The 57,671-nt window shown below is 30.3% G+C and carries 55 protein-coding genes and 1 riboswitch (2 of these 56 cut by a window edge); of the genes, 15 read left to right on the top strand and 40 right to left on the bottom strand.

Annotation, left to right across the window (positions count from 1 at the left end; genetic code table 11):
• From GFV01_RS06635 to GFV01_RS06615, 5 genes are all read right to left on the bottom strand, one after another.
• Nucleotides 1-36, bottom strand: partial view of a SusC/RagA family TonB-linked outer membrane protein gene (locus GFV01_RS06635; protein WP_160565761.1) — the beginning only. 3,036 nt of this gene lie to the left of the window's left edge; 36 of the gene's 3,072 nt are visible here — the first part of the coding sequence; it begins with the start codon at nt 34-36; its stop codon lies off the left edge, out of view.
• A gap of 249 nt (nt 37-285) precedes the next feature.
• Nucleotides 286-3,132 carry a translation initiation factor IF-2 gene (gene infB / locus GFV01_RS06630; RefSeq protein WP_160565759.1) on the bottom strand — a complete coding sequence of 949 codons (2,847 nt, stop codon included), beginning with the start codon at nt 3,130-3,132 and terminating at the stop codon, nt 286-288.
• Between the two features lie 63 nt (nt 3,133-3,195).
• Nucleotides 3,196-4,431 carry a transcription termination factor NusA gene (gene nusA, locus GFV01_RS06625; protein ID WP_105296345.1) on the bottom strand — a complete coding sequence of 412 codons (1,236 nt, stop codon included), beginning with the start codon at nt 4,429-4,431 and terminating at the stop codon, nt 3,196-3,198.
• Nucleotides 4,432-4,450: 19 nt separating this feature from the next.
• The gene (gene rimP / locus GFV01_RS06620; protein ID WP_160565757.1) at nt 4,451-4,918 is read right to left on the bottom strand and encodes a ribosome assembly cofactor RimP; all 468 of its coding nucleotides are present in this window, start codon (nt 4,916-4,918) and stop codon (nt 4,451-4,453) included.
• 207 nt (nt 4,919-5,125) lie between these two features.
• A complete protein-coding gene (locus GFV01_RS06615; RefSeq protein WP_185150333.1) occupies nt 5,126-6,235 on the bottom strand; it encodes a PorV/PorQ family protein in 1,110 nt (369 codons plus the stop codon).
• A 155-nt stretch (nt 6,236-6,390) separates the two neighbouring features.
• Here GFV01_RS06615 and GFV01_RS06610 point away from each other — a divergent pair, with 155 nt between their 5' ends.
• The 3 genes from GFV01_RS06610 to GFV01_RS06600 are packed head-to-tail and all read left to right on the top strand — an operon-like array spanning nt 6,391 to nt 8,487.
• Entirely contained in the window at nt 6,391-7,137 is a 747-nt protein-coding gene (locus GFV01_RS06610) for a phosphatidylcholine/phosphatidylserine synthase (protein WP_160542515.1), read from the top strand.
• A complete protein-coding gene (locus tag GFV01_RS06605; RefSeq protein ID WP_160542516.1) occupies nt 7,118-7,882 on the top strand; it encodes a 3'-5' exonuclease in 765 nt (254 codons plus the stop codon). Before GFV01_RS06610 ends, GFV01_RS06605 begins: the two co-directional genes overlap by 20 nt.
• The gene (locus tag GFV01_RS06600) at nt 7,879-8,487 is read left to right on the top strand and encodes a fumarylacetoacetate hydrolase family protein (RefSeq protein WP_160565753.1); all 609 of its coding nucleotides are present in this window, start codon (nt 7,879-7,881) and stop codon (nt 8,485-8,487) included. The genes GFV01_RS06605 and GFV01_RS06600 overlap by 4 nt, the downstream gene beginning before the upstream one ends.
• Nucleotides 8,488-8,492: 5 nt before the next feature.
• Here the strand turns inward: GFV01_RS06600 and GFV01_RS06595 are convergent, their stop codons facing one another.
• The 6 genes from GFV01_RS06595 to tpx form a co-directional block, all read right to left on the bottom strand.
• Nucleotides 8,493-9,188: a DUF421 domain-containing protein gene (locus tag GFV01_RS06595; RefSeq protein ID WP_160542518.1), complete on the bottom strand. Its 696-nt coding sequence runs from the start codon at nt 9,186-9,188 to the stop codon at nt 8,493-8,495.
• Between the two features lie 411 nt (nt 9,189-9,599).
• The gene (metE, locus tag GFV01_RS06590; RefSeq protein ID WP_160565751.1) at nt 9,600-11,906 is read right to left on the bottom strand and encodes a 5-methyltetrahydropteroyltriglutamate--homocysteine S-methyltransferase; all 2,307 of its coding nucleotides are present in this window, start codon (nt 11,904-11,906) and stop codon (nt 9,600-9,602) included.
• 191 nt (nt 11,907-12,097) lie between these two features.
• Nucleotides 12,098-12,285, bottom strand: a riboswitch (cobalamin riboswitch).
• Between the two features lie 122 nt (nt 12,286-12,407).
• The gene (locus GFV01_RS06585; RefSeq protein WP_160565749.1) at nt 12,408-13,508 is read right to left on the bottom strand and encodes an NADH:flavin oxidoreductase; all 1,101 of its coding nucleotides are present in this window, start codon (nt 13,506-13,508) and stop codon (nt 12,408-12,410) included.
• 20 nt (nt 13,509-13,528) lie between these two features.
• The gene (locus tag GFV01_RS06580; protein ID WP_160557603.1) at nt 13,529-14,260 is read right to left on the bottom strand and encodes an SIMPL domain-containing protein; all 732 of its coding nucleotides are present in this window, start codon (nt 14,258-14,260) and stop codon (nt 13,529-13,531) included.
• An 83-nt stretch (nt 14,261-14,343) separates the two neighbouring features.
• Nucleotides 14,344-15,411 carry a class II fructose-bisphosphate aldolase gene (fbaA, locus tag GFV01_RS06575; protein ID WP_105296353.1) on the bottom strand — a complete coding sequence of 356 codons (1,068 nt, stop codon included), beginning with the start codon at nt 15,409-15,411 and terminating at the stop codon, nt 14,344-14,346.
• Between the two features lie 388 nt (nt 15,412-15,799).
• On the bottom strand, nt 15,800-16,297 hold the full coding sequence (gene tpx / locus GFV01_RS06570; RefSeq protein ID WP_160565747.1) for a thiol peroxidase: 498 nt from the start codon (nt 16,295-16,297) through the stop codon (nt 15,800-15,802).
• A gap of 242 nt (nt 16,298-16,539) precedes the next feature.
• On the opposite strand from tpx, the gene GFV01_RS06565 reads away from it, so the two are divergent.
• The 4 genes from GFV01_RS06565 to GFV01_RS06550 all read left to right on the top strand — a co-directional run bounded on the left by GFV01_RS06565 (nt 16,540) and on the right by GFV01_RS06550 (nt 20,609).
• Nucleotides 16,540-17,067: an NUDIX domain-containing protein gene (locus GFV01_RS06565; protein WP_105296355.1), complete on the top strand. Its 528-nt coding sequence runs from the start codon at nt 16,540-16,542 to the stop codon at nt 17,065-17,067.
• A 468-nt stretch (nt 17,068-17,535) separates the two neighbouring features.
• A complete protein-coding gene (locus GFV01_RS06560; protein ID WP_160565745.1) occupies nt 17,536-17,859 on the top strand; it encodes an MGMT family protein in 324 nt (107 codons plus the stop codon).
• A gap of 61 nt (nt 17,860-17,920) precedes the next feature.
• Nucleotides 17,921-19,780, top strand: a complete 1,860-nt coding sequence (locus tag GFV01_RS06555) for an Nramp family divalent metal transporter (RefSeq protein ID WP_160565743.1) — start codon at nt 17,921-17,923, stop codon at nt 19,778-19,780.
• Nucleotides 19,781-19,973: 193 nt separating this feature from the next.
• On the top strand, nt 19,974-20,609 hold the full coding sequence (locus GFV01_RS06550) for a Pr6Pr family membrane protein (RefSeq protein ID WP_160565741.1): 636 nt from the start codon (nt 19,974-19,976) through the stop codon (nt 20,607-20,609).
• A 90-nt stretch (nt 20,610-20,699) separates the two neighbouring features.
• On the opposite strand, the gene tsf is transcribed toward GFV01_RS06550, so the two are convergent.
• The 4 genes from tsf to rplM all read right to left on the bottom strand — a co-directional run bounded on the left by tsf (nt 20,700) and on the right by rplM (nt 23,358).
• Nucleotides 20,700-21,518 carry a translation elongation factor Ts gene (tsf, locus tag GFV01_RS06545; RefSeq protein ID WP_105296358.1) on the bottom strand — a complete coding sequence of 273 codons (819 nt, stop codon included), beginning with the start codon at nt 21,516-21,518 and terminating at the stop codon, nt 20,700-20,702.
• Between the two features lie 24 nt (nt 21,519-21,542).
• Nucleotides 21,543-22,343 carry a 30S ribosomal protein S2 gene (gene rpsB, locus GFV01_RS06540; protein ID WP_160542526.1) on the bottom strand — a complete coding sequence of 267 codons (801 nt, stop codon included), beginning with the start codon at nt 22,341-22,343 and terminating at the stop codon, nt 21,543-21,545.
• A gap of 166 nt (nt 22,344-22,509) precedes the next feature.
• The gene (gene rpsI / locus GFV01_RS06535; protein WP_105296360.1) at nt 22,510-22,896 is read right to left on the bottom strand and encodes a 30S ribosomal protein S9; all 387 of its coding nucleotides are present in this window, start codon (nt 22,894-22,896) and stop codon (nt 22,510-22,512) included.
• A gap of 6 nt (nt 22,897-22,902) precedes the next feature.
• Nucleotides 22,903-23,358 (bottom strand): 50S ribosomal protein L13, encoded by a 456-nt coding sequence (gene rplM / locus GFV01_RS06530; protein WP_160542527.1) that lies wholly within the window; start codon nt 23,356-23,358, stop codon nt 22,903-22,905.
• A 458-nt stretch (nt 23,359-23,816) separates the two neighbouring features.
• Between rplM and GFV01_RS06525 the strand changes: the two genes are divergently transcribed.
• Together GFV01_RS06525 and GFV01_RS06520 are read left to right on the top strand one after the other, a co-directional pair.
• Nucleotides 23,817-26,063, top strand: coding sequence for a two-component regulator propeller domain-containing protein (locus GFV01_RS06525; protein ID WP_160565739.1), 2,247 nt, complete (start codon nt 23,817-23,819; stop codon nt 26,061-26,063).
• Between the two features lie 11 nt (nt 26,064-26,074).
• Nucleotides 26,075-26,785: a DNA repair protein RecO gene (locus GFV01_RS06520; protein ID WP_160565737.1), complete on the top strand. Its 711-nt coding sequence runs from the start codon at nt 26,075-26,077 to the stop codon at nt 26,783-26,785.
• Between the two features lie 16 nt (nt 26,786-26,801).
• On the opposite strand, the gene mnmA is transcribed toward GFV01_RS06520, so the two are convergent.
• The 10 genes from mnmA to GFV01_RS06470 all read right to left on the bottom strand — a co-directional run bounded on the left by mnmA (nt 26,802) and on the right by GFV01_RS06470 (nt 36,159).
• Nucleotides 26,802-27,986, bottom strand: coding sequence for a tRNA 2-thiouridine(34) synthase MnmA (gene mnmA, locus GFV01_RS06515; protein ID WP_160565735.1), 1,185 nt, complete (start codon nt 27,984-27,986; stop codon nt 26,802-26,804).
• A 65-nt stretch (nt 27,987-28,051) separates the two neighbouring features.
• Nucleotides 28,052-28,378: a preprotein translocase subunit YajC gene (yajC, locus tag GFV01_RS06510; protein ID WP_105296364.1), complete on the bottom strand. Its 327-nt coding sequence runs from the start codon at nt 28,376-28,378 to the stop codon at nt 28,052-28,054.
• Between the two features lie 18 nt (nt 28,379-28,396).
• The gene (locus GFV01_RS06505; RefSeq protein ID WP_105296365.1) at nt 28,397-28,849 is read right to left on the bottom strand and encodes a DUF1573 domain-containing protein; all 453 of its coding nucleotides are present in this window, start codon (nt 28,847-28,849) and stop codon (nt 28,397-28,399) included.
• A 12-nt stretch (nt 28,850-28,861) separates the two neighbouring features.
• Nucleotides 28,862-29,767 (bottom strand): transcription antitermination factor NusB, encoded by a 906-nt coding sequence (gene nusB, locus GFV01_RS10280; protein WP_105296366.1) that lies wholly within the window; start codon nt 29,765-29,767, stop codon nt 28,862-28,864.
• Nucleotides 29,768-29,833: 66 nt separating this feature from the next.
• Nucleotides 29,834-30,160 carry a preprotein translocase subunit SecG gene (gene secG / locus GFV01_RS06495; protein ID WP_160565733.1) on the bottom strand — a complete coding sequence of 109 codons (327 nt, stop codon included), beginning with the start codon at nt 30,158-30,160 and terminating at the stop codon, nt 29,834-29,836.
• 1 nt (nt 30,161) lies between these two features.
• Nucleotides 30,162-31,307, bottom strand: a complete 1,146-nt coding sequence (locus GFV01_RS06490; protein ID WP_160565731.1) for a hypothetical protein — start codon at nt 31,305-31,307, stop codon at nt 30,162-30,164.
• A gap of 3 nt (nt 31,308-31,310) precedes the next feature.
• Nucleotides 31,311-31,820 (bottom strand): LptE family protein, encoded by a 510-nt coding sequence (locus GFV01_RS06485; protein WP_105296369.1) that lies wholly within the window; start codon nt 31,818-31,820, stop codon nt 31,311-31,313.
• Nucleotides 31,804-33,081, bottom strand: a complete 1,278-nt coding sequence (locus GFV01_RS06480; RefSeq protein ID WP_160565729.1) for a sigma-54-dependent Fis family transcriptional regulator — start codon at nt 33,079-33,081, stop codon at nt 31,804-31,806. Before GFV01_RS06480 ends, GFV01_RS06485 begins: the two co-directional genes overlap by 17 nt.
• 9 nt (nt 33,082-33,090) lie before the next feature.
• Entirely contained in the window at nt 33,091-34,521 is a 1,431-nt protein-coding gene (gene miaB / locus GFV01_RS06475) for a tRNA (N6-isopentenyl adenosine(37)-C2)-methylthiotransferase MiaB (protein WP_160565727.1), read from the bottom strand.
• A 147-nt stretch (nt 34,522-34,668) separates the two neighbouring features.
• Entirely contained in the window at nt 34,669-36,159 is a 1,491-nt protein-coding gene (locus tag GFV01_RS06470; protein WP_160542534.1) for a DASS family sodium-coupled anion symporter, read from the bottom strand.
• A 189-nt stretch (nt 36,160-36,348) separates the two neighbouring features.
• On the opposite strand from GFV01_RS06470, the gene GFV01_RS06465 reads away from it, so the two are divergent.
• Both GFV01_RS06465 and GFV01_RS06460 read left to right on the top strand, forming a co-directional pair.
• Nucleotides 36,349-36,813 carry a hypothetical protein gene (locus GFV01_RS06465; RefSeq protein WP_160565725.1) on the top strand — a complete coding sequence of 155 codons (465 nt, stop codon included), beginning with the start codon at nt 36,349-36,351 and terminating at the stop codon, nt 36,811-36,813.
• A 369-nt stretch (nt 36,814-37,182) separates the two neighbouring features.
• On the top strand, nt 37,183-39,855 hold the full coding sequence (locus tag GFV01_RS06460; RefSeq protein ID WP_160565723.1) for a reprolysin-like metallopeptidase: 2,673 nt from the start codon (nt 37,183-37,185) through the stop codon (nt 39,853-39,855).
• A gap of 70 nt (nt 39,856-39,925) precedes the next feature.
• Here the strand turns inward: GFV01_RS06460 and GFV01_RS06455 are convergent, their stop codons facing one another.
• The 5 genes from GFV01_RS06455 to smpB all read right to left on the bottom strand — a co-directional run bounded on the left by GFV01_RS06455 (nt 39,926) and on the right by smpB (nt 44,734).
• Complete coding sequence (locus GFV01_RS06455) at nt 39,926-40,588, bottom strand: histidine kinase (protein ID WP_160565721.1); 663 nt, start codon at nt 40,586-40,588, stop codon at nt 39,926-39,928.
• A 126-nt stretch (nt 40,589-40,714) separates the two neighbouring features.
• Nucleotides 40,715-41,788, bottom strand: coding sequence for an iron-containing alcohol dehydrogenase family protein (locus tag GFV01_RS06450; protein WP_160542538.1), 1,074 nt, complete (start codon nt 41,786-41,788; stop codon nt 40,715-40,717).
• A gap of 4 nt (nt 41,789-41,792) precedes the next feature.
• Nucleotides 41,793-42,542, bottom strand: a complete 750-nt coding sequence (gene kdsB, locus GFV01_RS06445) for a 3-deoxy-manno-octulosonate cytidylyltransferase (RefSeq protein WP_160565719.1) — start codon at nt 42,540-42,542, stop codon at nt 41,793-41,795.
• A 242-nt stretch (nt 42,543-42,784) separates the two neighbouring features.
• Nucleotides 42,785-44,212 (bottom strand): OmpA family protein, encoded by a 1,428-nt coding sequence (locus GFV01_RS06440; protein WP_160565717.1) that lies wholly within the window; start codon nt 44,210-44,212, stop codon nt 42,785-42,787.
• Between the two features lie 63 nt (nt 44,213-44,275).
• Nucleotides 44,276-44,734 carry an SsrA-binding protein SmpB gene (gene smpB, locus GFV01_RS06435; protein WP_105296380.1) on the bottom strand — a complete coding sequence of 153 codons (459 nt, stop codon included), beginning with the start codon at nt 44,732-44,734 and terminating at the stop codon, nt 44,276-44,278.
• A gap of 45 nt (nt 44,735-44,779) precedes the next feature.
• On the opposite strand from smpB, the gene GFV01_RS06430 reads away from it, so the two are divergent.
• Nucleotides 44,780-46,402, top strand: coding sequence for an ABC-F family ATP-binding cassette domain-containing protein (locus tag GFV01_RS06430; RefSeq protein WP_160542542.1), 1,623 nt, complete (start codon nt 44,780-44,782; stop codon nt 46,400-46,402).
• Nucleotides 46,403-46,567: 165 nt separating this feature from the next.
• Here the strand turns inward: GFV01_RS06430 and GFV01_RS06425 are convergent, their stop codons facing one another.
• From GFV01_RS06425 to GFV01_RS06405, 5 genes are all read right to left on the bottom strand, one after another.
• Nucleotides 46,568-47,209 carry a C40 family peptidase gene (locus GFV01_RS06425; protein WP_255448950.1) on the bottom strand — a complete coding sequence of 214 codons (642 nt, stop codon included), beginning with the start codon at nt 47,207-47,209 and terminating at the stop codon, nt 46,568-46,570.
• A gap of 115 nt (nt 47,210-47,324) precedes the next feature.
• On the bottom strand, nt 47,325-47,807 hold the full coding sequence (rnhA, locus tag GFV01_RS06420) for a ribonuclease HI (protein ID WP_160542585.1): 483 nt from the start codon (nt 47,805-47,807) through the stop codon (nt 47,325-47,327).
• 6 nt (nt 47,808-47,813) lie between these two features.
• Complete coding sequence (locus tag GFV01_RS06415; protein ID WP_160565715.1) at nt 47,814-48,518, bottom strand: HAD family hydrolase; 705 nt, start codon at nt 48,516-48,518, stop codon at nt 47,814-47,816.
• Nucleotides 48,519-48,530: 12 nt separating this feature from the next.
• The gene (menA, locus tag GFV01_RS06410) at nt 48,531-49,454 is read right to left on the bottom strand and encodes a 1,4-dihydroxy-2-naphthoate octaprenyltransferase (protein ID WP_160565713.1); all 924 of its coding nucleotides are present in this window, start codon (nt 49,452-49,454) and stop codon (nt 48,531-48,533) included.
• Between the two features lie 130 nt (nt 49,455-49,584).
• The gene (locus tag GFV01_RS06405) at nt 49,585-50,655 is read right to left on the bottom strand and encodes a lipoate--protein ligase (protein WP_304505491.1); all 1,071 of its coding nucleotides are present in this window, start codon (nt 50,653-50,655) and stop codon (nt 49,585-49,587) included.
• 153 nt (nt 50,656-50,808) lie between these two features.
• Here GFV01_RS06405 and tyrS point away from each other — a divergent pair, with 153 nt between their 5' ends.
• The 3 genes from tyrS to GFV01_RS06390 all read left to right on the top strand — a co-directional run bounded on the left by tyrS (nt 50,809) and on the right by GFV01_RS06390 (nt 53,122).
• The gene (tyrS, locus tag GFV01_RS06400; RefSeq protein ID WP_160565711.1) at nt 50,809-52,107 is read left to right on the top strand and encodes a tyrosine--tRNA ligase; all 1,299 of its coding nucleotides are present in this window, start codon (nt 50,809-50,811) and stop codon (nt 52,105-52,107) included.
• Between the two features lie 78 nt (nt 52,108-52,185).
• The gene (locus GFV01_RS06395; protein ID WP_160565709.1) at nt 52,186-52,680 is read left to right on the top strand and encodes a hypothetical protein; all 495 of its coding nucleotides are present in this window, start codon (nt 52,186-52,188) and stop codon (nt 52,678-52,680) included.
• A gap of 16 nt (nt 52,681-52,696) precedes the next feature.
• Nucleotides 52,697-53,122 carry a DUF6646 family protein gene (locus GFV01_RS06390; RefSeq protein WP_160565707.1) on the top strand — a complete coding sequence of 142 codons (426 nt, stop codon included), beginning with the start codon at nt 52,697-52,699 and terminating at the stop codon, nt 53,120-53,122.
• A gap of 68 nt (nt 53,123-53,190) precedes the next feature.
• Here the strand turns inward: GFV01_RS06390 and GFV01_RS06385 are convergent, their stop codons facing one another.
• From GFV01_RS06385 to GFV01_RS06365, 5 genes are all read right to left on the bottom strand, one after another.
• On the bottom strand, nt 53,191-53,781 hold the full coding sequence (locus GFV01_RS06385) for an HAD-IB family hydrolase (RefSeq protein ID WP_160565705.1): 591 nt from the start codon (nt 53,779-53,781) through the stop codon (nt 53,191-53,193).
• Nucleotides 53,771-55,450, bottom strand: a complete 1,680-nt coding sequence (locus tag GFV01_RS06380) for a hypothetical protein (RefSeq protein ID WP_221411118.1) — start codon at nt 55,448-55,450, stop codon at nt 53,771-53,773. Before GFV01_RS06380 ends, GFV01_RS06385 begins: the two co-directional genes overlap by 11 nt.
• Before the next feature lie 19 nt (nt 55,451-55,469).
• Nucleotides 55,470-56,198: an SDR family NAD(P)-dependent oxidoreductase gene (locus tag GFV01_RS06375; protein ID WP_160565701.1), complete on the bottom strand. Its 729-nt coding sequence runs from the start codon at nt 56,196-56,198 to the stop codon at nt 55,470-55,472.
• A complete protein-coding gene (locus GFV01_RS06370) occupies nt 56,195-56,995 on the bottom strand; it encodes a hypothetical protein (RefSeq protein WP_160565699.1) in 801 nt (266 codons plus the stop codon). Before GFV01_RS06370 ends, GFV01_RS06375 begins: the two co-directional genes overlap by 4 nt.
• A gap of 593 nt (nt 56,996-57,588) precedes the next feature.
• Nucleotides 57,589-57,671: the 3' end of an FAD-binding oxidoreductase gene (locus GFV01_RS06365; RefSeq protein WP_160565697.1), read on the bottom strand. 1,243 nt of this gene lie beyond the right edge of the window; the window shows 83 of its 1,326 coding nt (coding positions 1,244-1,326); its start codon lies beyond the right edge, outside the window; it ends in the stop codon at nt 57,589-57,591.

Raw genomic sequence — 57,671 nt, 5'->3', positions numbered from 1 at the left:
TCCTAGCACACTTAAAATTTTAAGTTCTTTCCTCATACAATAATATATACTTAGTTAAACAACAAAATTCTAACATTTTTTTAATATATCCAAAAATAATATTAAATTATCTTAAAATAATAGCTATTTGTTATAAATATAGTTAAATTATTACATATATATTAAATAATGAAAAAATTATACTTAATTCTTTGAAAGAACACTATAATATAAGATGGTTGGGAAATAAAAAAAGCTGTATGAAATTTCATACAGCTTTTATATTAGTTATATTTAATTTTAAATTTAAATCTTCAATTTTTTCTTAACTTCTACTTCTTCGTATACTTCCAATAAATCTCCTATCTGAATATCATTATAATTCTTAATATTCAATCCACATTCGTATCCTTTGCTTACTTCTTTTACATCATCTTTAAATCTTTTTAAGCTTTCAAGCTCACCGGTATATACTACTATGCCTTCTCTAATGATACGTATTTTAGAGTTTCTGTTAATAGTTCCATCTAAAACCATACATCCGGCAATAGTACCCACTTTGGAAATTTTAAAGGTTTCTCTGATTTCAACATTTCCAATAATTTGTTCTCTAATTTCAGGAGAAAGCATACCTTCCATAGCTTCTTTAACATCGTTAATTACGTCATAGATAATGGAATAGGTTCTAATTTCGATTTCTTCTCTTTCTGCTAATTCTCTGGCACTTTGGTTTGGACGAATGTTAAATCCAATTAAAATGGCATCTGAAGCTGCTGCTAATAAGATATCAGACTCTGTAATCTGTCCAACTCCTTTATGGATGATATTGATTTGTATCTGATCATTAGATAATTTTTGTAAAGAATCTGTTAGTGCTTCTACTGAACCATCTACATCTCCTTTTAGGATAATGTTTAATTCTTTAAAATCACCTAAGGCAATTCTTCTTCCAATTTCATCTAAGGTGATATGTTTTTGAGTTCTTATGGATTGTTCTCTGATTAATTGCTCCCGTTTGTTAGCAATTTGTTTTGCTTCTTTCTCATCCTCGAATACCCTAAATTTATCCCCTGCAGTTGGCGCTCCATCTAAACCTAAAACCGTAACGGGAACTGATGGACCGGCTTCTTTCATTGGTTTTCCCCTTTCATCCATCATGGCTCTTACTTTACCGTGATTTTTCCCCGCCAAAATGTAGTCTCCAACTCGTAAAGTCCCATTTTGTACTAATATGGTTGATACATAACCTCTTCCTTTATCTAAGGCTGCTTCAATAACCACTCCATTAGATAATCGGTTAGGGTTGGCTTTTAAATCCAATATTTCAGCTTCTAATAATACTTTTTCAAGCAGAATATCAACATTGGTTCCAAACTTAGCGGAAATTTCTTGGGATTGAATATTACCTCCCCAATCTTCAACTAATAAGTTCATTTGCGATAATTCTTCCTTGATTTTATCAGGGTTGGAATTAGGCTTATCAATTTTATTAATTGCAAATATCATAGGAACACCCGCTGCTTGAGCGTGACTGATCGCTTCTTTGGTTTGAGGCATCACATTATCATCTGCTGCAACTACGATAATTGCTAAATCGGTTACTTGAGCACCCCTTGCACGCATGGCGGTAAAGGCTTCGTGTCCGGGTGTATCTAAAAATGTGATTTTTTGCCCATTGGAAAGCTTAACATTATAAGCCCCTATATGTTGTGTAATCCCTCCGGATTCACCGGCAATTACATTAGTATTTCTTATATAATCCAGTAAAGAAGTTTTTCCGTGGTCCACGTGTCCCATCACTGTAACGATTGGAGCTCTGGTAACCAAATCTTCTTCTTTATCTTGTTCTTCTTCAATAGCAGAATCATCTACTTCAGAATCGGTAAATTCAATTTTATAACCAAACTCATCGGCTACCAATACCATGGTATCAGCATCTAACCGTTGATTCATGGTTACCATAACACCTAAAGAAAAACATGCAGAAATAATTTCAGTTGCTGCAACATTCATTAGACTCGCCAACTCGTTAACAGTGATAAACTCAGTTACTTTTAGAGTGTTATCTTTTCTTTCTTGTTCGTGTAATTCAGCTTCTTGCTCTCTTCTTTGAATTCTTTTATCTCTTCTGAATTTTGAACTTTTAGATTTTCCTCCTTTGGATGTTAATTTTTCTAAGGTTTCTTTTATTTGATTTTTTACTTGTTCATCTGTTAATTCTGCCGGACGAACATTTCTGTTTCCTCCGCCTGAATTTGGACGTCTGTTTCCTCCGCCTTTTTTAAAGTTTTTATTTTGTCCTTGACCTGATCCGCCTTTTTTATCTCCGTTGTTGTTTATTGATTTAGCAACCGCATTTACATCAACTTTAGAGTCTTTAACAATTCTTTTTCTTTTCTTTTTCTCAGAATTTGAATTTTCTTTATTGACTTTTTTAGGTTTTTGAAATTGTGTTAAATCAATCTTTTGACCTGTAATTTTAGGTCCGTCCAACTTTTGGTATTGGGTTTCTAACTTTTCAGGTTCGTCGTCTTGTGATTTTTTTTCATTCTCCTCAACTATCGGTGGAGAAGAAACGACCTGTGGTTTTTCTGATTTTTTTTCTTCTTTGATTTCCTGTTTCGGTTGCTCTTCTGCATTTTTCTCTTTCTGTTTTTTAACCGGATGTGTAGGTTCCTTAGCTCTTTGCAGGTCTTCAGGAGATATTTTTCCAACTATTTTAATACCCGATTTTTTTTCTTCTACAGGTTTAGCTTCTTTTTGCTCAACATTTTGAGAAGAAGTTACTTTTTCTTCATCTTTTTCTTTCTCTTTTCTAAAATCTTTTTTAGTCTTTCTATGAGCATCTAGGTCTATTTTACCTATTGTTTTAGGTGCAGCTATTTCATCGGCTTTAACCTTAAATATTTCCGGTTGCTCCACCTTCTCTTCCTTTCTTCTTTCCGGAATTTTGTTTATGACCACATCTAAAGACGCATCTTTTTTCATTTTATCTTCTGAGAATTCAGTAACTAAGAGCTGATACGCTTTTTGATCTAACTTTACGTTAGGGTTTTTCTCAATCCCGACATTTTGAGAATGTAAATATTCTACTGCTCTGTCAAGAGAGATATTAAGGTCTTTTAATACTTTACTTAATCGAATACCCGACATATTATACTTTGTTGTTATTCTATTTTTTTTACAAATATGATAATTTATTGAAAGAAATTTACATTATTCTTCAAATTCTTCTTTTAAAATACGGATCACATCTATAATGGTTTCTTCTTCTAAATCCGTAAGTTCTAATAAATCATTTACATCTTTTTCTAATACAGATCGTGCTGTATCTAATCCTACTTTTTTCAATTCTTCAATAACCCAGCTTTCTATTTCATCGGAAAATTCTGTCAATTCAATATCTTCTTCTTCCGGCTCATCTCTTCGTACATCAATCTCATATCCTGTTAACCAACTAGCCAATTTAATATTTTGTCCACCTTTACCTATCGCTTTAGATACTTCTTCCGGTCTTAAGAAAACTACTGCATGTTTGTTTTCTTCGTCTAGTTCCATGGAAGATACTTTTGCGGGACTTAAAGCTCTTTGGATAAATAATTGCTGATTGTTGGTATAACTGATTACATCTATATTTTCATTTCTTAATTCTCTTACAATTGAATGGATTCTAGATCCTTTCATACCGACACATGCTCCTACTGGATCTATTCTGTCATCATAGGATTCTACTGCTACTTTGGCTTTTTCTCCCGGTATACGAACTGTTTTCTTAATGGTTATTAATCCATCATATATTTCAGGAATCTCAAATTCAAACAGTTTTTCCAAAAATTTAGGTGAAGTTCTTGAAAGGATAATTAATGGTTTTCCTCCTTTAAAGCCTACTTCTTCTACCACGGCTTTTACGGTTTCTCCTTTTCTGAAGAAATCGGATGGTATTTGATTTTCTTTGGGAAGTATCATGTCATTTTGATCTTCATCCATTAAGATAACCTGCTTATGACGAATATAATGGACTTCTCCGCTTACAATTTCTCCTTCTATTGATTTGAATTTTTCATATAAATTAGAGTTATCGTATTCGGCTATTTTTGTGTTCAATACTTGTTTGAATGCAAGAATATTTCTTCTTCCTAATTCGTTTAATTCAATCTTTTGGGTATATTCTTCTCCAACTTCAAAACTTGGATCAATTTTTCTAACTTCACTGATTTCTATTTCTAACAAATCATCTTCAGACATTTCATCTTCAACGATTTTTCTATTTAAATATATCTCCAAGTCCCCTTTATCAGGGTTAACAATAACATCAAAATGATCATCTGAACCATATCTCTTTCTTAAAACGGTTTTCATTGATTCTTCAACGATTGCCATTAAAGTAATTCTATCTATATTTTTCTCGTCTTTAAAATCTGCAAATGATTCTATTAACTCTATACTATCCATCGGTCCGTTCTAATTTAAATTAAAATTTTATATTAATTGTTGCTCTTTTTATATTGCTGTAAAATATTTCTTCTTTGACTTCTATAGTTACTTTTCCTTTACCTACTTCTTTAGCCCTTCTTTCCTTCCATGTAAGAACTACTTTTTCTTCGTCTGCATCAACTATAGTTCCATTTAGCTCTCTATTTTCTATAGTAATAATCTGTAGATCCCTTCCCTTATTTTTTACATACTGTCTTGGATATAATAAAGGATTGGTTATACCGTAAGAATAGACTGACAATTCAAAATCTTCTTCTTCTCTGTCTAAGTTATTTTCAATTGCTCTGCTGCAATCTAAACAATCTTGCACAGAAACTCCTTTGTCTCCGTCTATGGTAACTTCTATTTTATTAGTTTGAGAAACTTTACAAGATATTAAAAACAAATCTGCTCTAGTTTGAAGAAATTCTTCTAATAATACATTTACTTTCTCTTCCAATGCCATAATAACACCCTCTAATAAACAACTAAATCTTAACAATAATTTACTATAATATTTTTTCTAAGAATAAAGTACAAAAAAAAGCCCTTGTAGATAGGCTTTTAATAATCTTTTAAATCCCAAAAACTTTACAAATGTAATACTTATTTTCTAAATAATAAAATTATACTCTCTATGTATAAGATAATTACAGTTTTATATTTTATAAAATTATTTAATAAACTCTGCCATATCGATTTTTACTGAAAATATATTAGAATATAATGCAACTGAAGAATTTCCGATATTAGTAAGTGCATAATCTACTGTTACTCCTTTATACCGAAACCCTATACCTGCATTGGGCTGAATTGTTAATTTTCTTGAATCGTCAAAACGGGTTTCATATTGCATATTATTTAATCCCGCTCGTAAAAAAACCACATGATCATAATCTAATTCTATCCCTAAAGATGGGGACATACTCAGCGCTTCTGATGAAAGCCAATCATTATTTTTATCAAATTCAAAATTTAAATCTAACTCAGCCAACAGCCCGAATTTATCATTAAAATCGAATTTTTTGGCTGCGCCTAATTTTAATTTAGGCATGGTTAACTCTATTTTATCTTTAGGCGCTTCATTAAGTGTTTCTCCGTCTAATTCTAATTTATTTAATTTTTTTTCATTTACGGACCATGCATTAAAAGTGGTTGTTATATCTCTGGCCATAATTCCAAAATAAAATTGATCTTGGGTTCGATATTGCAATCCCGCGTCTAATCCAAAACCGAATGCATTGGCAAATTTACCGATATGCCTATATACTATTTTTGCATTTGCTCCTATTGAAAGATTAGGGTCATTGAATAAATTACCGGCATAGGAGGCCATAAAAGCATAATCTGCCGTTGAAAATCGACTTATTTTATTGTAATCTATATTCCCTTGATTATCGATCAATTGAGTAGTATTCATAATATCATCAACCGCAAATCGGTAGAGTGAAAAACCAATCGTTCCTTCCGTTCCACTGTTTAAAGGAATTGCTGCCGCAGCATATTCATATTTGGCGATGGATTGAAAATATTCTGCATGCATCAAAGCTCCTTGCCAAGCATCTCTGACTTCCGTCAACCCTGCCGGATTCCAATATCCTGCATTTACATCCGATACACTAGCTATCACTGAATTACCCATCCCAAATGCACGAGCATCTGCTCCTATATTTAGAAATTCATTTGAATACTTTCTAAATGCTTGCGCATGAAGATTTATATTAAAATGAACAGCCCAAATGATGAAGCTTAAAGTAATTTTTTTTAGAATTTTCCCTTTCAACAAATAGTATTTTTTTGTATAAACAAACTATCGTATAAACGTTGAAAACCGTTTTTTATTACTTGAGCTACCCCGGATTTTTAAAAATAATTATTACTTTTATAACTTAATTTGCTTTGTATTTAACAATACATTATTCATAAATACCTGAGAAAATGAAATATCTTCCTAATACACTAACTCTTGCTAATTTACTTTGTGGTAGCATTGCGTGTATTTTAACTATAATAAAAGCTCCCATTGAATATATTTTAATCCTGCTTTTATGTTCTTTGATTTTTGATTTTTTCGATGGTTTTGCCGCCCGTCTTGCAAAGGTTTCCGGTCCTTTTGGTAAGGAACTTGATAGTTTGGCAGATATTGTTACGTTTGGCGTATTGCCCGGTTTATTTATGTTTACCATGTTGGGAGGAGATGATTTTTATTCTCGTATAAGTACGTTTTCAAACGGATTTATACATAATAAATACATCGTTTTATTCCCATTTTTTGGATTGTTGATTACTTTGTTTTCTGCTCTGCGTCTTGCTAAATTTAATTTAGATGAGGAACAAAGTTATTATTTTAAAGGATTGCCTACTCCTGCAAATACTATCTTGATATTTTCATTATACTATTTACATCAAAATCATACGTATTTATTATTGGATAATTCTTGGTTTTTGTTATTCATTACTGCCTTATCAAGCTATTTACTGGTTGCCAATATTCCCTTATTGGCTTTTAAATTTAAAAACTTAACCTGGAAAGATAATTCTCTTGTATACTCTTTCCTTATAATTTGCATAGTATTATTAATTTTCCTTAAAATATCAGCTATACCAATACTTATATTAATTTACTTAATTTTATCAATTATATTTCGAAAAAAAATTATTTCAAATGGAACTAAAACTACATAAATCAATCTGCTTTTTCGATCTTGAAACTACCGGAATAAATATTAGCAAAGACCGGATAGTTGAAATTAGTATATTTAAAGTAAACCCTGACCAATCAAAAGAGAGTAAAACTTGGAGAGTTAATCCTGAAATTCCAATTCCAAAAGAATCGTCTTTAATTCATGGAATTTATGATAAAGATATTGTCGATGCTCCTACTTTTAAAGAAATTGCTCCTCAGGTTCTCGAAATGATTAAAGATTCTGATCTTTCAGGATATAATTCCAATCGATTCGATATTCCATTACTTGCGGAAGAACTTTTGCGAAACGGGTTTGAATTTGACATAAAAAAACACCGCCCGATTGATGTTCAAGTAATCTTTCATAAAATGGAACCCAGAAATCTTTCCGCAGCTTACAAATTTTATTGCGATAAGAATTTAGAAAATGCTCATTCTGCTTCTGCAGATACTTATGCTACGTATGAAATATTAAAAGCTCAACTGGAAAAATATGAGGATATTCAAAACGATGTGAAATTCCTTCATGAGTTTACCATGCAAAATAAAAATGCTGATTTGGCAGGATTTGTTGGAATAGATAAGGATGAAGACGAGGTTTTCAATTTTGGAAAATACAAAGGTAAAAAATTGAAAAATGTGTTTTTAAGTGATTTAGGATATTATTCCTGGTTAATGAATGCTGATTTTCCTTTATATTCGAAAAAAATTTTTACAAGAGCAAAATTAAAAAGTGTTTTATGAAATTTATCTGTGTAGGAAGAAATTATAGCAATCACGCGAAAGAATTAAACAATGAGATACCTAAAGATCCGGTTTTATTTATTAAACCGGATACCGCTTTAGCCAGACCCGGTGATGATTGGTATATTCCAGAATTCACTGAAAACCTTCAGCATGAAGTGGAGGTTCTTATAAAAATTTCTAAAGTTGGAAAATACATTCAACCGGAATTTGCCGGAAATTATTACTCTGAAATTGGACTTGGCATTGATTTTACTGCTAGAGATTTACAAGACCGATTAAAAGAAAAAGGGCTTCCCTGGGAAAAATCCAAGGCTTTCGATCGATCTGCTTTAATTGGAAATTTTGTAAGTAAAGAGAAGTTTAATTTAGATAACTTGAATTTTTCTTTAGCGAAAAATGGCAAAATTCAGCAAAAAGGAAATACTTCAGAAATGATTTTTTCATTTGATTACCTCATCTCATATATTTCTCAATATTTCACTTTAAAAATGGGCGATATTATTTTTACCGGAACGCCATCGGGAGTTTCAAAGCTTAGTGAAAATGATTTTCTGGAAGGTTTTATTGAAAATGAGAAGTTTTTTGAGATTAAAATCAGGTAATAATTTTAATCATTAACCTTCAATTTATAATCCTGACTTTTTGGTACAATAAAAAATTTATTCGGAGACCACTGTGCAATGAAAATTTTGGACACATCATCATATCCTTGTTTTCGTAATTCATTTTTTAGCCAATCTTCTGTTTTATCAATTCCTTCTAAATAGACATGGTTAATTTTGCCATCAATAACCAGTAAGACTGCGTATTTATCATAATCATCCGTAAATGCGGTAATGGAACCGTCTTGTTCCATTTGAGCAAAATATACTTTAGATATATCGTATATACCATTATTTTTGAGTACACTGGCATAAGTCATTATATCAATCTTTGCTTTTTTAAATCCTTCTATATTAAATTTTCCTTTTAATACTAAAGGTATAATAGGACCTTCTACTAACCCTCTTAAACGACTATATTTTTTTGTGAGAAAGGCTATTAAATATACAATGAATGTCCAAATAAATAACACTAAAGCAAATTCCATAATAGAAATATTCGGATTATATATAATTCCACCTACCAAGCCCCCTAAGACTATATTCTGAATTAGATCAATTCCGGAAACTTGGTTTAAAATGGTTCTTCCTACTAATTTAATGTAAATTAAAACGGCGATAAATGCTACTACTAATTTTATCGATATAAATATGTTATCATATATATTGAAGCTTCCGAAAACTGCATTTTTTAAATCCATGATATTCTATATTTGTAATTTAGTGTTATATACAAAAATATAAATTAATTTAATATATTAATGTATAATTATTAAAATGTTTCTTATTTTATTTTAAAGAAATATATACATATAAAATTATAATAAAATGAAAATAAGCTGAAAGCATAATGCTTTCAGCTTATTCTTAACACATAAAATGTATAATCAACTTTTGTTTCTTATCCTATTTTAGCTATTTAAAATTAAAATACTACTAAGACAATTATAATTTTGTTTTAATAAATCATTTTTAAGTTTTAATATATCGAACTCTAGAATTTTTTAAATTTTCATTGAATTCTAACCTTTGGTTTAAACGACTTTTAAGACGTTACAATTATATTTAAAAACATTTGTACGTATTATACCGACCGATACAAAAAAGATCGTTTAGTATTGTTTTCGCATTTCTGTTGCTGCTCCTACCATTTCAATTAATGCTTTTTCTGTTTCTTCCCATCCTCTTGTCTTAAGTCCGCAATCCGGGTTAATCCACAATTGCTCTACCGGTATACTTTTAATTGCTTTTTTCAATAAGGAAACCATTTCATTTTTGGACGGTATTCTTGGAGAGTGTATATCATAAACACCCGGACCAATATCGTTAGGGTATTTAAATTCTGAAAAAATGTTTAACAACTTCATATCTGATTTAGAGCATTCTATGGTAATTACATCTGCATCCATATCTGCTATGTTTTGTATGATATCATTAAATTCAGAGTAACACATATGAGTATGAATTTGTGTTTGATCTTTTACCCCACAGGATGCAATTCTAAATGCTTTTATAGCCCACTCTAAATAGGTTTGCCAATCTTTTTTTCGTAACGGCAGCCCTTCTCTTATGGCCGGTTCATCTATTTGAATAATTCGTATTCCTGCTTTTTCCAAGTCTACTACTTCTTCTCTAATGGCTAATGCAATTTGGAAACAGGTATCTTTTCTCGGTTGATCGTCTCGTACAAAACTCCATTGCAATATAGTTACCGGTCCGGTCAACATACCTTTTACATTTTTATTTGTTAAGGATTGTGCATAGGAAGACCATTTCACAGTCATAGGATTAGGCCTGAATATATCGCCATAAATGATGGGTGGTTTCACACAACGGCTTCCATAACTTTGTACCCATCCGTTTTTGGAAAATGCAACTCCTTCTAATTGTTCTCCAAAATATTCCACCATGTCGTTTCGCTCAAACTCCCCGTGAACCAATACATCTATACCTATTTTTTCTTGGAATCGTATTGTTTTTTCAATTTCCTTTTTAATCAGCTCTTCATATTCTAAAGGTGTTATCAATCCTTTTTTTAGTTTAGATCTCCAACTTCTGACTTCGGATGTTTGAGGAAATGAGCCGATCGTAGTTGTTGCAAATAAAGGCAACTGCAAGGCTTCAGATTGTTTTTTCTTTCGTTCTGAAAATATGGAATTTCTTTTATCTTCTACTTTTTCAATATTCCTTATTTTTTCTTTTACTTTTTCGTTATGTATTAAAGCTGATGTTTTTCTGCTGGTTGCAGCCGCTATATTTTCCTGTAATTTTTTTTGTAAATCCGGGGAATCTTCTTTAGACGCAAGCTTTTTTAAGGTTACTACTTCATCGATTTTCTGTTTTGCAAAAGCCAACCAATTTTTAATTTCCGATGAAAGGGCTTTAGTATCTGTTTCCAATTCCAAGTCAACCGGACTATGAAGAAGTGAACAAGAAGGAGCTATTAAAATTCGGTCTTTACCAATCTTGGAAACAGCTTTTTGAATAAGTTTCAAAGATTTTTCGAAATCATTTTTCCATATATTTCTTCCATCAACGATCCCTAAAGAAAGGATAAGTTTTTCCGGAATATTTTCTAAAACTTCATCTAATTGTTCCGGACAACGTGCCAAATCTATATGTAATGCTTGTACGGGTAGATTAAAAGCAAGTGCTAAATTGTCTTTCAATCCGTCAAAATAGGTAGTTAGTATTTTATTTATATAAGGAAATTGTTTATGAATTTCTTTATAGGCATATTGGAAGGATTCTTTCGCTTTTTCATCTAAATCCAAAGCTAAGAAAGGCTCATCAAACTGCACCCATTCAACCCCTTCTGCCTTTAATTTATTTAAGATTTCTATATAGACAGGAAGAATATTTTTTAGTAAATCCAGCTTATTGAAGTTTTCCTCTTTTTCTTTTCCCAACAACAAATAAGATACAGGGCCTATTATAACCGGCTTTGTATGGATTCCCGCATTTTTAGCTTCTAAATATTCATCAATAATTTTTGTTGAAAACAAGGAAAATTTCTGATTACTTTCAAATTCAGGGACAATATAATGATAATTGGTATCAAACCATTTGGTCATTTCCATGGCTTTTATATCAATGCCTTCTTTTTGATGTCCTCTGGCCATGGCAAAATATAAGTCTAATTCTGTATTTGATTTATCCAGTATTACCTTATTATATCTTTTAGGGATAGCTCCGACCATTAGTGACATATCAAGTACCTGATCGTAATAAGAAAAATCATTAGATGGGATCCAATCAATCCCTAATTTTTGTTGAGTTACCCAGTTTCGGTGCCGGATATCTTTACTTGTTATCATCAGTTCTTCGACTGACGCTTTACCTGCCCAATATTTTTCACAGGCTTTTTTAAGTTCTCTGTCACTACCAATACGCGGATAGCCAAGATTGTGTGTTTGCATTTTTATAACTTTTTAAACGATTATATTATAAAAAGCTCTTATTGCTAAACTTCACAATGCTCTCTTTCTTTGTTAAATAAAATCAAATTTCAAAACAATTTTGACTTACAAGTAAACTAATTATTCTAATGATCTTAAAGTTTCTTGTAGCCCAATTATATTTTTTGTGATCTTGCTTTTACTCGCGAAAGCATTGTCAATTAAGAACAGGCAGGTCTCCTGGCTTATAACATTTTATCTACCTTCTCACCGTTTAAATTGGCAATGGTTTTTATTGATAAAATTTTTTAGGTTACTTACAGTTGCGCGTCAGCTCATGATTCACACATGATTCCCTATTAAGTCGTTTTTACACAGCACCTTATTCTTGTTGATAAAGAAATTAAGTAAAGAACTTATATATACAAAGATAAAAAACCTTTGCTTTTATTTCTTTATTAAAATAAATAAAAATTAAAACTTGGTTTTTGTTTTTTATTTTACTACTATTTTATGTTTTTATTAGTATAATTCTTTAAGTTGATCCTTAGAAAATCCTTTAAACTCAGATAAGTTTCCATTTTTAATTTTTAATGCCCATTCAGGATCTGCAAGTAGCGCTCTTCCTACTGCTATTAAATCAAATTCGCCCGCATCTAATCTTCTATTTAATTCGTTAAGAAAATTATCAGAAGCCTCAAAACTTTGTCCTTTGAATGCCCCTAAGAAATCTCCGGTGAGCCCCACAGATCCAACACTTATGGAAGGTTTGCCCGTTATTTTTTTTGCCCATCCTGCAAAATTTAAATCGGAATTTTCAAATTCGGGCTCCCAAAATCTTCGTTGCGAGCAATGAAAAATATCAACTCCGGCATCTGATAACGGTAGTAACCATTCTTCCATTTCTTCCGGTGTCTTTGCCAATTTAGCGGAATAATCATGTAGTTTCCATTGTGATAAGCGTAAAATTATAGGAAAATCTTCTCCTACCGAATTTCGAACCGCTTTTACAACTTCAATGGCAAAACGACTCCTTTCGGCCAGGGTAGCTCCTCCCCATATATCATTTCTTTTATTAAGCTTATCCCAAAAAAATTGATCGATCAAATATCCGTGCGCTCCATGCAATTCCAGAGCATCAAAACCTATTTTTTTGGTTTGGTAAGCTGCTTCTGCAAAAGCCTCGATTGTATTTTCAATATCACTTTCGCTCATTTCTTTTCCGCCTTCTGTTTCCGGATTTAAAAGTCCGGATGGCCCCTCAAAAGGCTCTGATGGTTTCCAGTTTTTATGGGCCGGTATTATTCCCATATGCCAAAGTTGCGGAGCTATTTTACCACCTTTAGCATGAACTTCTTCAACCACCTTTTTCCAACCTTCTAAGGCTTGTTCTCCATAAAATACTGGTATATTGGGGTCATTGGAAGATGCCGCCCTGCGAACAACGGTTCCTTCTGTAATAATTAAGCCCACTTCGGCCTGTGCTCTTCTTTGATAATAATCAGCTATTTGTTTACCGGGTATTCCATCATAAGCAAATGATCGGGTCATAGGCGCCATGACTATCCTGTTTTTTAATGACAGTTTTTTTGATGTAAACGGTTGAAATAATTTATGTACCATTTTAATTTATATCGTAGTTATTATTTAATTTCATATTCTAAACGAATGGTAATGCTTGCTGTTTTTTTCTTGGATGATACATTAAATGCTCCTCCCCAAGAGTAATCATCTTCAGATGAATTTTGAGCAGTTATTTGAAAAACCCCTTGATTGGCATTTTTTAATTTGCCTAATTTACAACCGGCGTTAATTGCTATTTCTTCTGCTCTTTTTTTTGCATCTTTGGTTGCATCTGAAATCATCTGTATTTTTAAATCAGATAATTTAGTATAGTAATATAAAGGCGATCGGGAATAGAGCTCTACTCCGTTATTAATCAATTCTGTAATTTGACGGGAAAGATCTTCTACTTTTCTCACATTTTTAGATTCTATGGTTATGGTTTGATTTAATTCATACCCCGTAAATATATTTTGATTTATTCCTTCATTGTATCTACTATCATATTGTTTACTTATTTCTACTGAGGAAAAAACTATTTCTTTATCGGAAAATCCTTTGGAAATCAGATATTCTCTTACTTTTTTTCTATCTGCATCTAATTCGGCATAAGCTTGTTTTAAATCGAGATTTTTCTTAGAAAAATCGGCTTTCCATACTATTAAATCAGATTCAAAATCTTTTGTGCCTAATCCTTTTACTGTTATTGTATTGGATTGATTTCTTTTTTGGTAAGAATTACCTAAAAAATATGCAGCAAGAACGATTGAAATGGATGCTAGTAATGTTGATACTATTAGATAATTTTTCATACCTCTTTTTTTTCAAATATACAAAAAAAGCACCTCAAATAAAGGTGCTTTCATTTTTTATAAATAAAATTTATATTTTTTTACTATAATGTGTTGATATTATTTAAATCTTCAAAAGCTTTTTCCAATCTTTTTGAGAATCCTTCTTCACATTTTCTCATCCAAACTCTTGGATCATAAAATTTCTTATTTGGTGCTTCATCTCCGGTTGGATTTCCTACTTGAGTTCTTAAATAATCAATATTTTTTTCTACATAATCTCTTGCCCCTTCGGTATAAGCGAATTGTAAATCTGTATCAATATTCATTTTTACTACTCCGTAGCTTATAGCTTCTCTTATATCTAACAAGGAAGAACCTGATCCTCCATGAAATACAAAATTAATCGGTTTTGAAGGTCCGCCCACTTGTTTTTGAACGTATTCTTGTGAATTGTGAAGTATTTTAGGCTCTAATTTAACATTTCCCGGTTTATACACTCCATGTACATTACCAAATGCTGCTGCAATAGTAAAATTAGGACTTATTGCGCTTAATGCTTTATACGTTTTATAAACATCCTCAGGTTGTGTATATAATTTTGAGCTTTCTATATCTGAATTGTCAACTCCGTCTTCTTCTCCACCTGTTATCCCTATTTCAACTTCTAGAGTCATTCCTAATTTTGCCATTCTTTCAAAATATTTGGAAGAGATTGCTAAATTTTCATCTAAGGGCTCTTCTGAAAGATCTAGCATGTGTGAAGAGTATAGTGTTTTTCCTTCTTTTTTATGGAATTCTTCACATGCATCTAATAACCCGTCAACCCAAGGTAATAGTTTTTTTGCACAATGATCTGTATGTAAAATTACAGTTGCCCCATAGGCTTCTGCCAACGTATGGACATGTTTTGCTCCAGCTATAGCCCCTAAAACATCTGCTCTAAGGGAAGAGTTTTTATATCCTTTACCTGCATTAAATTGAGATCCTCCGTTTGAAAATTGTATAATTAAGGGAGCATTTACTCTAACAGCTGTTTCAAGAGCTGCATTTACATTGCTAGATCCTATAACGTTACATGCCGGTAAAGCAAACTGATTTTCTTTAGCATAATCGAATATTTCTTTTACTAGCGAACCGGTTGCTACTCCTGCTGGAAATTTTCTGCTCATGATATTATAATTTTTTTTGTTATACTTTTTTAAATTGTAAATGTAAAAACTATTTATATCTCAAAGAGTTATTTTATGTTGAAATTTCTCATGTTTTATTTTTTTTAACAAAAAGTTATAATTTTATTGAAATTATCGGGTTAATTTCTCATTATACATCTAACGTTTTATAAAAACTTTAATACTTTTTTAGAATTTACTATATTTCTTTTAAAATATAAATTTTGGTTACTATTTCAATAGTTAGTACCTTTTTTTACTTTACATTGAATTTAAATAATTAGTATTCTCAATTATCATACAAATCTTTCATTTGGAGAAATTAGAAAAAAATACAAATGCCTCATATTTGAAAAATATAAGGCATTTCTTTTTCTTGATAGATTTTTTATTTTAATATAGCTGTTACTTTTTCATAATTAGGCTCATGAGTAGTTTCAGCTACTTGTTCTTCATAAATAATTTCTCCTGACTCATTAAGAACAAGTACTGATCTGCTAAGTAATCCTTTTAACGGGCCATCTGCAAATTCTAAATTATATACCTTACCAAAATCTGAACGAAAGGCAGAAAGCGGAATAACATTATCTAAACCTTCTGCGGCACAAAAACGTTTTTGAGCAAAAGGAAGGTCTTTTGAAATACATAAAACCACAGTGTTTTTCATTTCAGATACTTTTTCATTAAATTCTCTGACAGACATAGCGCATGTGTCTGTATCCACACTTGGAAATATGTTTAAAACAACTTTTTTTCCTGTATAATCCGATAATTTTTTTTCTGATAAATCCGTATCCACTAATATAAAATCTGGAGCCTTACTTCCTATTGATGGTAGGTTTCCCAATGTATGAACTTCATTTCCTTTTAATGTTATTGTTGCCATTGTATTATTTTTATTTACGGTTAATTATTACTATGAAAGATTTACAAAGACTAATGTATGAAATAATATTAATTTTGAAGATTTGTAAAATATTATATTATATAATTCTTTTATTAATAATTTCTATTTAAATGTTACTATTTATTTTGAAAAGTATTTTCTATTATTTTCATATAAAATAATTTTTGATATCTATATTTTTAAAATACTTAATTAAATTTGGGTATTAAAACTTATGTGATATGCAACCCATTTTCAAATTCTGCCCAAATTGTAAAAGTGATCATTTAGAATATCCGCATGGATCTAAAATTGTATGTTTAGATTGTAATTTTGAATACTATCACAATACAGCCGGAGCAACCGCTGTGGTTATTCAGAAAAATGATGAAATATTATTTACTATTAGAAACAAAGAACCTAAAAAAGGCTTTTTAGATCTGGCAGGAGGATTTATTGAAGCCGAAGAAACCGCTGAACATGGAAGCTTTAGGGAATTACAAGAGGAATTAAATATATCGATTGATTTATCTAAATTAGAATATATATGTTCCCATCCTAATACTTATTTGTACAAAAACATCCTATACAATACCATTGATTTATTCTTTCTTTATAAAGATGAGAATTTATCTATCGGAGATTATGATCCGATTGAATTAAAAGGATATGTGTGGAAAAAATTATCCGATATAGATCTTAATGAAATTGCTTTCGACAGTCACAAGAAAACGCTAACCCTTTTGAAAAATAATTTAAAGGGATCTTAAGTATACTTGTTTTCTTGTAATTTATGAAAGTGTACAGGTATTTTGATTATTAATTTTATATTCAATTTTAAACCACTATAATTTAAAAAACAAGTCTAAAAAAGAAATGATTCTAATTAAATTAGAATCATTTCTTTATTTTTACTTTCAAATTTAATAAAAAACAATAATTAGTTATAGAAAGTAAAAATCTCAAATTCTCATTTTTTATGTTATGTTTGAAGCCTAAACTTCCTGTCCTGCTAATGTAATAAATTATATTTTATATATAAAATTTAAAGCAAATAATTTAATAATAATCAATAAATTTTATTCTTTACTTGCAAAATTACTAATAGAAGAATACAAAACGTATTATCTTTTTTTCTTACTTTTCAGTACTTAAAATGTTTTAAAAAAATTTAGTTACATCGCATTTTATTTGCTTACACTAGTTAATTATTGAAAATTATTTTTTTCATTTATTCCATGGAATCTACCAATTTTTATGAAAGGGTATATGAAATTGTACGAAAAATACCTTACGGTAAAGTAACCACTTACGGACATATTGCGGCTCATTTGGGAGTTAAAAGTTCCTCCCGAATGGTAGGTTATGCCATGAATTCTTCCCATTCAATATCAGACATTCCTGCTCACAGAGTTGTAAACCGAAACGGAATGTTAACCGGAAAATTCCATTTTCCCACCCCTACACTTATGAAAGAACTTTTAGAAAATGAAGGAATCCCAATTAAAAACGATAAGATCATTAATTTTAAAGATTATTTATGGATACCTGAAAATGATTGATATTATATTTTACAATGCAAAAATTTTATTTAAATTTGCAAATATTAGAAAAGCCTAACAATTGAGTAAGAAATCTCTTCAAGAAGTTCATGAAAGTATTAATATCGAAAATCCAAAAAGATGGAAAAGGATACTTTCTTTTTTCGGGCCGGCTTACCTAGTGGCCGTTGGATATCTTGATCCCGGAAACTGGGCAACTGACATTGCCGGGGGCAGCAAATTTGGATATGCTTTAATCTGGGTTCTATTAATGAGCAATATTATGGCATTATTGCTTCAAGCATTAAGTGCTCGTTTAGGTATTGTTCGCGGATTAGATTTGGCTCAAACTAACAGGGAGTACTATCCGAAATGGATGAACTATATTCTATATGGTTTTGCTGAAATAGCGATAGCTGCAACAGATTTAGCCGAAGTTTTAGGAATGGCCATTGGTTTACAGCTTCTTTTCGGACTTGATCTTATTTGGGGTGTTTGGTTGGCAGCTTTGGACACATTGCTGTTACTTGTTTTACAACGATTTGGTATACGAAAAATGGAAGCGTTTATCATCGCTTTGGTGGCTATTATAGGAGGTTGTTTTCTTATTGAAATGTTTTTAGCTAAGCCTGATCTTATTGAAGTTTCTAAAGGATTTAAACCTACTCTTCCCAATACTGAGGCTTTATATATTGCAATTGGAATTATTGGGGCAACTGTTATGCCACATAATTTGTATCTTCATTCCGCTTTGGTTCAAACCAGAAAAATTAAACGAGATTATGAATCCATAAAACGAGCCATTAAATATAATTTTTTTGACAGTCTCATCGCATTAAACATGGCTTTTTTTGTAAATGCTGCCATTTTAGTGCTTGCTGCTTCAACTTTTTACAGTGCCGGATTACATGATATAGAAGGATTACATGATGCATATAAAATGCTATCCAATTTATTAGGTCCTCTTTCCCCTGTTCTTTTTGCTATAGCTTTAATTGCTGCCGGTCAGAGCTCTACCGTAACCGGAACGCTTGCCGGTCAAATTGTTATGGAAGGGTACTTGCACTTTAGAATGAATCCTGCTTTACGAAGGTTATTAACACGTATTATAGCTATTATTCCGGCTGTGATTGTAATAAGCCTGTTGGGGGAAAGTTCCGTTGATGAAATGCTTATTTTTAGTCAAGTGCTTTTAAGTATGCAATTAGGTTTTGCCGTAATCCCTCTAATCCATTTTGTTAGTGATAAAGAAAAAATGGGAAAATTTGCCATTAAATTACCTTTAAAAATTATATCTTGGATCGTATGTACAATCATTATCCTGTTAAATATAAAGTTAATTTACGATGAAGAAATTAATGTTTATTACAATGAGGATATAATTTTAAGTGTAAAAATTATTTTGGGAATTATATCTTTAGGCTTATTATTATTCTTGATTTGTATTGTTTTATATCCTTGGATAAAAAAGTCCCAAAAAATAAATTTTGGTATTCACCAATTACCTTCTCAAAAGAGTATAGATAAATTACATCCATTCAAAGTTATTGGTATAGCATTGGATTTTACTAAAGGCGATCAGCGGGTTCTGAATTACTTACCAATTTTCGCTGATATTAGTTCTCGAATTGTATTGTTTCATGTTACTGAAAGTGCTTCTGCAAACTATAACGGTAAATTAGCAAATGATTACGAAGTGAAATTCGATCAAAATAAATTGGATGATTATAAAAATTTTCTACTAAAAGAAGGATATATGAATGTCGAGACTAAATTAGGGTTTGGTAATCCTACTATTTCACTTCCTAAATTAATTAATGATACAAAAGTTGATGTCTTACTAATGGCAAAACATGAATATAAAGGAATCCCAGACTTTACTTTTGGTATAATGGCTAATCGATTAAGCAATAAAACGAACGTTCCTATTTTAGTAGTCTAAATTTAGATTTTAGAATATTTTACTTCTATATTTAGCTTTATAATGATCATTTCACGCATCATAACATGGTTTTACAATTATTTAAAAGTGTGTATATTTTATTTAAATCAATTGTAAAAACGAACTCTAACTTTTTATGAAACTTATCTTATAAAATTTTTACACGAGTTAATCTTTAGTAAATTTACCATTCATGAGAATATTTTTTAATTTAATACTTATTTTTTTGGTGTTTTTCAGTATTGGTACAGAAACCTATAATTACGTCTATGGAGACATTCATCCATCGATCTTAAATGAAAAATCCAAATTCAATCGATTGATTTATTATTACAGCTATTTTACTGTTCAATCTAATATTGCGGTGGGTATTAGCTCTTTAGTCTTGCTTTTTAAACCTGATTATTCTAAAAAATGGTTTCGCATTTTAAGAATAGACGGTATTATTTGTATAGCTATTACATGCATCGTTTATAATTTAATGCTCAGGCATGATCATAATGTAAAAGGGATTATGCGATTAACCAATGAAGCTTTGCATGTATTCATACCTTTTTTAGCTGTATTGTATTGGTTATTATACGGTCCTAGAAAATTATTGGATAAAAAAACTATTTTTTTTGCAATTATTCCTCCTTTAATTTATGTTATATATATTTTTATAAGAGGTCATTTCACCAATATGTATCCTTATCCATTTTTGGATGCCGGTGAAATAGGGTTAATTCAAGCTTTATTGAATACGGGAGCTATTGTATTGCTGTTTTTATTTCTAGAATTTATCCTTATATATATGGATAATCAATTGATAAAAAAGGATCATTCTTAAATTAAAGTTTTAATTTTTAGAATAGTGGAAAATACTTATTTAAAATAAAAAAGACTGCATAATGCAGTCTTTATATATACTATTTTGAAATTATAATCGTATAAATCCGGTTATTTTAACTTCAGGATCAATTGATTTTACATAATCTTCAACTGAAGTTTTTTCACCCATAATATAATCTTGTTTTAACAAAGTATTATCCTTAAAGAACTTGTTAAGTTTTCCTTTGGCTATATTTTCAAGCATAGCTTCCGGTTTTCCTTCTTGACGTAATTGATCTTTAGCAATTTCAAGTTCTTTTTCAATTACACTTGAATCCACCTGAGTTTCATCTAATGCAATAGGATTCATAGCTGCAACTTGCATAGAAATATTTTTAGCTACTTCTGCTGCCTGATCAAAAGACTTTGATAAACCAACTGCTGAAGCTATTTTATTTCCCGCATGTATATAGGAACCTACAAATGGAGCTTCCAAAGTTTTAAATCCGGATATTTCAATTTTTTCACCGATAACACCTGTTTGTTCTATAAGCTTTTCACTTACAGGAATACCATTGAAATCGGCAGCTAATAATTCTTCTTTTGTATTGAAATTTAAAGCAAGGTTTGCAAAATCCTTAGCTAATTTAACAAAATCTTCGTTTTTTGCAACAAAATCAGTTTCACAACTTAATTTTATTACAACAGCTTTTGTATTGGATTCGTTAACTGCAGCTATTACAGCTCCTTCAAGATTTTCTCTATCTGCTCTGTTTGCAGCAACTTTTTGTCCTTTTTTTCTTAATAAGTCAACCGCTTTGTCGAAATCTCCTTCAGCTTCAACTAAAGCTTTTTTTGAGTCCATCATTCCTGCTCCTGTAGCATTTCTTAGTTTTGCTACATCAGCTGCTTTTGGTGAATATGACATCTTTATTTTTATTTAAATTTAACTTTATTCTGCGTTATTTTCTTCTTGATTTTCAGAAACTTCAGAGTCATTAGTGTCTTGTACTAAAACATCTTCTTCTTCTGCAGCACCTTCTTCTTTAGCTTTCGCTTTTTCTGCTTTTCTTACACTTAACCCTTCTTTAATAGAGTTAGTAACAGTTTCTAAAATCAAATCAATTGATTTGGATGCATCATCATTTCCGGGAATTGGGAAATCAACCAATTGAGGATCTGAATTCGTATCAACGATTGCAAAAACAGGAATACCTAATTTTTTTGCTTCTGTTACAGCAATATGTTCTCTTAGTATATCTACTACGAAAAGAGCAGATGGTAAACGAGTCATATCAGCAATAGATCCTAAGTTTTTTTCAAGTTTAGCTCTTTGACGATCTACTTGTAATTTTTCTTTTTTAGATAGAGTTTCAAAAGTACCGTCTTTTTTCATTCTATCGATAGAATTCATTTTTTTAACAGCTTTTCGGATGGTAACAAAGTTTGTTAACATTCCTCCCGGCCATCTTTCTGTAATATAAGGCATATTTACAGATTCTGCATGTTTTGCAACAATGTCTTTTGCTTGTTTTTTGGTTGCAACAAACAAGATTTTTCTTCCTGATGTAGCAATTTTTCCTAAAGCGTTTGATGCCTCATCTAATTTTACAGAAGTTTTGTGCAAATCAATAATGTGGATTCCATTTTTCTCCATAAAAATGTAAGGAGCCATATGTGGATTCCATTTTCTGGTAAGGTGACCAAAATGCACTCCGGCATTTAAAAGGTCTTTTACATCTACTTTTGCCATACTTTTTTTAGTTTACGTTCCGCAGTTTTTGCAATCAACTTAAAGTTTAACTTTAAAGTTTGGATGCTAAACTAAACGGCAAGTTTAAATTATTTATAAAATTGTTATTTTTTAATATAAAATAACCACTACAAAATAGTGGTTATAAGTATCGTTATTAGTCAGATTAACGTTTAGAGAATTGGAATCTTTTACGTGCTTTTTTCTGACCGAATTTCTTTCTTTCAACCATTCTAGGATCTCTAGTTAGAAGACCTTCTGGTTTTAAAACTGTTCTGTTTTCTTCATTTAAAGAAACTAAAGCTCTAGATATTGCTAATCTGATAGCTTCAGCTTGTCCTGTTACTCCTCCTCCATATACATTTACTTTAATATCATACTGACCTAAAGTTTCAGTTAATTGGAAAGGTTGTGCAATTTTGTATTGTAATACTTCTGTAGGAAAGTAAACTTTATAGTCTTTTCCGTTTATGGTAAACTCTCCTTTTCCTTCAGAAAGATATACTCTTGCAACAGATGTTTTTCTTCTTCCTATTTTATGTGTAACTGCCATTATTTTTTAGATGAAAGCGTTAATATCAAATGTTTTAGGTTGTTGAGCTGCTTGTTCATGCTCTACTCCTTCATATAAGTATAAATTTTTAAGTACTTTTCTTCCTAATTTATTTTTAGGAAGCATACCTTTCACTGCATACTCCAACAATCTTCTAGAATCCTTTACCTTAACTTCGGCAACACTTGAAAATTTTTGTCCACCGGGATATCCTGTATGTCTTACATATTCTTTTTGATCTGTTTTATCTCCGGATAAAACAACTTTTCCTGCATTGATAACAACAATATTATCACCACAATCTGCATGTGGAGTAAAATTTGTTTTGTGTTTCCCTCGCAAAATTTTAGCTATTTTAGAAGCTAAACGACCTAATTTTTGTCCTTCTGCATCAATAAGTAACCACTCTTTATTTGCAGTCTCTTTATTTGCCGATATGGTTTTGTAACTTAGTGTATTCACTTTTCTTATTTTTCCTTTATTAAAAAATCGCCCTAAATAGGGTTGCAAATTTAAAAAATATTTTTAATTTAACAAATATCTCCTGAACATTTTATCGTTTTATTTAAGTTATTGTATATACCTCTAGATCAATGAGTCTTCAACTCCTCTAATTTTCCCGCTTTATAAAGTAAATATCTTAAAATTTTAATTAAGTAAAATTCTGTTTTAATTTAAAATAATCTTAATTTTATTTTCTAACTTATTATAATGCACAAAAATAATTGTTATTTTTCAAGGTTGATTCTTTTCAATTTAAATTATTATTTATTACTCCGATTGCTTCATGAAATTTTACTGATTAGAAATTTCTAAAATTCAAAGATTATAATCCAATTTTATTTTTAAATAAAATAAATCTGTTATGAGATATTTTTCCCATAAATCTATTAATTTTACAAGCATTACATATAATTTCTATGAAAAAGCTTAGTTTTTTAATTTTATTAATTTTTACCGGTCTTTGCAATAGTCAAAGTTCAAGATGGAAAGATTATTTTTCTTATTTTAATATTAAAGCTGTTCAAAAAGTTGATAATCTTATTTTCAGTGCAACTCAAAACGGTTTGTACTCTTATAATGAAACAAACGGAGAAATTAAGAAATTTTCAAAAGCTAATGGTCTTCACGAAGTTAATATTACTGCTTTAGCTTATAACTCCGATAATAAAGCTTTACTCGTTGGTTATAAATCCGGTAAATTGGACATAGTAAAGCAAGATAAGATACTGTTAGTTGTGGACATTCCTTTTGATCGAAATTATCAAGGAAATAAAAGAATTAATCATATATATACTGAAGGTGACTATGCGGTACTTTCCATGGACTTTGGAATTACTTTATTCGATTTAAAGAAGCTTGAATTTAAAGAAACTTGTTATTTTAAACAAGGTCTTAACTATTATAAAGTACAGGAAAGCGTAGTTTTTAATAATAAAATATTTGCCGCTTCAACTAATGGTATTTATTATCATCCTATCGATCATTTAATTCCAAATTTTACTGCTTGGAATCTTACCAATGCCGGAAATAATTTTAATCAAATAATTAAAAATAATACATCTTTACTTATAAGCTCCAACCAAACCATTTATAAAAGTGATGATGAAGGAATTAGTTGGCAAAATAAAGGTAATTACATTGATTTAAAAGATATTATTTCTATTGATGGGGGCTATTTATTGGTTCAAAAAAATAAATTAGTTGTACTAAATGAATCTTTTCAAGTTTTAAAATCTATGGAATTTTCAGATGACCTTACTACCGGTTTTTACTCTAATGGAATTTTTTATGCAGGAACTCAATTAAAAGGCCTTATTAGAAATAACGCATACCTGGTTCCGGACGGCCCGTTTAATAACCGTTCTTATTCATTAACTATCTATGATAATCAATTATGGATAGCACCAGGAGGAAGAAATATTGATAATTATTTCGAATTGAATCCCAACTCTTATGGTTTTTATCATTTTAACGGTCAAAAATGGAATCATATAGATTCTAAGAGCATTAACAATGAAAATTATATTATGAAAGTTATACCTAATATTAACAATACTCATGAAGTTTTTGTTATCTCCTATAGTAATGGATTGATAAAAATGGTAAATGATCAGATGAAAATTATTTATAATCGTACCAATTCACCTATAATTGAATACGAGCGATTAGTTGGCGGAGACTTTGATTCCAATGGTAACTTAATTATGGTTCAATCATTTGCTGCAGAATCTAACAACGGTTTCAATAATGCCATTATCATAAAAACGCCTAATGATCAATTTAAATTTTTAAGTCTTTTACCTAAAAGATTTCACTTAGCCGGAGGAGCTATGAATCCGTATATTGATTCCCAAGGATATATATGGGTTCCTTCTCCAAGAAATAACGGACTAGTTGTATATAAATATAACCGAACCCCGCTTACTACGTCTGATGATAATATTTATTTAATAGATTCCAATAAAAATAGCGGAAACTTACCTTCTAATAATATATTATGCGTAGAATTAGATAAATCCGGAACTGCTTGGATAGGAACCGACAGCGGTCTTCGTATTTTTAGAAATCCTTATCAATCATTAGAATCAGGAAATTATAATACCGAAAGAATTATTATTACTCAAAACGGTTTAGGTGAAGAAGTTTTACGAGAAACTAAGGTTACGGCAATAAAAACCGATGGCGCTAACAGAAAATGGATTGGTACACATAGTTCAGGTGTTTTTTACTTATCGGAAGACGGAACAACTCTTTTAAATAGATTTACGGAAGAAAATTCTCCTTTACCCTCTAATCTTATTACGGATATACAAATCGATAAGACCGGAGAAGTTTATTTTGTTACTCCTTCAGGCATTGTTTCTTATAGAGGAGACATTATTGAGTCAGGAGATGATTTTGGAGAAATTGTTGCCTATCCTAATCCGGTTAGACCCGGTTATTCAGGAAATATCACGATACGCGGATTAGCCCATGATGCTTTTGTTAAAATAACTGATGTAGCGGGTAACCTGGTGTATGAGACTAAAGCACCCGGAGGCGTTGCAACCTGGAATGGAACTAATTTTAATGGTAAACCTGTTGCTTCAGGGATTTATTTAGTTTTAATGAGCAATTCTGAAGGAAAAAAACATGCTACAACCAAAATTGCAATTATTCGTTAAGTTTAAAAGAAATGATTGAAACTACTAAAGCTATCGTTTTGTCATTTTTAAAATATGGAGATTCTTCCCTTATTGTAAAATGCTATACCGAAAATTTTGGTTATAAAAATTTTATTTTAAAAAATTCTTTTTCTAAAAAAAATAGAAAAAGTCATTTTATCTTTTTATTTAATGAAATAGAAGTTACTTTTTATTCTAAAAAAAACCATTCTTTAGAGTTGATTAAAGAGATTCATCAAGCTCATATTTTCAATACCATTCATACAAATATTATCAAGTCTTCGATAATAACGTTTATTGGAGAAATGGTGAACCAAACGCTAAAAAACGAGGAAGCACAGGACACATCTTTATATAATTTTATTAAAAGCAGTTTAATTAATTTAGATACAAAAGACAGTTACTTTTCTGATTTCCATCTTTATTTTTTACTGCATTTTTCGAAATATATTGGGTTTTATCCCTTAGAAAATGATTCAGAATTTCCTTATTTTAATATTAAAGAGGGTATTTTTTCTTTAAAAGCTGATACTGTTTCAAGGGAAGAAAATGCTCATTTATGGAAGCAATTACTTTCTTATGATTTTAACTCTTTAAAAAATTGCTTTACTAATTCACAGCGTAAACAGATGCTTTCAGAAATAATAACTTATTTTGAAATGCATTTGTCTAATTTTAAAAAACCTATTTCTTTAGATATTTTAAAATTAATTTTTGATTAAATATTACTAATTAAAATCAAGAGATTACTCCGCTTCCGATTAATTCATCTTCAACATACCAAGCCGCAAATTGCCCTCGGGTAATTGCTGATTGCAAATTTTCAAATTCAATGAAAATTCCTTCTTCAAATTGATACAAAACTGCCTCTTGCAAAGATTGTCTATACCTTATCCTGACTCGAACTCTCATCGTTTCTCCTATCTTCATTTGTAGGTCATCTCTAACCCAATGCACTTCTTTTTGATCTATAAATAGAGCTTTTCTAAATAATCCGGGATGATTTTTACCCTCACCTACATAGATTGTATTGTTTTGTACATCGGTATCTAATACAAAGCATGGCTCGATATGCCCTCCTATTCCTAAACCTTTTCTTTGACCGATGGTATAATAATGCGCTCCTGAATGTTCACCGATCACTTTGCCATCCTCTATAGTATATTGAAAAGGAATTGACAAATAAATCAATTCTTCTTTTTTAGTTGAAAATGATTGTTCTTCTTTTTTATATATAGGATTATCTGAAAAAATTTCAACCAGATTTCCTTTTTTAGGTTTTAATTTTTGTTGTAAAAAGTCAGGTAATCTTATTTTCCCAATAAAGCATAATCCTTGAGAATCCTTTTTATTTGCAGTAACTAAACCAATTTCACTTGCAATTTTCCTTACTTCCGGCTTGGTTAAATTTCCTATAGGAAATAAGGTTTTGGAAAGTTGGTATTGATTAAGTTGACATAAAAAATAGGATTGGTCTTTGTTGGAATCTATACCTGCTAAAAGCTGATAAATTGTTTGGCCTTCGTTATTCAATGATTGAACACGGGCATAATGACCGGTTGCTACTTTATCTGCGCCTAAAGATAAAGCCGTTTTAAGAAATATATCAAACTTGATTTCTCTGTTGCATAATACATCCGGATTAGGGGTACGTCCTGATTCGTATTCATGAAACATGTAATCAACAATTCTTTCTTTATATATTTCAGAAAGGTCTATGACTTGATAGGGAATATTAAGTTTTTGAGCTATTAGCAATGCATCATTGCTATCTTCTACCCATGGACATTCATCTTCCAGTGTAAATTCAGAATCGTTCCAATTCTTCATGAATAGACCTATAACATCATGACCTTGTTGTTGCAATAAATATGCTGCAACACTTGAATCTACTCCTCCCGATAAACCTACTACTACTTTCATTTTATATAATTAAAAAGCATATTCTATATACCATAGAATATGCCTTATGATTTATTTATAATCGTTTACTTCTTTGCAGGTGCATTTTCCGGATATCTCGCTATAGACAATTCTCTGGAAATTGCTGATTTTTCGATTTTTATTTTTCCCGCCATAGTTTCAATAATAAGTCCATCATCCATTATTTCCGCAACTTTTCCATGAATACCGGAAGTGGTAACTATTCTTGTTCCTTTAGCTATATTATCTTGAAAATTCTTTTCTTGTTTTTGTCTTTTTGTTTGCGGCCTAATAAAAAAGAAGTAAAACACCACAAATAGAAGGACTAGGGGAAGGAATGCTCCTGCTTGTTCCATAAAACCTCCTTTTGCTTGTAAAATTATTGTTAACATTTTTATTTAAATTTATTTTTAATTAACTTTTGCTTGAAATTTAATTACTTTAGTTTCAAAATTTCCTGAAACAGCTATTGTTTTAAGTACTTCTCCTTCAAAATTTGAAGAATCAAAAGTAACTGTAATTTCACCTTTCTTGCCCGGATATACGGGTTCTTTAGTATATTTTGGAGTGGTACACCCACAGGAAGGACGTACTTCTGAAATTAATAAAGGACGTTTTCCAACATTGGTAAATTTAAAAACATGGGAAACTTCTTGCCCTCTTTTTATATCCTTAAAATCATACGTATCTTCATTAAATTTTATAATAGATTCTTCGGTTATTTTGGGTACACCATGAGTATTTTTAGTATTCGTATTATCCTGTACGGTACTTTTGATTTGCTTTTGAGAAGAATTTTCTTTTTTGCAACCGATGGTGAATAACATACCTATTAATAAAAATATTACTGCTGACTTTTTCATTTTTCAGGATGTTTAAACTTTATTCATATCTCTAGCATATCTGTCTAAAATACCATTAATAAATACATTACTTTTAGCACTAGAATAAACTTTTGCTAATTCAATACATTCATTAATAACAACTTTAGCCGGAACTTGTGGAAAATAATTGAGTTCTGTAAATCCCATTGCCAATATGATTTTATCTATTTCCGCGATTCTATCCAACTCCCAGTTATTCGATCTTTTTTCAATTAATTTTAAACTTTCGGGATAGTGTTTTACCGTTGTCCTGAATAAATTTTTTGCAAATAAAATACCCTCATCCGATTTTAAAACTTGAATTAATGTATCAAAGGGCGCTCCTTCCTCAATAGACTTAATAGTCTTCAGGGTCATATTATTGGCAATATGAACGTCATCTGCCCAAGAAAGTTTTAATTCCTCAAACCATTCATACATGATGTCATTATCTGCTATATGTTTTAAAAACAGTTTAAGCAATACCTTTTTTTCCGACTCAAAATCTGTTTCTTTACTTTGCATATACTCTAAATAACTTCGCGATGTTTGAAATTTTTTAAAGATAATTGCCGGATAATTATTATTTAAATGCCACGATAATTCTAAATGTTTGTCCGAATACTCTTTTCTAGCTTTGTTTTTTTCTAACAGCTCAAATATCTTATTATTAACAAACTTAAGATTAGGATTTTTTTCCTCATCTGTGGCAAAACGTTTTTGCTTTTTCCTTTCTATTACTTCAAGAGCATAATCTCTCACAGCCAATAGAAGATTTAGTTGATATATATATAAATCATATATCTCATCTATAGACTGGAACATTCTATTTTCAACATATTCTAACTCATTCCCACTTATATTATACGCATACAGAACCTGTAGAATTTTTTCTCTAATTTGCCTTCTTCCTAACACAACAATAAATTTTTAAGAACTTTGTTAATACTATATTTTTAGTGTTAATTATTACAAGTATATTTTTTACTTAACGTTAGTTTTAGGCAAAGCCTGTTCTTGTTGAGAGGTTGAAGACTGTTTTGAGTTTTGGGTTGGAGTTGATGTATATATAGTTGGCTTTGCAATCAATACCGATGCAAAAATTGACAATACTACTATTACTCCTCCTAAGGTCCAAGTTGCCTTCTCCATAAAATCATTTGTTTTCTGAACACCGAACATTTGTGTTCCACTACCTCCGAAAGTTGAACTTAAACCTCCTCCTTTTGGATTTTGCGACAAAACAACTAATATTAGCAAAACGCATGCGATAATGATAAATATCATTAGTATTCCATATACTGCTGTCATATTATTTTGAATTTTTTATCTTTTTTATTCTTCTTATTTCCGAGGCAAAATAACTACTTTTTTCTGGATATTTCAAACTTAATATCTTAAAAGCTGTTAATGCTGTATCATATTTACCTTGCTCTACATATAATTGGGCTAAGGTAATAGTCATTAAATTTGCAATATCCTGAATTTCTTCTTTTTTAAATTCTACGTCTTTACTATATTTCGTGTCTTTTGCAACCGGTTTTATCTTGGGATTATTTTCAATAAAATTTGAAATAATGCTATTTTGTTTTTCTTGTTGTGGTATTACTTTTTCAGATTTTAAAGCTTTTTTTTGCTTGGAAAGTGATATCCATTGATTAAAAGTTAATTTGTCCGATTCCAAAGTAATTTCCTCTTGTTTGTTTTCAATACTTGGTTCGCTTAACTGAATTTCATTGATTTCATTACCAACCAAATCTTCCTTTACTTCTTCTTCAATTTCCGAATGTTCAATTTCAGTACTTTCTTCCTTATTCTCGAAATTTTCTTCATTTTCTTTTTCTAAGCTTGAAGTAAATAAATGTGATATTCCTAACTTTTCTATATTGGTATAGGTGACATCACTGTTTAAAAAGATTTTCTTATTATCCTTAGCATCTTCATTAGTTAAAAGTAATTGAATTTTAGAATGATCTTCTATAGGTTCAATTTCTATATTGTTGTTATTTACTAATTCTTCGGATATTTTTTGTTCATTTATAATTTCAGAATTTGAATCTATTGCTTTCAATTGGGTTAAACTGATATCCTCTTCCATAAATTCATTACTAACAATATTTTCAAGAACTATAGTTTCTTCAAATTTATTATCATCTGCTTGTAAAATTTCATCTTCTTTTTTATCGATCAATTCCTCTGCTGTAATTGGTTCTACTAACTTCTTGTTAGTATCAATGGATTTTTTTATTAATTCTCGATAGTTCGTATAAATTGAAACCTTTTTAATATCTTCATTAGTTAACGGTTCTGATACATATCTATTTTTCCAATTTAAATAAATTAAATGAAACGATTGAGAAAATGGATAGTGAGTTATTAAATCTTCCACATAATTCTTATCGGAAAATTTAAGTTTTTCAGGGTTTTCTATTAACTGTATAATTCTACTATTATCCATAACTTACCAATCGGCTACTATCGCTAAAAATATTTGATCAATAATTCTTTGATTGATTTTCTGGGCAAGATCATCTTGAACGTTAATCAATAATTCTTTGCTAGAATAATCTTCATAATCGGAAAAAGTTTTTTCGAAACTCTTTTCAGGCTGCTTTTTATTTTCGTATCTAACAGAAACGCTTATCGTCAATCTGTTTTGCGTTGCTTCGTCGGAATTACTTTGTATATTTACCGGACTGGTTGAAAAATTTGTTATTTCACCTTCTAAAATGATATCCGGATCTATATTAGTCTCTACAAGCTTCGTTCTTTGATTAAATCTACTTTGTAAGGCGGTAGTAAAATCTACACTTAAATTCGGGCTTTGATAAGCTGAATAATTAGGAAATGATTTTATTTCTATAGTTTTTATATCGGGATCCAAAGAAGCCCCTGTGAATGAATAACATCCGGACAAAGATATAAAAAAAATTCCTATTATGAGTAATATGATTTTATTCTTCAATATCATATTGTTTTATTTTTCTATATAATGTTCTTTCCGAAATTCCCAACTCTTTTGCTGCTAGTTTACGTTTTCCATTATACTTTTCTAAAGCTTTTTTAATAAGTTCCTCTTCCTTTCTTTGTAAAGATAAAGATTCTGAATTGTTGGACACATCTTCATATTCGTAGTCATCCAAAATATCGTGATACTCATTAACTGATGAAGGAACTGTCGGTATAACGGGTTTTTCATCATAGTAAACAAGAGAATCTCCAGATTTAGGAATATCATAATCTTTATATACTCGTTGGAAAAGATCCTGATCATTTGAGTTTAGCATCAAATCGCCTTTATTTTTAATGAGCTCTAAAGTCAACGCTTTCAAATCGTTGAGATCTTTTTTCATATCGAATAAAAACTTATATAATATTTCCCTTTCACTAGAAAAATCCGAATGACTTTCATTTTGCTTGGAAAAGTTTACTAAAGACGTGGTTTGTGGAATGTCTTTTAAATATTCTTTTACCTTATCTATAGACAAATTCCTGTTGGTTTCCACCACCGTAATTTGTTCGGTAAAATTTCTTAATTGACGGATATTTCCCGGCCAATAATAATTTTGAATATAGGACATGGCTTCTTCCGATAAACTCACTGAAGGCATTCTATATTTTTCTGAAAAATCAACTGCAAATTTTCTGAAAAGTAAAGGAATATCATCCTTCCTTTCCCTTAAAGCAGGTATATCAATCTGTACTGTATTTAACCTGTAATATAAATCTTCTCTGAATCTGCCTTTTTTAATTGCTTCCAATAAATTAACATTAGTCGCAGCTACAATTCTTATATTTGTTTTTTGAATAGTAGATGATCCGACTTTCATAAATTCACCACTTTCCAATACTCTTAATAAACGAACTTGCGTTTGCAAAGGCAATTCTCCTACTTCATCTAAAAAAATGGTTCCTCCATCTGCTACTTCAAAATATCCTTTACGAACTTTATCTGCTCCCGTAAAAGCTCCTTTTTCGTGACCAAAAAGTTCTGAATCTATGGTCCCTTCAGGAATTGCTCCACAATTAACAGCAATATATTGTTTATGTTTTCTTGGTGAAAGATTATGAATTATTTTAGGAATAAACTCTTTTCCTACCCCGCTTTCTCCAATTACCAAAACAGAAATATCTGTAGGTGCTACTTGCATAGCTTTTTCTAAAGCCCTGTTAAGTGCAAGGTTATTTCCAATTATTCCGAATCTTTGTTTTATTGCCTGTAATGAATCCATAATATTTATTTATGCGATTTCTCCTATCAAGGTAGCTGAAGTGCAATCATTTACCAATACATTAACAAAATCTCCAACTTTTGTTTGATCTGTTTTAGTAAAAACCACCACTGCATTTTGAGAAATCCTTCCGTACCATTGATCTTTACTTTTTTTACTGGTTCCCTCTATCAAAACTTCGTGTACTTTGTTAGTATACGTTTTCATTCTTTCTAATGAAAGTTCTTGTTGAAGATTTATAATTTCTTTAAGTCTTCTTGACTTTATTTCCGTAGGCACATCGTCTTTCATTTTTTTATGAGCTAACGTACCGGGACGTTCAGAATAAGCAAACATGTATCCGAAATCGTATTTTGCATATTTCATTAGAGATAAGGTTTCTAGATGCTCTTCTTCCGTTTCTCCACAAAAACCTGCTATGATATCATGTGAAATCGCGCAGTCAGGTACGATTTCCCTTATTTTATCCACCAAATTAATATATTCTTCGCGTGTGTGTTGACGATTCATTCGCTGCAAAACTGTAGTGCTCCCACTTTGAACAGGTAAATGGATGTATTTGCAAATGTTATCATGTTTAGCCATTACGTGCAATACTTCTTCATGCATGTCTTGCGGATTAGACGTTGAAAATCGTATTCTAATTTCAGGACAAGCTTCAGCTACCATGTTCAATAATTGTGCAAAATTTATCGCTGTTGCTCTTTGCAATTCACTAGCTTTTAAGAAATCTTTTTTAGGACCTCCTCCATACCATAAGTAACTATCTATATTTTGTCCTAAAAGTGTAATTTCTTTATATCCATTTTCTCTCAACTCTTTACATTCTTTAAGAATTGAATGTGGATCTCTACTGCGCTCTCTTCCTCTTGTAAAAGGAACCACACAGAATGTACACATATTATCACATCCTCGGGTTATGGACACAAAAGCTGTAACTCCATTTCCGCCTAAGCGTATCGGACTTATATCTGCATAGGTCTCTTCTTTTGATAAAAGTACATTAATGGCATTTCTTCCATCATCCGTATTTTTCAATAAGTTCGGAAGATCTCTGTATGCATCGGGACCTACCACTAGATCAACTAAATGCTCTTCTTCCAAAAACTTTGTTTTTAATCTTTCTGCCATGCAGCCGAGAACGCCTATAACCAGATCCGGCTTTTTTCTTTTTATTGCATTAAATTGAGAAAGTCTTTTTCTAACTGTTTGCTCCGCTTTTTCACGAATAGAGCAAGTATTAAGAAGAACTAAATCTGCTTCTTCCAGTTGAGAGGTAGTATTATATCCTTCGTTACTAAGTATTGAAGCTACTATTTCACTATCGGAAAAATTCATTTGACAACCATAGCTTTCCAAAAACATTTTTTTGGTGTTTTTAATAGAACTTTCTTGTATTAAGATTTCTCCTTGTCTTCCTTCTATAATTTCTTTTTCCATATTTAAACATTCCCTACGAAAAAAAGTACCGGGATATTACTAAATCAAAATAAAAATAGTCTGCAAAGATAAAACTTTATATGCCAAGTTGACAGATTATTGTTTTAAATATTTCTTAAAATATATGTTAAGTAAATATAATTTTATTTATCTGCTTGTTAAGACCATCTCAAAATACCCTGTAAAATTTTGCAAAAATAATACCCAGGCCATGATTACTATAGTTCCTACTATTGCTGCATAAAAACCTCCAAAATAAAAGTCTGATTGTTTAAGCATCCCTGTACTGTATACTATTGCATTGGGAGGCGTTGACACGGGCAGGAATAATCCGCACGAAGCACAAAGACCAATTACTAAACCGATCGGCAATATTTGTTCCGGAGGAAGTACCACCGCAGCAATATTTATGACGATGGTTGCTGTTGCCGTACTACTCATTATGTTAGAAAAAATCACAGTCACTATAGCAAAAATCATCATCATTAAATATTCATTAAACGATGCATCTCCCAATAATTCGGAATAATAGGGCGCCAGCAATTCCTTTATTGCAATCCCTAGTGATAATCCACCGGCGACCAACATTAAGGTATCCCACGGAAGCTTTCTTATATCTTCAGCCGTTATAATCCCTAACATAGGAAGGAAAACAATAGGAATTCCTGAAGTGGCTGCACTTGGGATTTTCAATTTTGAACCCATCATCCAAAAGAAAACGGTTATAAATAAAATTAGTATTACAAAAAACCTCTGCAATCTAATCTTTTTGGGAATCGGGGCTAATTCTTCTAAGAAATTTAAATTAATTTTTTCAACTTTAGAAGTATATTTTTGCTTAAGCAGAATCCAAAAGAACAACAACAAAACTATTGCTACGGGCAAACCCAAGATCATCCAATCAAAAAAAGAAACCTCAATACCTTTGGATTTTAAAACATCTACTACAATCAAATTGGGAGGAGAAGATATTAAGCTGCCCATTCCTGCAAAAGTTGCCGAAGCCGGTATACTTATCAATATTGCTTTTGTCATGGGTGAATCTTTCCCTTCTCTGTCTAAAAAAGGCATAACTGCCGCCAAAATCATGGCTGATGTTGCCGTATTGGATATAATTAATGATAAACAGGAAGTAGTTAGCATAATTCCTAACAACATATGCGACGGCTTACTACCAAAAATAGATATGGTACCTCTAAATAAAGAAATATCTATTCCTGTTTTTCTCATACTTTCACTGAGAAAAAAACCGCCCAAGAAAATCCATATAACACTATCAGACCATGTATTAGAAATAGTTTTCGGATCAATTGTTGATCCTTCTATATTCCCCATGGTATAAATGAGAAAACCTGTGATCAGAATTCCCACGGCAAAGGGGGGTATTGCTTCGGTAACCCATAGAAGTATTGAAAACATCAGAATGAACAGGGTGTATTCTTGAGCTTTAGTAAATTCTTGCGGGGAAAGAAAATAGGTACCTAATAATGCAATACCTAATGAAAAAAAGAATAAACCAACTTTAGTTTTTATATTCCAAACATCTAAAGATTTTTCTATAAGAAGATCACTATAGACTCTAATATTCGTATTAATCTTTTTAAAATCTTTATTAATTCTATGAAAATCAAAATCCATATATATAGCCCTAAATTAAATTTTATCTACTCTTGAAAACTTTGCTTACCTTAATGACACATAGCAAAAGTCTTTATAAATTTACTATTTATTTCTAATAGTTTACCCTTAATTGAGAAATTAATTTTTAAATTTGTATCCTAATTCTCACATTAATAATATAGGTAAAGTTTACCTCTAACATAAATTATGAATAATTTTTCTAAGCTCTGGGTTTTTCAATCTAGAAGATTTCTTACCCTTGAAGAAATTCAAGATATCAACAAAATTCTTACTAACTTTTTGAAAACATGGGCGGCACATGGTGCTGATTTAAAATCTGAGCTTACGATTATTAAAAATAAATTCATAATTATAGCGGTTGATGAAAATCAAGCGAAAGCCACCGGATGTTCTATTGATAAATTGAATCAATGCATTAGACAAATCGATCAAAAATATCAATTAGATCTTTTAAACCGATTATGGGTAAGCTATGAAGATGATAAAGGGGAAATTACTACTGTTCCTATGAATTCTTTCAAGGAAAAAATCAAATCCGCTCAAATTTCTCCTGAAACCTATATTTATAACCTTGCTATAAGTACTTCTAAAGAATTCGATGAAAAATTTAGACTTCCTCTTAAAGAAAGCTGGGCAAGAATATTTATGTAATTTTTATTTATAAAAGGTTTTCATTTTATTAAAACGCGATATTAGTTGCTTCTCAATAAATAATTTCTCTTTTTAAAATAATTTTAGATACTATATACCTTATTTTCAATAAATAAACTAATTTTATCTTATAAAATTAAACACCTCCCCATTTATTGACTTTATTAAATTTTTCACCTCGATAATTTTGTTTTATACTATACTATAAATCTAAAATATTATTTCAATTTTTCTCTTTATAAAAACTATTGATAGGAAAATTATAATCCATATTTTATAGTTAATAATCATAAATAATTAATGATATTATTGCTTATTAATTTATAATATATATTTTTGCTATTATTATAACATACAAAATAGAGATATATGAAAAATTTTTTATTAACTATTAGTATTTTTCTGTTTAGTATATCTCTTTCAGCACAAAATTATTGGAAGAGAACAAGCTTAACAGGAAAAAAGATTAGAAGTGAAAATATTAATTTACCCATTGAAGAACTATATACCGTTGATTTTTATTCTTTAAAAAAACAATTAAAATCTTCCGTATTAAGAGAAACTAACCAAGCTCCTACCATAGTATACGTTCCCACATCGGAAGGAAAAATAGAAAGATTTTCGGTTTATCATGCCCCTGTAATGGATGAAGAAATTGAAAATAAATACGAAATGTATTCATATGCAGGAATCGGTTTAGACGATGCGAACAAATATATTCGATTCAGTATTTCCCCCAATCAATTCAATTCAATGATTATGGATAATACGGGTACCATTCAGCTCATTGATCCTTATACAACCGATGGAGAAGTTTATTCAGTTCGTATTAGAAAGAAAAATAGCTTTAATGATTTCAATTGTAATACAGTTGATGAAATTATTTCGGAAGAATCAAATTCTTATAAAATAATATCGAGTGATCGAAAATTTCGCACGTATAGATTAGCTCTATCAGTAACCGGTGAATATACTCAGCATTTTGGCGGGGTGACCGGAGCTTTACAGCAGATAAATATCACCATGACCCGGGTGAATGGTATTTTGGAAAGAGATCTGTCTGTAAATCTTAAAATGATTAATAATATTTCTCTTATATATGAAGATCCAAATACAGATCCTTATTCTGATGCTTCTTTTATAAATAACTGGAATATGGAACTTCAAAAAACATTAACAGCAGTAGTTGGAGAAGATAACTATGATATTGGTCATCTTTTTGGCGGCAATGGTGGAGGGGGAAATGCCGGTTGCATAGGTTGTATATGTATTAGTCCTAAAATGGATCCAAACGGAATTCCTACTTCTGCAGGAAAAGGCAGTGGGATAACTTCTCCTTCAAATAATAATCCTTCCGGTGATCATTTTGATATTGATTATGTAGCTCATGAAATGGGACATCAGCTGGGAGCTAATCATACTTTTTCCTGTTGGCTTGAAAATACAGGGGTTAATATTGAACCGGGAAGCGGAAGTACGATAATGGGATACGCAGGTATCACTTCAGCCAATGTGCAATTAAATTCAGATGCTTATTTTCACTCAGCCAGTATTCAGCAAATTTATAAAAATCTACAGCCTAAAACCTGTGGAACAATCAATCAAATTCCTAATCATCCGCCTGTAGTAAATGTAGGCCCCTCTAGCGTGACCATTCCTATGGGGACACGGTTTTATTTGGATGCAGAAGGTACAACAGATCCTGATGGGGATAAGCTGACTTTTTGTTGGGAACAAATTGATAATGCTCGTAAGGATGTTATTCGTGTCGATTCTTCACAAACATACGGTCCTATATTCAGATCTTTTCTACCGACAACTTCTACAAGGAGATATTTTCCCGCTTTAACTACCGGTATTTACTCTCCAAATACATGGGAGACTGTTTCCAACGTCAAAAGAGCCCTGAATTTTACTGTAACCGTGCGAGATAATAATCCTAATAAACCTCAAACTAAGATTGAAACTAAAGAAGTTATGGTTTCTGATAGTGGGGGGCCATTTATCGCAACATTTCCTACAGCTGATTATATAGCTAAGAAAGGAAGTTCAATAAACGTATCATGGAATGTTGCTAATACAACAGCACAGCCATTTAATACACAATTTGTGAATATTTCATTAGTTACAGATGAGGGGCAAACTATAACTCCTTTGGCTGATCAAATTCCGAATTCAGGAAATGCAACCGTGAATTTACCTGCTGATCTTATCGCTAAAAAAGCAAAAATAATGATTGAGGCAAGTAATAATATCTATTTTGCCTTAACCGAATATTTTTCAATAGGATATGAATCAGAAGTAATCTGTAAAAAATATAATTCAACCTTTACTCCGATTGCTATACCTGACGGGAATGGTGATCATTCAAATTCGAAGTATGCTGTTATGGCAGTTACTGTTCCTGATAATGAGAATTATGATAAACTGATTAAACTACAAGCTACTGTTGATGTAGATCATCCAAATATTGAAGATTTATTTATTGTATTACAAACTCCAGGTCAAAATGATTATAAATCTGCGGTTTTGTGGAATCATTCGTGCCCAAATAATTCAGGTTTAAATGCAACCTTTGATGATGTTGGAATTACAATGAATTGTTCCTCTCCAACTATAGGTACAATAAAACCTTATAATCCACTTCATTCTTTATTTAAGAAAAATTATAGCGGGCAATGGCTATTAGGGGTAGCAGATCATTATCCTAAAAATACGGGTACTTTAAAATCTTTTTCTTTAAATGTATGCAGTTTAAATTACAAGCAACTCCAAACCGATGAAATTTTTTCAGAAACCCCAACATTTAAAGTTTACCCTAATCCTTCTGAAGGAGTTTTTACTATCGATTTAGGTGCTATTCAATTTAGAGGAAATACAAGCCACGTTAAAGTTTATAATTTGGCTGGTAGCTTATTATTTTCAAAAGTTGAAAAAAATAAGCTTTTTTCTATAGATCTTACTAATTATCCTGCGGGTATATATACCATAAATATTACGGGAAATGGTAATTCTATATCCAAAAATGTAATTAAGAAGTAATCCTTTATGCTAAAATAAATAAAGCACTCTTTTATATATTTATGAGAGTGCTTTAAATTTTTCTTTACCCTTAAAATTTAAATTCTTTTTCTGGAATGATCTTGTTAATTTCAAGCGATTTAAATACAAGAATAAATTCTGAGTCATCCTCCTTGTTTTTGACTACTAAACGATAAGGAAAGATTAGTCCGGAGACTAATTTAAAATCTGAATATAATTTACTTTCGTTTGAAGTATCTTCTCTAACTAATTGATAGCTGGTTTTATCAAAGTAATAAATTTCTGATTCTCTGTTATTAGTTAGTTTAATTTTATAACAATTCTTGTTATCAATACGTTCTTCCCCAAGAAATACCGGAAGAAACCCTTTTGCAGAATAATCAATTAAATCCGATTCAAATGCTTCAGGAACGTAATTATTTTTTTTTTCAAGGGAATTCGTTTGAAAGTTATATTGTATAGCTTTCTTTCCGTTGTAAGCATTTAAAATAATTTTTTTTCCCTGTATTTCTATACAAGTTTTATTAAGATTCGGTCTCTGCTGATAAATTTCTATAGGATATGACTCATTTAATCCTAAAATTATATCTCCTCTAATTATTATTGAATTCAATTCTTTCCAATGATGTGTTCCTCCGGTAACTTCTAAATGTTTGTTTATTATTTGTTCTACCGTCTGAGAATAACATATGTTCAAAAGGAATATCAGCAAAGCGAAAAAAAGCTTCTTCATATATGATTTAAAAAAGGGTTGACTGTAAAAAAATTCCAGGCAACTTTAAAGTTATCCTGGAATTATCATTTTTCTTCAATTTATATCTTTGCATTAATTGAACTATTATTTTTCGAATAATAGTATTTACATTTCTTCGTAAAGTGCTCTTAATTTTTCTTTAGTCATTATTTTCTGCCAATCTTTACCTAAAGCATTTTCCCAAAGCGGTGCCATTCCATAAGAAACATTAATCATAGTATTGAATTGTTCATCAGACAATCCTTTGCATACACCTTGCGGGATTTCAATCTGATTTTTTTCAACCATATATTTAAATTCCTTAACTCCTTCCGGATAATACTCTTCTAATCGGTCAAAAACAATGCAATTACCTACTCCGTGATGAGTTCCTAGTAAATAAGAAAGTCCGTAACTCACCGCATGAGCAATTCCTACTTGTGAATAAGCGATGCTCATTCCTCCATGCCAAGATGCCATCATTAAATCTTCATCAGACTCATCATCCCATTCAGATTTATGAACATATACTTTTTGGCAAAGTTCTAATGCTTTTTCTCCGTAACTTTTACTGAAAGCATTAAGATATGTTCCTGTTAAAGACTCAATGCAATGAATATAACAATCCATACCGGTAAAAAATGCCTGATTTTTTTCTACTCCTTTTACTAAAGATGGATCCAAAATAACTTGATCAAAAGGGGTAAAGTCTGAATTAATACCTAATTTTCTTTCCGGCCCGGTTAAAATACAAGTTCTGGAAACTTCTGCTCCTGTACCACTAATTGTTGGTATACCTACATGATATACAGCCGGATTCTTCACTAAATCCCACCCTTGATATTGAGAAGAAGATCCTTCACTATTCATCATAATTGCAACAGCTTTTGCCGAATCCATTACACTTCCTCCTCCTATTCCAATAACTCCGGAAACAGTTCCATATTCCTCTTTTAATGAATCTCTGATCGCATCAATTCCTTTGGTTTTGGGTTCATCAGTAGTATCTATAAATATAATTTTATCTTTTCCTTTTAAGGGAATTCTTTTTTCTAATTCTTTTCCTTCAAACACTTTATCTACTAAAAAAATAAATGGATAATCTTTATTTCTTTTTTCTTCAATAATTTCTGAAGTTTGATCAAAGCTTCCACGTCCATAAATTACACGGGGAACCATTGGGAAATTTCTGAATTTCATATTTTTATTTTTTCTCGTTTATCTGTTTATTTAATATTTCATTTGCTTTTTCTAAATCCTCCGGCGTGTCTATTTCAACTCCTACAAAATCAGTCTCTATTACCTTAATTTTCATGCCATACTCTAAATATCGTATGCACTCCACCTTTTCTGCTTGTTCGTTTTGTAACATCGGTAATTTTGCAAAATCTAGTAAGGCTTGTTTACGAAAAGCATATACGCCTACATGCTCATAATAATCTGCCTGAAATGATTTTTCACGAGGATATGGTATAACTGAACGTGAAAAATATAGTGCAAAGTCATTTTGATCTTTAACTACTTTTACATAATTAGAATCTTCAATTAAATTCCAATCGTCCATTTTACGAATCAAGGTAGCAACATCTATTTTATTTTCTTGATCTTTCTTAAATACTTCAATTAGCCTTGCTAACGGTTCGGTTTTTACAAAAGGTTCATCTCCTTGTATGTTTATGATGATATCGCATTCTAAATTTTCAACAGCTTCTGCAATTCGATCACTACCTGTCTCATGTTCCTTTTTACTCATAATGGCTTTACCTCCGTTTCTGGTGATTTCATTATGAATGATTTCGGAGTCTGTTACTACAAATACATCTGAAAAAAGACGGGTTTTAATTGCATTTTCATAGGTTGACCGAATGACTGTTTTTTCCCCTAACATACCCATCAGCTTAGCAGGGAAACGAGAGGCTGCATATCTTGCAGGAATAACTGCTATTATTTTCACGTTATTTATAATTTAATTACAAAGTTAACTAAAATAGCTTTTGTTAATCGGTATTATCCCTATTAAAAAAACATTTTAAATGTGCTTATTTTTTATCTTTAAAATTTCTTTAATAGCTATTATTTTTTTTATAAATCATTAGTTAATAATTGTATTATTTTATTATGCTTTTATAAATAATGAATAAAAAAAGTCATCCAAAATTTGGATGACTTTTTTATTAGAAAAGTTTGTTTAGTAAATTATCTTCTTCTTTGACTAGGAGTTTTTACTTTAACTTCTTCTGTGATTGATACTTTTGAACCGGTTTGATCTAAGATCACAACTCTTCTGTTTTCTCTATCACAAGTTTCTTGATCCGGATAAAGAATATTTCCTTTATCGTCTTTCTTAGCATTGATATCTTGTTGTTTACATAACAATTCTGATTTACCGAATCCTCTTGCTATCAATCTATCTTTACTTACTCCGTTTTTAACTAATTCGTTAACTACAGATTGTGCTCTTTGTTTTGATATTCTATTGTTTACGGCTACAGATCCTACTCTGTCGGTATGTCCGTCTACAAAGAATTTTTTACCATCAAAACTTTCATCTTTTAATAATTTAGCTGCATCTTTTACTAATGGTAAGGATTCTGCTGTTAATTTAGAGCTGTTAAATTCAAAGTTGATATTTTTTAACCTGAAAGTAACGTCTTTAGTTTCCCAAGGACAACCTTTGTTTTCAATTGGCCCTTTTACGGTTGGACAAGCATCATCAACATCTGGAATACCGTCTCCATCTGTATCAGGACATCCTTGGAATTGTGCAGGTCCTGCTGCATTCGGACATCTGTCTTGGTCGTCCGGAATACCGTCTCCGTCTGTATCAGGACATCCTTGGAATTGTGGTAATCCCGGTGTATCCGGACATCTGTCTTGATCGTCTGGAATACCGTCGCCATCTCTATCACTTGGTTCTTCTACCGGTGGAGGTGGCGGAAGTGGTTCTTCTTTCTTAGCTCCGAATTTAAATATAATCGATGCTGAATGTTGGAAGAAATTTATATAATCTTTAGAATATGCTGTTGCCCAGTTATATTGAGATTCTAGATTTATACCAAAGTTTTTTGTAAACCAGAAGTTAATACCTACTCCACCATTTAATATGAAATTATTATCATGACCGGTAAATTTACCTCCTAGTTTATAATTTTTCTTAGGATTATAATCATCATCGTAAGCGTCTAAGTGGGTGGTTGGATCGTTTTCAACGATTTTAATTCCTTTATAAGAATATTTGTGGTAATTTGCCCCTACTCTTACATATGGATCTAACCATTTTAAAGATTTGGATTCACTTAATGGGGTATATCTAATACCTAAGCCAGCTAAAACAAAGAATTCATCTTTAATTTTTAATCTTTTATTGTCTATTTCTCCAATTGAAGCTTGCAAGTCAACTGCAAAGTTTTTAGCTATGCTTCTAGCTACTGTTAATTTAGACAACGGTGGTACAATACTATAATCATCGGTATCAAAATATCCGTCAAAGATACCACGAACAGAAGTATAGTCTACCGCATGAGCTCCAATCCCGATATACCACTTATCCGAAATGTTTTGAGCAAATACAGTAGTTGCTAACGTTGTAGCCAATCCTGTAAGTAACAAATTGAACTTTTTCATATATAAAAATCTAATTTTTAGGTTGCAAAGTAACATTTTTATTATCTAACTCCCAAGAAAAAATTAATATTTCTTTACCATTCTGTTAATATTTCGTTTGGATTCTCTTTCTTTTATCGCTTCTCTTTTGTCATATAATTTTTTCCCTTTCGCAAGATATACTTGGATCTTCGCGATTCCTTTTTCATTGATATACAATTTTGTAGGTACAATCGTTAATCCTGTTTCTTTAGTTTTTCTTAACAGTTTGTTAATTTCCTTTTTATGTAATAACAGTTTTCTTTCCCTTTTTATTGTATGATTATAACGAGTTCCATAATAATATTCGTCAATGGTCATATTTATTACATATAATTCGCCATTAATAATCTGACAAAAACTCTCTGCTATACTTGCTTTCCCTAATCTAATAGATTTTATCTCAGTGCCATGTAAAACTATTCCTGCCTCATATTTATCCAATAATTCATAGTTAAATCTAGCTTTTCTATTCAGTATATTTACTTTATTTTCAAATTTCATAATCAAAGTTTTTCTTACTACTTTTGTACAAATTTATTAAAGTATATGCTTACAGTATCAAATTTATCTTTACAATTTGGAAAAAGAGTACTCTTTGATGAGGTTAATGTAAAATTTACGAAAGGAAACTGTTATGGAATTATTGGGGCAAATGGAGCAGGAAAATCTACATTTTTGAAAATTCTATCCGGCGATGTTGAACCGACTACAGGAAGTGTAAGCCTTGAAACAGATAAAAGGATGTCTGTATTGGAACAAAATCACTTTGCTTATGATGCATATCCTGTACTGGAAACGGTTATTAAAGGGAATCAGAAACTTTTCCACATAAAGGAGGAAATGGATGCTTTATATGCCAAACCTGATTTTTCTGATGAAGATGGAGTTAAAGCGGGAGAATTAGGTATTATTTATGAAGAAATGGGAGGTTGGAATGCTGAGTCTGATGCAGGAACTTTATTATCTAATCTTGGAATAAAAGACGATGCACATTATAAAATGATGTCTGAATTGGAAAATGCTGACAAAGTAAGAGTATTACTTGCTCAAGCTTTATTCGGAAATCCTGATGTTCTTATTCTTGATGAGCCTACGAATGATTTAGACATTGAAACCATATCTTGGTTAGAAGATTTCTTGGCGGGATATGAAAATACTGTAATTGTTGTTTCGCACGACCGTCACTTTTTGGATGCAGTTTGTACTCATACCTGCGATTTGGATTTCGGAAAATTAAATTTATATACCGGTAACTATTCATTTTGGTATGAGGCCAGTCAATTAGCTGCCCGTCAAAGAGCTCAACAAAACAAAAAGGCTGAGGAAAAAAAGAAAGAACTTCAAGAGTTTATTTCCAGGTTTAGTTCTAATGTTGCTAAAGCAAAACAAGCCACGGCTCGTAAAAAAATGATCGAAAAATTAAATATTGAAGATATCAAGCCGTCTTCTAGAAGATATCCGGCAATTATTTTTGAACAAGAACGTGAAGCCGGGGATCAAATATTGGACGTTAAAGGATTGGAAAAAACTAAAGATGGTGAATTGTTATTCAGCAATATTGACTTGAACCTAAAAAAGGGGGATAAAGTTGCCGTTCTATCCAGAAATTCTTTGGCTATTACTGAATTTTTTCAAATATTATCCGGAGAGTCAGAACCTGATAAAGGGAGTTATTCTTGGGGTATAACTACTAAGCAAAGTTACCTTCCTTTAGATAATACAAAATATTTTCAATCGGACGATAACCTTGTAGATTGGCTTCGTCAGTATGTGAATACGGATGAGGAGAGACATGAAGAATATATCCGAGGATTTTTAGGTAAAATGCTATTTAGTGGTGATGAAGCTTTAAAATCTTGCAAAGTTCTTTCGGGAGGTGAAAAAATGCGTTGTATGTTTTCAAGAATGATGTTATTTAAAGCTAATGTTTTACTTCTTGATGAGCCTACCAACCATTTAGACTTGGAAAGTATTACGGCTCTTAACAACTCGTTAACCAATTTTAAGGGTACTATTTTACTTTCTTCTCATGACCATGAATTATTATCTACTGTTTGTAACAGAATCATTGAATTAACCCCTAAAGGTATCATTGACCGCTATATGAGCTATGATGAGTACTTATCTGACGCAAAAGTTAAAGAACTTAAAGCGCAATATTATAGCTAAGAAATTATTGGGCGAAATTTAAATCGTAAAGATTTTTATTTCACCAAAATGATAATACTATAAAACCTTTTAATCTTTAAGATGATTAAAAGGTTTTTTTATATAATAAACTTCGAATTATCCGGCTGGCAAGCGTGTTATTCTAAACAATATTTTTACTTTAACTTAAAGTATCCTTTGTGCTTTTTTAAATTTATTTTTCCAATAAGTTTCTTCGAGAGAACTAATTATAACCCCTTTAGATGTTGAGGCATGTATAAATGTTATTTCGCCTGAACCGGATATGTTATAGACTATACCTACATGATTTATTGAACTCCCCCCTGTATTAAAAAATAATAAATCGCCTTCTTTTATTCGAGAAATACTTACATCTTTTCCTGCATTAGACATATCTATGGAACGTCTTGGTAATTTTACATCTATTCTTTGGTAAGCATTGCAAACTAAACCGGAACAATCTATGCCACTGAATGTATTTCCTCCATATTTATAAGGAGTCCCTTTATATTTTTCTGCTTCTTTCAAAACCAAAACAACATCCGTAGATTTTATATTTTTATGAACTCCGTATTTTTTTGATTCTAAATTCGAATCTTTCTTTATCGGTTTTGAAATATGGGGTGATTTATGCGATGGTTTTGATCTTGAAATATGTTTATTTGTTTTATTGGAATTATAAGTATATCTTTTCGAATGAGGATGTTTTGATTTTTTATATGAAGAAGTTGCCTCGTAAGATACACAAGATGTTATAAATGAAAAAAACATCAATCCGAACACATAGATTACCATTTTACTTTTCATATATCTTATTTTTTAATAATCTTTGTGCTAATTTATAAAATTATGAACATTTTTTTAACACGTTATTTACTAATTTATTAACAAATTATTTTTTCAAACGGTTTAGACTATTTAATTAAAAAATATTTTTATTGTCTGATATAAGATTTTCATATCCCATATCAATGGACAGATTTTCTCCTTTAGCTGCAGCAGTTGCTAACTGATCCGCCTTTTCATTATAAAAATGCCCATGATGACCCTTTACCCAGTGAAAGGTTACTTTATGTTTTTTGTAAATTCTAATAAATCGAATCCATAGATCCGGATTTTTAACTTTTTCAAATCTTTTTTTCTCCCAACCATAAATCCATTTATTATTAACGGCATCGACTACATATTTTGAATCAGAATATATTTCAACTTCTTGATCGGGTTTATTAATTTTTTCCAAAGCAATAATCACAGCCAATAATTCCATTCTATTGTTGGTAGTTAAGCGAAATCCTTCTGAAAAGTTTTTTTCATATGAAGTTCCTTTCAGCTTCATTATAATGCCATACCCTCCTTTTCCCGGATTTCCAGAAGAAGCTCCGTCTGTATAAACCTCAATCATAATATCTATTTAAAAGAAATTTTTTAATTCTAACAAATTTTCAATTATGGGAATCTCTGCACTTTTATGATGCTCATCTTTTTTGTAATTATAATAGACCGGATGCATCCCTATTTTTTGAGAACCTAGTACATCTGCCTCCCAATCATCTCCGATAAACGCGGATTCATTCACTAATGCATGGGCTTTTTTAAGACCTAATTCAAATACTTCTTTAGCCGGCTTTCTTTTATTTATTTCTTCTCCGCTGGTTAGGGTGGTTATATAATCTTTAATACAAGTTTCTTGAACTTTTTGTTCGGTTTGTTGTATAAAGCCATTGGAAACAACATGTAATTGATAACCTTTTGTTTTTAGATATTTCAAAATTTCCTCTGCATACTCGATTAAATTATTGTTTTCCATGATCTGAGTTAAAAAATTGGCATTAAAATAATCCCAAATTTCAGGGTCATTTATATGAAATTCCAAAAACGTATCTTTGAATCTTTTCTCCAATATATCTGCTTTGCTTACCTTATCTTGCCTATATAAGGACCAAAGATGTTCATTCCTGTTGTAATAACTTATATAAAAATCTGAAAATTGTAATTGATACTTTTCTTCAATTTTTAAATTTTCATAAATATTTTTAAGAGTTAATTTGGAATTTTTATCCGTATCCCAAAGCGTATTATCAAGATCAAAGAATATGTGTTTTATGTTATTTTTCATATATAGTTTTTTTTAAAGGCTTAATCCCATTCCAAAGAAAACGGAAAAACATAAGGCTAACAATGCTGTAGGTTTTAAGTATAAATCTAAATCTTTGGGGTTTTGGGTGTAAAGAATTTTTCTGCGTACTATAGTATTCGGAATAAATAGTATAAAAAATAAAAATGGTTTTAATGATGACCAACTATCTAACTTTATAACAAATTCTTTCTGATGTATTAACAGGAAAATGAGACAAAGAATAAAAGGAAGATTCATTAGCACCATTTGATAATACTTAGCATTTTGAAATCCTAATCGTAATGCCAGCGTTTTTTTATGGCTGATTCTATCCGATTCAATGTCTCTCATATTATTTAGATTCAAAACGGCTACACTAAATAAGCCAATTGCAGAGGCGGGAAGCAAATTATCCCAAGTAAAAGACTTTGTATAAAGAAATTCACTTCCTAAAACAGAAACCCATCCAAAAAAAATAAAAACAAAAAAATCCCCTAATCCCATATATCCGTAGGGCTTTTTTCCCATAGTATAAAATATAGCCGCCAATACACAAGCAATTCCCAAACCAATGAATATAAAAAATTCACTTTTATAATTGGGGATAAAAGCATACCAAAGCAGAACTATTGAAGAAAGTAGGGATAGAAATACAGTAATTAAAATTGCATGAAACATGGATTGTTGCGTAATAGCTCCCGATTGAATAGCACGAACCGGACCAACTCGTAACTCATTATCGGTTCCTTTGGTTCCATCTCCATAATCATTGGCAAAATTGGACAATATTTGAAATAATATGGTTGTAAGACAAGAAAGTCCAAAAATAATTCCATCAAAATTCCCTTTCCATTTGGCAAGTAATCCTCCTAAAATGATTCCACTTAATGAAAGCGGTAACGTTCTTAATCTAGCGGCCTCAATCCAATTTTTCATCTGTTTTTCTTTTATTTTTTAACTTTTACAAAAATACACTAATTATATGATAGATTTAACGCATCCTGAATTGGATAATAATTGTGTCAAAATATATAGAATTATACATTTCTCTAAGATTACCGACTTATCAATATATTAAGGTAAGAAATTCATCAAGTGTGATTTTCCCAAAATATGTTGATAGATCAATATCTTTCAATGAATCGGCAACGGAAGCTTTTGTGTATTTTTTTCCTATTAATCTGTTCTCTATATCTTCAAGGTTTCCCACTCCGAAAAAATCTCCGTATATCTTAATTGCAGTAATGTTTCCTTCTTCGACATTTAATTTTAAATCAATGGAACCTATTGGAAACCGTTGACTTCTTTCCATATAAAATTTGGGAGAACGTCCGTAATTCCAATCCCAATTTGAATACCTTTGATGTGAAATTTTAATTATTTCTTCCCAATCTGCTTCCGTCAATTCATATTTATTGACATCTTCTGTTTTATCTACATTAAAAATTGAAAGTAGTAATTTATCTCTAAATTCTTCTATGGTTAAATCTGTTGTGACAAAATCAGATATATTGGCTACTCTGCTTCGGATTGATTTAATTCCTTTCGATTCAATTTTATCTTTTCTTACCTTTAAAGAATTAACAACTTCATCCATGTTGCTATTGAATAATAGTGTTCCATGGGTAAACATTCTTTTGTTAGTGGCAAATTGAGCATTTCCGCTTATTTTCTTTCCTTCCACTACTATGTCATTCCTTCCCTTAATTTCTGCATTGACTCCCATTTGCTGCAACGCTTCTAGTACAGGATGTAAATATTTTTGGTAATTTGAAAAACTATTACCATCATTTTTGGTAATAAAACTAAAATTTAAATTACCTCTATCGTGATACACAGCTCCTCCTCCCGATAACCTCCTAACTACTTTTATGTTTTTTTCTTCTACATATTCTGTATTGATTTCTTCTATAGTGTTTTGATGTTTTCCTATGATTATGGAAGGATCATTTATATAGAAAAGAAGATATGAATCTTCCTCAATTGGCAAGTTCATTACAAGATACTCTTCAATAGCTAAATTAATTTCGGGATTGTAATTGTTTTTATTATCTACAAATAACATTCTCATTTTTTTTGGATCAAAAATACAATAAATAGTTTTTACGCCTTCTTTTCTGAATATACAGCGGCTCATGGGTATTCATTATAAGTAAACCAATGTGATATTAAATATTATAATATATATTTAATTTGTTTAGTTAAAACCGTAAAAAAAGTATAATTTATGCTTATAAATGGAACATATTCATCGAAAAATTATAAATTTGCCTGTTGAAAAATCTAACATATGAATTCTTTTATTGAAGAGTTAACTTGGAGGGGATTAATTCATAATATAATCCCGGGAACAGAAGAACAATTAAATAAGGAAATGACGCTGGGTTATATTGGTTTTGATCCGACTGCAGATTCTCTTCATGTAGGAAGCCTGGTGCCTATCTTACTTTTAGTTCATTTTCAAAGACATGGTCATAAGCCTATTGCTTTAGTGGGTGGTTCCACAGGTATGATCGGTGATCCATCCGGAAAAAGTACAGAGCGCAATTTACTGGATAGTGAAACTTTACAAAAGCACATTTTAGGAATAAAATCTCAATTAGAACGATTTTTAGACTTTGACAGTAACAAGCCAAATGCTGCCATACTGGTTAATAATTATGACTGGATGAAGGATGTTACTTTTTTAGACTTTGCCCGTGATATTGGAAAGCATATAACCGTTAATTATATGATGGCTAAAGATTCCGTCAAAAAAAGATTAAACGGTGAATATCAAGAGGGTATGTCTTTTACAGAATTTACATATCAACTTTTACAAGGTTTTGATTTTTATCATTTATACAAAGAAAAAGGGGTTAAACTTCAAATGGGTGGTTCCGACCAGTGGGGAAATTTGACTACAGGAACGGAACTTATTAGAAAAAAAATCGGTGAAGAAGCTTTTGCTTTAACTTGTCCACTAACTACAAAGGCTAATGGTACTAAATTCGGTAAAAGTGAAGGAGGTGAAAATGTTTGGTTAGATGTAAATAGAACTTCCGTTTTTAAATTTTATCAATTCTGGTTAAATATAACAGATATTGATGCTGAAAAATATATAAAAATTTATACATTCCTCTCCAAGGATGAAATTGAATCATTAATTAGAAATCATAATGAAAACCCATCCCTTAGGATTTTACAAAAAAAATTAGCTGAAGAGGTCACCCGTTGGGTTCATGGTAAGGAAGAAACGGATAAGGCCATTAAAGCTTCCTCTATTTTGTTTGGAAAATCAACTAAGGAAGATTTCCTATCTTTAGATGAAACTACTTTTTTATCTTTATTTGAAGGGGTTCCGCAAAAAGAAGTTTCTTTAAATATTCTTAAAAACGGAATTTCAATTCTTGATGCATTATCAGAAATAAGCGGTTTTTTATCTTCAAAAAATGAAGCTAAAAGAGCTCTTAAGGAAAAATCAATTTCTGTTAATCAAGAAAAAGTTAACGATGATTTTATTATTAATGAATCAAATTTAATTCAAGGAAAATACGTTTTACTTCAAAGAGGAAAAAAATCATATTTTATCCTTAAAGGAACTGAATAAAATAGTTTTTATTTTAAGTAAATAAATTTTATAAAATAACACAATATATATTTTTGCAACACGTTATATAACAAATAGATGAAAGGGCTTATTAAGTTTTATCATCCTGATGAAACCTTAGTGTATCACATCAGGAAATGTTTTTGTAAGGTTGTTTTTCTTAACAAGAAAAATACATTAGTAGTTGAAATAGAATCAGATGATGATTTAGATCACGTAGAAGAAGACTCATATCAAAATGAATACCCGCAAGTGTCTTTTTCCATTGAAGATTTCGAAATTCCAGTGAAAACTATACAGCAACTTTGCGGAAAATCATTTCAAATACCTTCGTATGAAGAAAAAGAAAATGAAAACGGCGAAGTAGAAGAATTATATTATACAAATCTGAATTTAAATGATGAAGAGGATTTGGAAACAGACAATAATGAATTGAAATTCGGTAAAGATGAACAGGGTAATTTAAAACTTATATGGCAAGGCTATTGTGAAGATTTTATTACTCAAGAAGAACCCTTACGATTTAAAGTATCTTGCTCATTTATTAACGATATCTTAGAAATAGACGATTAACCGGAACCATAATATAATGAAAAAATTATTAGTACTCTTTTATTTTTTAGGGCTGATTTCCTTTAGCCATGCTCAGAGTTTTAGAGGTATTGGAGACCAAAAAATACAGTTAGGAATTAATGCTTTTGGGTATGGAACCGGAATTACTGCTAGTTATGATTACGGAGTAATGGATTGGCTTTCCATTGGTGGTGGTACCGATTTTTACTGGAGTGCCGATGATGATAATTTTTTTATTTATGGACGGGCTAATTTTCATTTAAATGATCTCTTAGATCTTCCTCATACTATGGACTTATATCCCGGAATAAATATAGGAGGAAGAAATGACGGTTTTGGTATAGGTGCACATATTGGGTATCGTTATTTCTTCGATGATAAATTTGGTGCATTTGCAGAGCTCGGCAGCCATGGTTCTATTGGAGTTATTATAAACTTATAAAAATATACAGAATATCGGATTAAATCAGGAATTTTACTAGTAGTTTTTTTTCTGAACTTTCTACATTTTTATTCAAAATGACGATAAAAAGGATCTGTCGCAAGTTCTAACATATTTTTATCTCCTTTACTATCTCCAAATGCGTATATTTTGGAATAATGGGCTAATTGTATTTCACTAATTATTCTAACTACTTTCTGCTTATAATTACAATTGGGTGTAGCAAATTTACCGGTAAATACTCCATCAATATATTCTGCTTCTGTAGAAATCAAACGTAATCCTAAATATTTTGCGAAAGGCTTAACCCATAGATCTAAGGAAGCTGTGACGATATATTTATTGGGTTCTCTTGATAACGCTCGTATGTATTCCAATGCCTTGGGCCTGATAATAGTATTTTTCCTACTTTCAAAATAATATTGAGCTAATTCTTCTAATTCTGAACGTGTTTTACCTTTTAAAAATTGAGAGATAAATTTTTGCTTAATTTTTCCTGCATCGAATATTTTAAATCTTACCAATATAAATAAAGGGATAAATTTAATAAAGACTTTTTTGTATTTATGAGGAAAAGAAAATTGTAAAAAATCAAATAAAGTATCTTTGTTTGTTAAAGTTCCATCAAAGTCAAATATATATAAACAATTATTCTCCATCTTTTTTAATAAAATAATATTTTTGAAATAAATAATAATTCTTTTTATCTTTTTCGAAATCTTTTATCGAAACAACTTGGGCGTTTACCCCATATTCTTTAAAATAGAATTCTTCACTATCATAATCGACTTTTATTTTAATAGTTTTATCGCCAAAACACTTTTTTAACATAGACAGACATTTTCTTTTTTCATAACTATTATATATTGTTTTACTATAGTTGTATCCTCCTATAATGAATATCATAATTGCAACCAAAGCTAAACTAATTTGACTCACAACTTTTAATATTGTATTGCCGAAATAGTAAGTTATAAAAAAAATAAAGATCGGAAAAATCCATAATTGTGGTATAAAACGAGCCCACCATGCCCCTTGTATATAGGGTAGGATGCTAATAAAAATAAACATCACAAAGAATAACATTAAATTTCTTTGATCTTTTTTTAGATAAAAGCATAGTACTATAAACAATGCAATTGCTAATATAAAAATCCCACTAAACCAGAAACCGAATCCTGAAATTCTAGCACATGCTATTGATGAATATTTAATCTCATAAAATTTAAAGGTAAATGGTATTTTAAATTCTTCGATATTTTCATTTATAGTATCATTTGACCAAGAATGTGGAGCATGGTTTACTCTATAAAATAGAGATTTAAAAGCAGCAATAATTGATAAATCATCTTTTAATGATGGCGGCCTTTGATGTTCAATAATATCAATTTTATTTTTTCCAACAATAGGATATATGGGATTCCCCTTTTTAAGTAAATTTTGCCCAAAAGGATACCAGGAAACAATTCCTATTATTATTCCTGAAAGTGTTAATAATTTTAAATTAGATATAATTTCTTTAATCCTTTTTTTATTTAATAAGTAAATAAAGTAAAAAAAGAACAGGAAAAATACTAATACAAAGGATGTCAACTTAATATTAACAAATAAAACAACGATCATTAATAATAATAAGTTTAAATAAGGACATTTCTCATTAAAGGATTTTAAGAGTAATAATGACAAACTTATTAATAATGATAAATAAATTATTCCATCTACATAAAAAGTAAATAGTTGATTAATTACAATAGGATTAGCATTTAAAAACAAAGTAAATGCAACTGAAAATATTTTTTTATTAAATATTTTCTTGATACTAAGATATGAAAAACATAAAGATGATAATAAAAATAAAAAATTGATAACCTTGGAAGATTCAATATTACGAGTTAAACAGTAAACAGAATATTGTGAAAATTCAATTCCTTTTACATAATGATTATATACATATTGAAAAGGTATATCTTTTGTCATCTCTTCATATATAGGATTCCATTTTTTACTAATTTCCAAGATAATACCTTTATGATATAACATGCCATCCTGACTAAAATCAATGATAAATCTATTAATGACTATTGTAATTAATACAAAAGCAGTAAAATAAAACATGGTTCCATTTACCTTGCTTGTTGGAAATTTAAATAATGCTAAAAAATAGGACAGAATTATAGCTAAAGGAAAAACAAATAAGTTAGATTCTATCTTGAGATTTAAACATAAATTTATAAGTAAAAAATTAAAAAATAAGGTTGATATACATAAAAAGCCAATTAAATATATATCAATTTCTTTTAAGGAAAAATATGATAAAATTTTTTTCATTAATTTAAATGATCATAATTTACATCTTTAATTTTTTAAATATAAATTCAGGAATATTTCTTACAATTAGCATTATATATCTCCAGATGCCCGTAATATAAATTTTATTTTTTTTCTTCTTATATGCTTTATAAATAATGTCAGCGGCTTGTTGCGGTGAAGCGGTTAGGAGTTTAGGTAAAGCCATTCCCAAAGTCATCTTGGTATCCATAAATCCGGGAAGAACGGTCATAACATGAACATTTTTATGATAAAGATAATTACGCAAACCGTCTAAATAAACCATAAATCCGGCTTTCGAACTCCCGTAAATAAAATTACTTTGTCTACCCCGAAGTCCGGCAACAGATGATAATCCAATGATAGTTCCTGATTTTTTATTTTCAAATTTTTGAGCAAAATAATTAACTAATGGTACAAGTTTAGAATAATTTATTTCAAGAATTCTTTGTGTATTATTTTCATCATATAATCCCTCTTCTGTATTTTTTCCTAAAAAACCTGTCGCACAAAATAATAAATCTGAATCAATAGAATCAAATACAGAATAATCAACATCTTTAGTTAAATCAAAATTTATAATTTCGGAATCCTGTTTAAACTTAATTAAAATATGCTTTGATAATCGTTGGGTTTCTTCCGGGTTTGACGTTATTAAATATATTTTGGGATACCTGTTTGTATTTTCAGATAATAATTTATTTATAAATGCTTGAGAGATGTCTGAAGTTGCTCCTAGAATTATCATTTTATTTCGGAATTGTATAATATTAAACTTTTATTTGTAATTGAATTGTCTTTTTGAATGGTTTGTATATCAGGATTAATTGATCTTACAATATTAGAATTTATATAACCTGATTGTAAATAAGGATGAAAGTATTCAAATTTTTTATTAAGTAATGGAATTTTATATATCGAAACATGATCGTTACCCGTATCATTTAAAAAATATTTTAGATTTTTTCTTTCTTTTAAAATTTTTATCACTTTTAATCTATAAGAAAGGTAATTTACAGGCCATTTCAGTTGATATATTATATTTATTGCTAACGATAAAATACTTAACATAAAAATATAATGCAATTTGTTAGGATAAATTTTAAAAAATAATATTAGAAATGAAAAACAAAAACAGAAAGATGCCGGAGCCAACATTCTTGTGTTTAATGATTCTATTCCCTGTGTAAATTCTGAAATAAACATTAAAATGAGATATATACATCCTATAGTCATTAATAATTGATGAAATGTGGTAACCTTACCTTTAAAAGGCCTTTGATAAAACCAAATATAGGTTAGTAGAAAGAATAAATCAATTAACAATATACCTATCATTATAAAAATTACTGCCGACGTTGGTTCCAGTATTTTAATTGAAAATATAGGATTAACAACATTTAGTACACCTAACAAATTATCTAATGTATGTTTCCATAGGCTATCCAATGAGGGAGCTAATCTTATATGCTCGCCAAAAAAACTTCCAAATTCTAGGTGATTATATATTAAATATATACCGATTCCTAAAGATGAAAATAACAAATAATAAAAATAATTTTTATATATAAGTTTATCGAAGAGTTTATATTTAATTGTATAACATATAAAGTATATTGTTATTGCTATAAAAATATATAGGCCTGTATATCGTACTAAAATTAAAAATACAGTTAAGATAACTGCCGGATAAATAATTTTAAATTTTAACTTGTTTTCTGTCAAAAATTTATTTAAATAAAAGATTAAAATATAAAAAAGTGTTAAGAAAATACTTTCAGAAATAGAAAGAATATAGAGAGAAATAATAAATTTAAACGTAACCAGTAAAGCCGTCTCCTTAAAATAAAATTTTTTAAAATATGAGAAGCTAATTATAACAGCAAAACTTAGGCAACTAATAATTCGAGAACTAAAATAAAACTCATTTGTAAAAAAATATCCAATTCTTAAAACTATTGGATATCCGATAGGAAACAAATTACTTTTACCATTCGGTATTTCCTTTGCAATCTTAAAATAAGATAATGAATCAGGTGTAATACCACCAAACGGTAAAAACAAAGGTAATAAAGCAATACTTAATAATGTAATTATGATGAGAGTCCAATATTTAACTTTCTTATAATCCGCCATTATCAAGATAAATAATTGGTAATTCTTTTTCTTTGTAAAGAATCAAATTTACCCGTTTCAGGAACTTTGACATAGTCTATAAGTG

The organism is Apibacter sp. B2912, from assembly GCF_009827835.1.
Taxonomy (GTDB): Bacteria; Bacteroidota; Bacteroidia; order Flavobacteriales; family Weeksellaceae; genus Apibacter.
The sequence above is the reverse complement of the archived record's forward strand: the minus strand, read 5'-3'. Positions and strand labels throughout refer to the sequence as shown.

Coding starts and splice junctions, on each gene's coding strand:
- infB (WP_160565759.1), bottom strand. CDS start 3,132: ATGTCGGGTATTCGATTAAGTAAAGTATTAAAAGACCTTAATATCTCT.
- nusA (WP_105296345.1), bottom strand. CDS start 4,431: ATGGATAGTATAGAGTTAATAGAATCATTTGCAGATTTTAAAGACGAG.
- rimP (WP_160565757.1), bottom strand. CDS start 4,918: ATGGCATTGGAAGAGAAAGTAAATGTATTATTAGAAGAATTTCTTCAA.
- GFV01_RS06610 (WP_160542515.1), top strand. CDS start 6,391: ATGAAATATCTTCCTAATACACTAACTCTTGCTAATTTACTTTGTGGT.
- GFV01_RS06605 (WP_160542516.1), top strand. CDS start 7,118: ATGGAACTAAAACTACATAAATCAATCTGCTTTTTCGATCTTGAAACT.
- GFV01_RS06600 (WP_160565753.1), top strand. CDS start 7,879: ATGAAATTTATCTGTGTAGGAAGAAATTATAGCAATCACGCGAAAGAA.
- GFV01_RS06595 (WP_160542518.1), bottom strand. CDS start 9,188: ATGGATTTAAAAAATGCAGTTTTCGGAAGCTTCAATATATATGATAAC.
- metE (WP_160565751.1), bottom strand. CDS start 11,906: ATGCAAACACACAATCTTGGCTATCCGCGTATTGGTAGTGACAGAGAA.
- GFV01_RS06585 (WP_160565749.1), bottom strand. CDS start 13,508: ATGGTACATAAATTATTTCAACCGTTTACATCAAAAAAACTGTCATTA.
- GFV01_RS06580 (WP_160557603.1), bottom strand. CDS start 14,260: ATGAAAAATTATCTAATAGTATCAACATTACTAGCATCCATTTCAATC.
- fbaA (WP_105296353.1), bottom strand. CDS start 15,411: ATGAGCAGAAAATTTCCAGCAGGAGTAGCAACCGGTTCGCTAGTAAAA.
- tpx (WP_160565747.1), bottom strand. CDS start 16,297: ATGGCAACAATAACATTAAAAGGAAATGAAGTTCATACATTGGGAAAC.
- GFV01_RS06565 (WP_105296355.1), top strand. CDS start 16,540: ATGCAACCCATTTTCAAATTCTGCCCAAATTGTAAAAGTGATCATTTA.
- GFV01_RS06560 (WP_160565745.1), top strand. CDS start 17,536: ATGGAATCTACCAATTTTTATGAAAGGGTATATGAAATTGTACGAAAA.
- GFV01_RS06550 (WP_160565741.1), top strand. CDS start 19,974: ATGAGAATATTTTTTAATTTAATACTTATTTTTTTGGTGTTTTTCAGT.
- tsf (WP_105296358.1), bottom strand. CDS start 21,518: ATGTCATATTCACCAAAAGCAGCTGATGTAGCAAAACTAAGAAATGCT.
- rpsB (WP_160542526.1), bottom strand. CDS start 22,343: ATGGCAAAAGTAGATGTAAAAGACCTTTTAAATGCCGGAGTGCATTTT.
- rpsI (WP_105296360.1), bottom strand. CDS start 22,896: ATGGCAGTTACACATAAAATAGGAAGAAGAAAAACATCTGTTGCAAGA.
- GFV01_RS06525 (WP_160565739.1), top strand. CDS start 23,817: ATGAAAAAGCTTAGTTTTTTAATTTTATTAATTTTTACCGGTCTTTGC.
- GFV01_RS06520 (WP_160565737.1), top strand. CDS start 26,075: ATGATTGAAACTACTAAAGCTATCGTTTTGTCATTTTTAAAATATGGA.
- mnmA (WP_160565735.1), bottom strand. CDS start 27,986: ATGAAAGTAGTAGTAGGTTTATCGGGAGGAGTAGATTCAAGTGTTGCA.
- yajC (WP_105296364.1), bottom strand. CDS start 28,378: ATGTTAACAATAATTTTACAAGCAAAAGGAGGTTTTATGGAACAAGCA.
- GFV01_RS06505 (WP_105296365.1), bottom strand. CDS start 28,849: ATGAAAAAGTCAGCAGTAATATTTTTATTAATAGGTATGTTATTCACC.
- secG (WP_160565733.1), bottom strand. CDS start 30,160: ATGACAGCAGTATATGGAATACTAATGATATTTATCATTATCGCATGC.
- GFV01_RS06490 (WP_160565731.1), bottom strand. CDS start 31,307: ATGGATAATAGTAGAATTATACAGTTAATAGAAAACCCTGAAAAACTT.
- GFV01_RS06485 (WP_105296369.1), bottom strand. CDS start 31,820: ATGATATTGAAGAATAAAATCATATTACTCATAATAGGAATTTTTTTT.
- GFV01_RS06480 (WP_160565729.1), bottom strand. CDS start 33,081: ATGGATTCATTACAGGCAATAAAACAAAGATTCGGAATAATTGGAAAT.
- miaB (WP_160565727.1), bottom strand. CDS start 34,521: ATGGAAAAAGAAATTATAGAAGGAAGACAAGGAGAAATCTTAATACAA.
- GFV01_RS06470 (WP_160542534.1), bottom strand. CDS start 36,159: ATGGATTTTGATTTTCATAGAATTAATAAAGATTTTAAAAAGATTAAT.
- GFV01_RS06465 (WP_160565725.1), top strand. CDS start 36,349: ATGAATAATTTTTCTAAGCTCTGGGTTTTTCAATCTAGAAGATTTCTT.
- GFV01_RS06460 (WP_160565723.1), top strand. CDS start 37,183: ATGAAAAATTTTTTATTAACTATTAGTATTTTTCTGTTTAGTATATCT.
- GFV01_RS06455 (WP_160565721.1), bottom strand. CDS start 40,588: ATGAAGAAGCTTTTTTTCGCTTTGCTGATATTCCTTTTGAACATATGT.
- GFV01_RS06450 (WP_160542538.1), bottom strand. CDS start 41,788: ATGAAATTCAGAAATTTCCCAATGGTTCCCCGTGTAATTTATGGACGT.
- GFV01_RS06440 (WP_160565717.1), bottom strand. CDS start 44,212: ATGAAAAAGTTCAATTTGTTACTTACAGGATTGGCTACAACGTTAGCA.
- smpB (WP_105296380.1), bottom strand. CDS start 44,734: ATGAAATTTGAAAATAAAGTAAATATACTGAATAGAAAAGCTAGATTT.
- GFV01_RS06430 (WP_160542542.1), top strand. CDS start 44,780: ATGCTTACAGTATCAAATTTATCTTTACAATTTGGAAAAAGAGTACTC.
- GFV01_RS06425 (WP_255448950.1), bottom strand. CDS start 47,209: ATGAAAAGTAAAATGGTAATCTATGTGTTCGGATTGATGTTTTTTTCA.
- GFV01_RS06415 (WP_160565715.1), bottom strand. CDS start 48,518: ATGAAAAATAACATAAAACACATATTCTTTGATCTTGATAATACGCTT.
- menA (WP_160565713.1), bottom strand. CDS start 49,454: ATGAAAAATTGGATTGAGGCCGCTAGATTAAGAACGTTACCGCTTTCA.
- GFV01_RS06405 (WP_304505491.1), bottom strand. CDS start 50,655: ATGAGCCGCTGTATATTCAGAAAAGAAGGCGTAAAAACTATTTATTGT.
- tyrS (WP_160565711.1), top strand. CDS start 50,809: ATGAATTCTTTTATTGAAGAGTTAACTTGGAGGGGATTAATTCATAAT.
- GFV01_RS06395 (WP_160565709.1), top strand. CDS start 52,186: ATGAAAGGGCTTATTAAGTTTTATCATCCTGATGAAACCTTAGTGTAT.
- GFV01_RS06390 (WP_160565707.1), top strand. CDS start 52,697: ATGAAAAAATTATTAGTACTCTTTTATTTTTTAGGGCTGATTTCCTTT.
- GFV01_RS06385 (WP_160565705.1), bottom strand. CDS start 53,781: ATGGAGAATAATTGTTTATATATATTTGACTTTGATGGAACTTTAACA.
- GFV01_RS06380 (WP_221411118.1), bottom strand. CDS start 55,450: ATGAAAAAAATTTTATCATATTTTTCCTTAAAAGAAATTGATATATAT.
- GFV01_RS06375 (WP_160565701.1), bottom strand. CDS start 56,198: ATGATAATTCTAGGAGCAACTTCAGACATCTCTCAAGCATTTATAAAT.